Annotated in this window: 51 protein-coding genes (1 of these 51 only partly in view); 11 read left to right on the top strand and 40 right to left on the bottom strand. The window is 68.7% G+C overall.

The annotated features are described in order from the left end of the window. The 10 genes from ACZ1DY_RS03465 to ACZ1DY_RS03420 all read right to left on the bottom strand — a co-directional run. A protein-coding gene (locus tag ACZ1DY_RS03465) for a glycosyltransferase (protein ID WP_465483593.1) crosses the window boundary here: on the bottom strand, positions 1-758 show its 5' portion. The gene continues 436 nt to the left of window position 1, outside the view; only the first 758 of its 1194 coding nucleotides appear in the window; it begins with the start codon at positions 756-758; the stop codon falls past the left edge of the window. After that, a complete protein-coding gene (locus ACZ1DY_RS03460) occupies positions 755-1936 on the bottom strand; it encodes an O-antigen ligase family protein (RefSeq protein ID WP_457960637.1) in 1182 nt (393 codons plus the stop codon). Before ACZ1DY_RS03460 ends, ACZ1DY_RS03465 begins: the two co-directional genes overlap by 4 nt. 64 nt (positions 1937-2000) lie before the next feature. After that, positions 2001-3521 (bottom strand): right-handed parallel beta-helix repeat-containing protein, encoded by a 1521-nt coding sequence (locus ACZ1DY_RS03455; RefSeq protein ID WP_465483592.1) that lies wholly within the window; start codon positions 3519-3521, stop codon positions 2001-2003. Continuing rightward, positions 3518-5449 carry a heparinase II/III family protein gene (locus ACZ1DY_RS03450; RefSeq protein WP_465483591.1) on the bottom strand — a complete coding sequence of 644 codons (1932 nt, stop codon included), beginning with the start codon at positions 5447-5449 and terminating at the stop codon, positions 3518-3520. The genes ACZ1DY_RS03455 and ACZ1DY_RS03450 overlap by 4 nt, the downstream gene beginning before the upstream one ends. Continuing rightward, positions 5449-7617 (bottom strand): bi-domain-containing oxidoreductase, encoded by a 2169-nt coding sequence (locus tag ACZ1DY_RS03445; RefSeq protein WP_465483590.1) that lies wholly within the window; start codon positions 7615-7617, stop codon positions 5449-5451. Before ACZ1DY_RS03445 ends, ACZ1DY_RS03450 begins: the two co-directional genes overlap by 1 nt. Before the next feature lie 85 nt (positions 7618-7702). Further along, a complete protein-coding gene (asnB, locus tag ACZ1DY_RS03440; RefSeq protein WP_465483589.1) occupies positions 7703-9604 on the bottom strand; it encodes an asparagine synthase (glutamine-hydrolyzing) in 1902 nt (633 codons plus the stop codon). Between the two features lie 15 nt (positions 9605-9619). Next, positions 9620-11239, bottom strand: coding sequence for a Wzz/FepE/Etk N-terminal domain-containing protein (locus ACZ1DY_RS03435; protein WP_465483588.1), 1620 nt, complete (start codon positions 11237-11239; stop codon positions 9620-9622). Then, the gene (locus ACZ1DY_RS03430; RefSeq protein ID WP_465485815.1) at positions 11236-12534 is read right to left on the bottom strand and encodes a YveK family protein; all 1299 of its coding nucleotides are present in this window, start codon (positions 12532-12534) and stop codon (positions 11236-11238) included. The genes ACZ1DY_RS03435 and ACZ1DY_RS03430 overlap by 4 nt, the downstream gene beginning before the upstream one ends. Positions 12535-12672: 138 nt before the next feature. Continuing rightward, on the bottom strand, positions 12673-13860 hold the full coding sequence (locus tag ACZ1DY_RS03425) for a glycosyltransferase family 4 protein (RefSeq protein WP_465483587.1): 1188 nt from the start codon (positions 13858-13860) through the stop codon (positions 12673-12675). Beyond that, entirely contained in the window at positions 13841-15157 is a 1317-nt protein-coding gene (locus ACZ1DY_RS03420) for a nucleotide sugar dehydrogenase (protein WP_465483586.1), read from the bottom strand. Before ACZ1DY_RS03420 ends, ACZ1DY_RS03425 begins: the two co-directional genes overlap by 20 nt. A gap of 352 nt (positions 15158-15509) precedes the next feature. Here ACZ1DY_RS03420 and ACZ1DY_RS03415 point away from each other — a divergent pair, with 352 nt between their 5' ends. Then, the gene (locus ACZ1DY_RS03415; RefSeq protein ID WP_465485814.1) at positions 15510-16508 is read left to right on the top strand and encodes a hypothetical protein; all 999 of its coding nucleotides are present in this window, start codon (positions 15510-15512) and stop codon (positions 16506-16508) included. Positions 16509-16622: 114 nt separating this feature from the next. Here the strand turns inward: ACZ1DY_RS03415 and ACZ1DY_RS03410 are convergent, their stop codons facing one another. The 3 genes from ACZ1DY_RS03410 to ddaH form a co-directional block, all read right to left on the bottom strand. Further along, the gene (locus tag ACZ1DY_RS03410) at positions 16623-17288 is read right to left on the bottom strand and encodes a glycoside hydrolase family 75 protein (RefSeq protein WP_465483585.1); all 666 of its coding nucleotides are present in this window, start codon (positions 17286-17288) and stop codon (positions 16623-16625) included. A gap of 107 nt (positions 17289-17395) precedes the next feature. After that, positions 17396-18052 (bottom strand): polysaccharide deacetylase family protein, encoded by a 657-nt coding sequence (locus ACZ1DY_RS03405; RefSeq protein ID WP_257489331.1) that lies wholly within the window; start codon positions 18050-18052, stop codon positions 17396-17398. A gap of 91 nt (positions 18053-18143) precedes the next feature. Continuing rightward, positions 18144-18989, bottom strand: coding sequence for a dimethylargininase (ddaH, locus tag ACZ1DY_RS03400; protein ID WP_465483584.1), 846 nt, complete (start codon positions 18987-18989; stop codon positions 18144-18146). Positions 18990-19063: 74 nt separating this feature from the next. Between ddaH and ACZ1DY_RS03395 the strand changes: the two genes are divergently transcribed. From ACZ1DY_RS03395 to ACZ1DY_RS03380, 4 genes are all read left to right on the top strand, one after another. Beyond that, complete coding sequence (locus ACZ1DY_RS03395; RefSeq protein WP_005151923.1) at positions 19064-19510, top strand: Lrp/AsnC family transcriptional regulator; 447 nt, start codon at positions 19064-19066, stop codon at positions 19508-19510. A 13-nt stretch (positions 19511-19523) separates the two neighbouring features. Further along, positions 19524-20276 (top strand): enoyl-CoA hydratase, encoded by a 753-nt coding sequence (locus ACZ1DY_RS03390; RefSeq protein ID WP_465483583.1) that lies wholly within the window; start codon positions 19524-19526, stop codon positions 20274-20276. A 290-nt stretch (positions 20277-20566) separates the two neighbouring features. After that, on the top strand, positions 20567-22474 hold the full coding sequence (locus tag ACZ1DY_RS03385) for a 2-oxoacid:acceptor oxidoreductase subunit alpha (protein WP_126733266.1): 1908 nt from the start codon (positions 20567-20569) through the stop codon (positions 22472-22474). Further along, positions 22471-23538 carry a 2-oxoacid:ferredoxin oxidoreductase subunit beta gene (locus ACZ1DY_RS03380; RefSeq protein ID WP_126733265.1) on the top strand — a complete coding sequence of 356 codons (1068 nt, stop codon included), beginning with the start codon at positions 22471-22473 and terminating at the stop codon, positions 23536-23538. The genes ACZ1DY_RS03385 and ACZ1DY_RS03380 overlap by 4 nt, the downstream gene beginning before the upstream one ends. A 70-nt stretch (positions 23539-23608) precedes the next feature. On the opposite strand, the gene ACZ1DY_RS03375 is transcribed toward ACZ1DY_RS03380, so the two are convergent. The 3 genes from ACZ1DY_RS03375 to ACZ1DY_RS03365 form a co-directional block, all read right to left on the bottom strand. Beyond that, positions 23609-24928: a sunset domain-containing protein gene (locus tag ACZ1DY_RS03375; RefSeq protein ID WP_465483582.1), complete on the bottom strand. Its 1320-nt coding sequence runs from the start codon at positions 24926-24928 to the stop codon at positions 23609-23611. A 15-nt stretch (positions 24929-24943) separates the two neighbouring features. Then, positions 24944-25969 carry a polyprenyl synthetase family protein gene (locus ACZ1DY_RS03370; RefSeq protein WP_126733377.1) on the bottom strand — a complete coding sequence of 342 codons (1026 nt, stop codon included), beginning with the start codon at positions 25967-25969 and terminating at the stop codon, positions 24944-24946. A gap of 305 nt (positions 25970-26274) precedes the next feature. After that, a complete protein-coding gene (locus tag ACZ1DY_RS03365; RefSeq protein ID WP_034310717.1) occupies positions 26275-26580 on the bottom strand; it encodes a DUF6204 family protein in 306 nt (101 codons plus the stop codon). 179 nt (positions 26581-26759) lie between these two features. Between ACZ1DY_RS03365 and ACZ1DY_RS03360 the strand changes: the two genes are divergently transcribed. Continuing rightward, positions 26760-27419 (top strand): hypothetical protein, encoded by a 660-nt coding sequence (locus ACZ1DY_RS03360; RefSeq protein WP_465483581.1) that lies wholly within the window; start codon positions 26760-26762, stop codon positions 27417-27419. 111 nt (positions 27420-27530) lie between these two features. Continuing rightward, entirely contained in the window at positions 27531-28166 is a 636-nt protein-coding gene (locus ACZ1DY_RS03355; RefSeq protein ID WP_465483580.1) for an SRPBCC family protein, read from the top strand. Here ACZ1DY_RS03355 and ACZ1DY_RS03350 read toward each other — a convergent pair. Genes ACZ1DY_RS03350 through ACZ1DY_RS03340 form a run of 3 tightly spaced genes read right to left on the bottom strand, consistent with a single transcriptional unit; the run spans position 28142 to position 31172 of the window. Beyond that, positions 28142-28882, bottom strand: coding sequence for an HNH endonuclease (locus tag ACZ1DY_RS03350; protein ID WP_465483579.1), 741 nt, complete (start codon positions 28880-28882; stop codon positions 28142-28144). The two genes, ACZ1DY_RS03355 and ACZ1DY_RS03350, sit on opposite strands and share 25 nt — an antisense overlap. Then, positions 28879-30066, bottom strand: a complete 1188-nt coding sequence (locus tag ACZ1DY_RS03345) for an AAA family ATPase (RefSeq protein WP_126733260.1) — start codon at positions 30064-30066, stop codon at positions 28879-28881. The genes ACZ1DY_RS03350 and ACZ1DY_RS03345 overlap by 4 nt, the downstream gene beginning before the upstream one ends. 26 nt (positions 30067-30092) lie before the next feature. Continuing rightward, a complete protein-coding gene (locus tag ACZ1DY_RS03340; protein ID WP_465483578.1) occupies positions 30093-31172 on the bottom strand; it encodes a hypothetical protein in 1080 nt (359 codons plus the stop codon). Positions 31173-31537: 365 nt separating this feature from the next. Between ACZ1DY_RS03340 and ACZ1DY_RS03335 the strand changes: the two genes are divergently transcribed. The 4 genes from ACZ1DY_RS03335 to ACZ1DY_RS03320 are packed head-to-tail and all read left to right on the top strand — an operon-like array spanning position 31538 to position 34613. Then, positions 31538-31960, top strand: a complete 423-nt coding sequence (locus tag ACZ1DY_RS03335; RefSeq protein ID WP_465483577.1) for a hypothetical protein — start codon at positions 31538-31540, stop codon at positions 31958-31960. Next, on the top strand, positions 31960-32565 hold the full coding sequence (locus ACZ1DY_RS03330) for a DUF3558 domain-containing protein (protein ID WP_465483576.1): 606 nt from the start codon (positions 31960-31962) through the stop codon (positions 32563-32565). Before ACZ1DY_RS03335 ends, ACZ1DY_RS03330 begins: the two co-directional genes overlap by 1 nt. Next, the gene (locus ACZ1DY_RS03325; protein ID WP_465483575.1) at positions 32565-33833 is read left to right on the top strand and encodes a PPE domain-containing protein; all 1269 of its coding nucleotides are present in this window, start codon (positions 32565-32567) and stop codon (positions 33831-33833) included. The genes ACZ1DY_RS03330 and ACZ1DY_RS03325 overlap by 1 nt, the downstream gene beginning before the upstream one ends. A 27-nt stretch (positions 33834-33860) precedes the next feature. After that, positions 33861-34613, top strand: coding sequence for an ESX secretion-associated protein EspG (locus tag ACZ1DY_RS03320; protein ID WP_465483574.1), 753 nt, complete (start codon positions 33861-33863; stop codon positions 34611-34613). Here the strand turns inward: ACZ1DY_RS03320 and ACZ1DY_RS03315 are convergent. The 21 genes from ACZ1DY_RS03315 to ACZ1DY_RS03215 all read right to left on the bottom strand — a co-directional run bounded on the left by ACZ1DY_RS03315 (position 34566) and on the right by ACZ1DY_RS03215 (position 57581). Continuing rightward, positions 34566-35336, bottom strand: a complete 771-nt coding sequence (locus ACZ1DY_RS03315) for a helix-turn-helix domain-containing protein (RefSeq protein ID WP_465483573.1) — start codon at positions 35334-35336, stop codon at positions 34566-34568. The two genes, ACZ1DY_RS03320 and ACZ1DY_RS03315, sit on opposite strands and share 48 nt — an antisense overlap. A 32-nt stretch (positions 35337-35368) precedes the next feature. Next, a complete protein-coding gene (locus ACZ1DY_RS03310; protein ID WP_465483572.1) occupies positions 35369-36175 on the bottom strand; it encodes an alpha/beta fold hydrolase in 807 nt (268 codons plus the stop codon). Between the two features lie 97 nt (positions 36176-36272). Next, entirely contained in the window at positions 36273-37838 is a 1566-nt protein-coding gene (nuoN, locus tag ACZ1DY_RS03305) for an NADH-quinone oxidoreductase subunit NuoN (RefSeq protein ID WP_257489344.1), read from the bottom strand. A gap of 3 nt (positions 37839-37841) precedes the next feature. Continuing rightward, complete coding sequence (locus ACZ1DY_RS03300) at positions 37842-39392, bottom strand: NADH-quinone oxidoreductase subunit M (protein WP_378342357.1); 1551 nt, start codon at positions 39390-39392, stop codon at positions 37842-37844. Then, positions 39392-41290, bottom strand: a complete 1899-nt coding sequence (gene nuoL / locus ACZ1DY_RS03295) for an NADH-quinone oxidoreductase subunit L (protein ID WP_257489346.1) — start codon at positions 41288-41290, stop codon at positions 39392-39394. The genes ACZ1DY_RS03300 and nuoL overlap by 1 nt, the downstream gene beginning before the upstream one ends. A 10-nt stretch (positions 41291-41300) precedes the next feature. Continuing rightward, entirely contained in the window at positions 41301-41600 is a 300-nt protein-coding gene (nuoK, locus tag ACZ1DY_RS03290; protein WP_005151882.1) for an NADH-quinone oxidoreductase subunit NuoK, read from the bottom strand. Further along, the gene (locus ACZ1DY_RS03285) at positions 41597-42442 is read right to left on the bottom strand and encodes an NADH-quinone oxidoreductase subunit J (RefSeq protein ID WP_126733250.1); all 846 of its coding nucleotides are present in this window, start codon (positions 42440-42442) and stop codon (positions 41597-41599) included. The genes nuoK and ACZ1DY_RS03285 overlap by 4 nt, the downstream gene beginning before the upstream one ends. Further along, positions 42439-42978, bottom strand: a complete 540-nt coding sequence (gene nuoI / locus ACZ1DY_RS03280) for an NADH-quinone oxidoreductase subunit NuoI (protein ID WP_125678873.1) — start codon at positions 42976-42978, stop codon at positions 42439-42441. The genes ACZ1DY_RS03285 and nuoI overlap by 4 nt, the downstream gene beginning before the upstream one ends. Then, positions 42965-44302, bottom strand: a complete 1338-nt coding sequence (gene nuoH, locus ACZ1DY_RS03275) for an NADH-quinone oxidoreductase subunit NuoH (RefSeq protein WP_465483571.1) — start codon at positions 44300-44302, stop codon at positions 42965-42967. The genes nuoI and nuoH overlap by 14 nt, the downstream gene beginning before the upstream one ends. Continuing rightward, positions 44299-46767, bottom strand: a complete 2469-nt coding sequence (locus tag ACZ1DY_RS03270) for an NADH-quinone oxidoreductase subunit G (RefSeq protein WP_465483570.1) — start codon at positions 46765-46767, stop codon at positions 44299-44301. The genes nuoH and ACZ1DY_RS03270 overlap by 4 nt, the downstream gene beginning before the upstream one ends. After that, entirely contained in the window at positions 46764-48044 is a 1281-nt protein-coding gene (gene nuoF / locus ACZ1DY_RS03265) for an NADH-quinone oxidoreductase subunit NuoF (RefSeq protein WP_126733248.1), read from the bottom strand. Before nuoF ends, ACZ1DY_RS03270 begins: the two co-directional genes overlap by 4 nt. Beyond that, positions 48044-48916 carry an NADH-quinone oxidoreductase subunit NuoE gene (nuoE, locus tag ACZ1DY_RS03260; protein ID WP_037332932.1) on the bottom strand — a complete coding sequence of 291 codons (873 nt, stop codon included), beginning with the start codon at positions 48914-48916 and terminating at the stop codon, positions 48044-48046. Before nuoE ends, nuoF begins: the two co-directional genes overlap by 1 nt. Then, entirely contained in the window at positions 48913-50283 is a 1371-nt protein-coding gene (locus ACZ1DY_RS03255) for an NADH-quinone oxidoreductase subunit D (protein WP_465483569.1), read from the bottom strand. Before ACZ1DY_RS03255 ends, nuoE begins: the two co-directional genes overlap by 4 nt. Then, positions 50280-51044 carry an NADH-quinone oxidoreductase subunit C gene (locus tag ACZ1DY_RS03250; RefSeq protein WP_465483568.1) on the bottom strand — a complete coding sequence of 255 codons (765 nt, stop codon included), beginning with the start codon at positions 51042-51044 and terminating at the stop codon, positions 50280-50282. Before ACZ1DY_RS03250 ends, ACZ1DY_RS03255 begins: the two co-directional genes overlap by 4 nt. Positions 51045-51049: 5 nt before the next feature. Beyond that, on the bottom strand, positions 51050-51598 hold the full coding sequence (locus ACZ1DY_RS03245; protein ID WP_005151847.1) for a NuoB/complex I 20 kDa subunit family protein: 549 nt from the start codon (positions 51596-51598) through the stop codon (positions 51050-51052). 6 nt (positions 51599-51604) lie between these two features. Next, the gene (locus ACZ1DY_RS03240) at positions 51605-52012 is read right to left on the bottom strand and encodes an NADH-quinone oxidoreductase subunit A (protein ID WP_192748015.1); all 408 of its coding nucleotides are present in this window, start codon (positions 52010-52012) and stop codon (positions 51605-51607) included. Between the two features lie 494 nt (positions 52013-52506). Then, the gene (locus tag ACZ1DY_RS03235; protein WP_034310672.1) at positions 52507-53793 is read right to left on the bottom strand and encodes a geranylgeranyl reductase family protein; all 1287 of its coding nucleotides are present in this window, start codon (positions 53791-53793) and stop codon (positions 52507-52509) included. After that, complete coding sequence (locus ACZ1DY_RS03230; RefSeq protein WP_257489353.1) at positions 53790-54494, bottom strand: demethylmenaquinone methyltransferase; 705 nt, start codon at positions 54492-54494, stop codon at positions 53790-53792. Before ACZ1DY_RS03230 ends, ACZ1DY_RS03235 begins: the two co-directional genes overlap by 4 nt. A gap of 69 nt (positions 54495-54563) precedes the next feature. After that, complete coding sequence (locus tag ACZ1DY_RS03225; protein ID WP_257489354.1) at positions 54564-55334, bottom strand: AfsR/SARP family transcriptional regulator; 771 nt, start codon at positions 55332-55334, stop codon at positions 54564-54566. A gap of 69 nt (positions 55335-55403) precedes the next feature. Beyond that, the gene (locus tag ACZ1DY_RS03220) at positions 55404-56507 is read right to left on the bottom strand and encodes a glycosyltransferase (RefSeq protein WP_465483567.1); all 1104 of its coding nucleotides are present in this window, start codon (positions 56505-56507) and stop codon (positions 55404-55406) included. 3 nt (positions 56508-56510) lie between these two features. Then, positions 56511-57581, bottom strand: coding sequence for a glycosyltransferase family 4 protein (locus tag ACZ1DY_RS03215; protein ID WP_465483566.1), 1071 nt, complete (start codon positions 57579-57581; stop codon positions 56511-56513). Between the last annotated feature and the right edge of the window lie 90 nt (positions 57582-57671).

Here is a 57671-nt window from a genome sequence, read left to right as displayed (position 1 = left end):
CCCGCGATCACCAGCGGCAGACCGAGCCCGCCGGTCGCGGCGATCCGGTCCCAGGCCGCCATGAGCAGCCCGATCCCCTTCTCCGCGGTGATCCGCCCGAGGAACAGCACGTGCTCGCCGGTGCCGGAACGCCGGATGCCGGGATCGGCGACGAAGTTGTACTTCACCGCCAGCCGTTCGGCGGGCATCCCGGCGGCGACCAGCACCTCGCGCTGCGCCTTCGAGATGCAGAAGAACCGGGACACCCCGGACCACCAGCGACGCCGGTTGAGCACCAGGCTCGCCGCCATCGGCACGGTCGCGAGCGCCGACCCGCGATAGCAACCGTGCCGCACCGCGGGCACCGGTGTCCGGCCGACGCAGTCCGTGCACACGTGCCCGTCGCGGTAAAGCGTGCCGGGCGGGCAGATCAGGGTGTAGTTGTGCACGGTCGCGACGACGGGCACACGCGCGTCCGCGCACGCCGCCAGCACCGACGGCGACAGCAGCGGGAACGTGTTGTGGACGTGGACGACGTCCGGCCGGTCTTCGGCCAGCCGCCGGGCGAGGCCGGCGCGCACCGCCCGGTTCCACGGCACCTGGAGCGGGACGACGGCCTTGCGCGGCAACGACATCGCGGAGATGTCGTCACTGCGCCGTTCGAACAGGCCGACGTCGTGCCCGGCGGCCGCGAGCAGCGCGACCTCCTGGTCGACGACGTTGTTCTCCCCGCTCGGCTGCTCGGACCGGTAGCGGTTGTGGACCACGAGGACCTTCACGCAGGCTCCTTGGCCGGGACGAAATTCTTCTCGGTGGCAGGCACCCTCACCAGCAGCGACGCCGCCAGCGCCAGATGCAGCAGGTACGGCGACGCGTCACCGAGTCCCGCCTCGGTGTAGGACGCCGAAACGCAGTAGGTGATCAGGAAGATCGCGCACGCCCTGGCCAGCGACGGCGGCCGCAGCGCGGCGACCACGATCAGCACCAGCATGAAGGCCGCGACGATCGCGATCCCGACGTAGCCCTGTTCGTGGTAGACCGCGAGCCAGCTGTTGTCGATGGGCAGGCCGATGTAGGACTTGTTCGTCAGCCCGACGCCGAACACGTACTCGCCGATGGTGCGCGGATCGGACAGCAGCGCGTCCCACACCTTCGCGCGGCCGGTGAGGCTGGAGAAGTTCTCCGAGCTCTGGCCGCGCAGGAACCAGGCCTGCAGCAGCGAACCGAGGACGACGGCGGACACCGCGCCGATCAGCGCGACACCGGCGAACACCTTCCTGGCCCGCGCGCTCGACATCCAGAGGGACAGCAGCGCGATCAGCACGCCGGCGACCAGGCCGAGCGTCGCGGTGCGGGTGTGGGTCAGCAGCAGGATGCCGATCGAGGGGACGATGACGATCAGCGCGTTCAGCCGGTCGAGTTCACCGCCGAGCCACAACAGCAGCGTGAGCCCGATGACCACCGCCGAGTACTGCCCGACCTGCGGTGGCGTCAGCGGCCAGATGGTGCCGGTCAGCCGTCCGCCGTACTCCTCCGCCAGCGCGATCCCCGGTGACGCGGCCAGCCCGATGACGACCGTCAGCAGCACCACCGAGTACGTCCGGATGTGGTGCCGCACGAGCCGGATCCCGCCGTCCCACCACCGGGTCAGCAGCCACAGCGTGCTGACGAACACGCCGAACCGGAAGCAGCGGAACAGGGCGCCGTACCCGACTTCGAGGTTCAGGCTCGCCAGCAGGCTGAGCACCACCAGGATGCTGAGCAGCAGCAGGTACGCGCTCGGCCGGATCCGGAGCCGGGCGTTCAACGCGAGCGCGATGCAGAACGCCAGCACGAGCGAACCCATGGTGACCAGCTGGATCACCGAACGCGGGATCGGGATGACCGTCGTCGCGCCGGTGGAGCCCAGCGTGTTCAGGATCAGCAGCGCCCATACGAACGCGACCGCCTTCGGCATGTCCGGCGACTGCGAAGGGCGTTCTCCCCGGGGTAGATGCGGGAAACGGGTTCTCTGCCGCATGTCAGCCTCCCCCTTGACGGCTGTAGGCCGATCCGGCGTCCTGGTTGTACGGGCCGCCTTGCCATTCTCCGATGCTCAGGTTCCGGCTCGGTTCGAAGGCGACGAAGTTCCACGGGCCGACGTAGGTGTTGTCGTGCCATTTGTTGCCCTGGGCGAAGGTGATCGCGTGCTGCACGACCTCGCCCTGGTACGGCGACCAGTCCGGATACGTGCCGAAGTTCGCGAGCACGGCCATCCGCGCGCAGGTGTTCTCGCAGCCCGCGACGGCCGGGTCGAGGACGAACCGGTTGTGGTGGATCTCGACGCGCTGAGTCTTCCAGCGGCAGTCGTCGAAGAGCGGGCCGGACGCGATCGACGGCCGGGCGCAGGTCTGGTGGTCCGGCACCAGCCGCGTGCACGCGCCGGACGAGGTGTTGGCGGGGCTGTTGCAGAACCGGTCCGAGTTCTCCCAGAGCGTGATGCCGTTCCAGTTGTTCTCGAGGACGTTCCCGGCGATCTCGACCTTGTCCGTGCGCGCCTTCACCCTCGGCTCGCCGCCGGATTCGGAGACGTAGATGGCCGCCACCGGGAAGCTGTCGCCGCGGTCGATGTAGGACTTGCCGTCCACGCCGTTGTTGCGGCGGAGGGTGTTGCCGCGGATGACGGCGTTGTAGCTGGTCTCGTACATGATCCCGGTGCTGTCGTTGCCCTCGACGACGTTGCCCTCGATCAGGAAGTCGTTGTTGTTCGTGTCGGCCCACAACCCGACGCCGCGGTTGGCGTGCACCCAGTTGCCGCGGACGTCGGCGCCGTCGACGGACCAGAACTTCACGCCGCCGGTGCAGCCGCAGCCTTCGACCTTCTTCTCCCAGTCGCCGGTGTTGTTCCCGGTGATTTCGTTGCCTTCGACGACGAGCCCGGTGATCCCGTTCTTCCCCTCGTAGGCGTTGATCCCGTACTGCCCGTTGTTCCGCAGGCAGTTCCCCCGCACCTGCTGCCGCGCGCCCGCCATCAGGCCCGCGCCTTCGTTGTCCTGCACCGTGTTGTGCTCGATGATCCAGCCGGGGGCCGAGTCGTGGTTGACCACGCCCTCGTCGCGCGGGGCCAGGAAGCCCCGCACCGTGAGGTACTGGATCTTGACGTCGGCGGCGCTGCCGGAGAAGGCGTACTGGTTGATCTTCCGGCCGTCGAGAACGGCGTCCGGCGCGCCGAGGTAGACGTTCCCGGCCTTCGGCTGGACCTGGTCGAAGCGGTCGTCGCCGAGCCGATGGGTGCCGGATGCCAGCCAGAACGTCGTCCCCGGGCCGTTCGCCCTGGTCTTCGCCACGAGATCGCCCGCGACGGCCGGATCGACCGTCACCGCTCCCGCCGGTGCCGCCGCCGGACCCGGCGGCAGTTTGCCGCACACCTGGGCCACGCCGCCGGACGGCGCTCGCCCGGGGTCGGGCGGTGCGCCCGCCTCGTCGGCGGGGCCCGAGGTGCAGGCGGCCAAGGCCGCCGCGGCCAGCAGGATCGGCAGGAAGCGGTGCGGTCGAACCGTCACAACGGAGGCCCCTCGGCGTCGAAGGTGAGCACGGTGGTCATCTCGGTCGAGGCGGTCCCGGCGCCGATCAGCGTCCACGCGGGCTCGCGACGGCCGAACCCGGCCGAGTACCAGCCGAGCGGCGGGGTGGTCTCGCCGCGGTGCGCGGACCACCTGAGCTGCGACGGTAGTTCCATCGAAGCGCTCCGTTCCCGGCCATCGGCCGTCCAGGACAACTTCGCCGTCGCTCCGGTGAGGATCACCTCGACGGCCGGGCCGAAGTGGAACGCGAGACGGCACGGCCGGATCCCACCGCGGACCTCGTCGAGAATCCGCAGCTCAGCGCCGTCGAGTTCCACCGAACGCCGGTGGATCGACGGCGTGTAGCCGTCGTGTTCCGCGCTCCAGCGTGACGGCGTGCCCGCCGCGAGCACGGTGGTGACGGCGTGTTTCGTCCACAGGAACGGGCCGCCGGAGACGGACTGATCGGCGCCGGCGAGTTCGAGCGTGTTGTGCCCGGCCGTGGACCGGAAGTACGACCGCCACTCCGGTTCGCCGTGGTAGCAGTAGGTCCCGGGGTCGGCGAGGATGTCGACGCCGTCGTGCCGGACCTCCACCGAGAGCGCGTCCGCGTGCGCGTGGGCGGCGATGGACAGGAAGCCGTGCGGCCCGCCGTCGCAACGGCACCAGACGTCGCCGTCCCGCAGGATGGTCATCCCGGCGTCGGCGAAGTCGTCTCGCCGCCGCGCCGGGCGCCGCGTGTCGACCCGGATGTCCTTGCCCAGCGCGGAGAAGAGCTGAGTTCGGACGTCACCGCCCGGCGTCTCCGGCCACCAGTCCAACCGTCCGAAAAGGACGGATCCGGTGTCGAGCAGCGACGCCCAGCGGCTCGTCTCGTCACCATCGACGATCAGCCCGAAGCCGTCGTCCGCGTCGCCCTGCCTCGGCGGGCGCAGCTTATTGTCCACAATGGACGCGAGCGTGTCGGTCATCCGGAGCAGCACGAGCCAGGTCGACTCGGGCACCGCGACCCCGGCGGCCTTCGCCTCCAGCGCCCCGGCGAGTCCCAGCTCCAGCACGAGCCCGTGGTACTCGGTGGCGAGTTCCCGGTTGAGCCCGGAGTCGAAGGTGTTGTGCCGCAGCATTTTGTCGAGCGACGCCATCGACGCTACCCGCCATTGCGCGGATTCCGGGAACCAGGCGAACGCGCAGGCCGCGGCGAGCTGCCCCGCGTCCTCGGCGATCACGTGGTTGTTCGCCGACGAACCCCGGCTCGGGAACGCCGCCAGCCAGCGCTGGTGGTGCCAGATCTGGCCGAGCGCCACGGGATTGTCCTCGAACAGCGACGGAGTCCGCTCCCAGCCGTCGAGCAGGCGCCGGACCCACACCCACGACAGCAGCCGGATGCCGAGCTCGATCCCGCTCACCCAGTGCACCCCGCGCATCGGCGGGTTGGCCGCCCACCACGACTTCAGGTGCGCGGCCACGCGTTCGGCGTACCGGTCCTCGCCGGTCAGGGCGTACGCGGCGGCCAGCACGGTGAGGTGCTGGTGCCGGGACGGCTCCCAGATCTGCTTGATGTCGCCGACGGCGTCCTCGCTCCGGTACGGGATGTCGAAGGAGTACACGTCGGACGGCGCGCGGCGGCCGGTCTTCGGGTCGTACGACCAGTCCGGGGCGACGAGGTCGTCCCGCTCGACGCCGAAGTACTCGGCGCGCCCGTCCATCAGCCGGTCGGCGGCCACGAGCAGATCCTTCACGGCTTCGCCCGAAACGGCGGCGAGGACGTCTTCACCGGGCACCGTCACGAACCGGCGAACCGGCAGCCAGGACGGCTTCTCCCCCGCGACCCCGCGCCACTGACGTTTGCGCACGACGTCGGTGACCCGGCCGGCGATCTCGGCGGGCCCCATCCGCGACAGTCTTCGCAGGTACCAGGACGGATCCATCAGCCGAGTCCGATCCGGACCGGCATCCCGGTCTCCAGGCTGCGGTTCACCGCGAGGGTGGCCAGCGTCGTCGAAACGAGCGACTCGACCGAGACCGGCATCGCGACACCGGTGCTCAGCGCGTCGACGAACGCTTCGAGTTCGGCTTCCTGCCCCTTGTCCCGGCCCTTCGGGATACGCGAGCTGGCCCACTTCTTGCGGCCGAACACCGACGCGCGCGCGAAGTCGTCGAACTTCAGCACCTTGCCGTCGGCGGTGAGATCGATCGTTTCCTTGGGGAACGCCGACGAACCGCTGGTGGTGTACGCGATCGACGCCGTCGAGCCGTCCGGGTAGCGCAGCAGGATCTGGAGGTCCTGGTGCCCGGGCGTCGCGGTCGCGTACACGGAAACCGGGTCGGAGCCCAGCAGCCAGCTGACCGTGTCGATGAAGTGGCCGCCCTCGCCCGCGAACCGCGAACCCTCGCTGTCGGCCTGGTTGTACCAGCTGTTCGCGTCGAGCTGACCGGCGTTGACCAGGTACCGCACGGACGCCGGGCCGATCCGCGGGCCGAAGTTGCGCATCGCCTCGTTCAGCAGCGGGGCGAACCGGCGGTTGAAGCCGACCTGCAGCCGGTCGTTGCCGGATTCCTCGATCGCGCCGAGCACGATCTCCAGTTCCTTCTCCGACAGCGCGAGCGGCTTCTCGACGAAGACGGCCTTGCCCGCGAGCAGCGCGCGCCTGGTCAGCTCGGCGTGCGAGCTGTGCCTGGTCACGATGAACACGGCGTGGATCGACTCGTCTTCGAGCATCGCGTCGACGTCGGTGGAGGCGCGGGCGAAGCCGAACTTGCGCTTGGCGTTCGCGCCCGAGAGCGCGGACGTGGTGACGACCTCGAAAAGGTCCATGTACTCCATCTGCACGAGATGCGGGAGGAGCATCGAGGACGCGTAGTTGCCGGCGCCGATGAAGCCGACCCGCAGGGTGTCGATCTTCGGCACCGCGCGGCTCGTGACGGGCTTGGGCAGCGAAACCGAGGTGACGGGCTCGGTGGTGGTGGGGGTGCGCTTCTCGTACTCGAACAGCACCGCGACGGCCTTGAGCTCGCCCTCGTCGAGCTTCCGGTACGTCTCGACGGCGTCGGAGAAGGCGGAGACGTGCGAGATCAGCGGCTCGACGTCGAGACGGCCGCTGCCCATCAGGTCGACGACGCATTCCAGGTTGCGTCGTTCGGTCCAGCGGACCTGGCCGATCGGGTAGTCGCGGCCTTCGAGTTCGTACTCCGGGTCGTAGCGGCCGGGGCCGTACGAACGGGAGAACCGGACGTCGAGTTCCTTTTCGTAGTAGGCGTTCCACGGCAGGTTCAGCGAGCACTTGCCGATGTCGATCACGCGGCCGCGGTCGCGGGCCAGCTTCGCGGCCAGCTCCACCGGCTCGTTCGTACTGCCGCCCGCGGCGAGGTACACCTGGTCGACGCCGTGCCCGGAGCTGATCTCCGCGACCGCGGTGTCGACAACGCCGGACCCGGGATCTCCGCATTTCAGGGCCCCGAGCCGTTCAGCGAGCTCGCAGCGCGCCGGGTCCGGGTCGACGCCGACCACGCGGACCCCGGAGGCGACCAGCAGCTGCACGACCAGCTGACCGATCAGGCCGAGCCCGATGACCAGCGCGATGTCGCCGATCTGCGGTTCGCCCTGGCGGACACCCTGCATCGCGATCGAACCGACCGTGCCGAACGCGGCGTGCCGGGGATCGACCCCGCCGGGCACCTTGGTGTAGAGGTTCTTGGGCACCCAGTTCAGTTCCGCGTGCAGCGCGTGCTCGTTCCCCGCGCACGCCACGTAGTCCCCGACGGCGACGTCGTCGATCCCCGCGCCGACCTCCTCGACGACGCCGCACAGCGAGTACCCCAGCGGCGTGTACGAGTCGAGTTTGTTCATCGCCTTGCGGTACGTGGCGCCGAGGCCGTTCGTCGCGACGCTCTGCATCACCTTCGCGACCTGATCCGGCCGGGCCTTCGCCTTGCCCACCAGCGAAAGGCTCGCCTCGGACACCTTCATCATCTCGGTGCCGGTGGAGATCAGCGAATAGGCGGTGCGGACCAGCACACCCCCCGGTTTGCACGCGGGCACTTCGACGTCGAGGAGCGCCAGCTCCCCGCTCTTGTAGTTCTGCACTACCTGCTTCACGTCGCTCCTCAGCGATCAGGGTGGCGGTCGAGTGTGGGTCCGGTTGGTCGTGAGTGGCGATTCGGGTTCTAACCCGAATCGCCACTCACGACCCGCTGGACCGAGCTGTGACGGCGCCCCGGTACCAGTACTCGAGGGTCAAGATGTGCCAGAGGTGCTTGGACCGGTCCTGCTGCCCGGACGCGTCTTCGTCCACGAGCTTCCGCAGGGCCTCCCGCCGGAGGAACCCGGCCTTCACCAGTTCACCTTCGTTCGTCACCTCGCGCACCAGCGGCGCGAGGTCGCGGCTCATCCAGGCCCGCAGCGGCGCGCTGAACAGGCCCTTCGGCCGGTGCACGATCTCGGCGGGAAGAATGGACAACGCCGCTTCCTTCAGCGCCATCTTCCCTTGGCGCTTCACGATCTTCCAGTCACCGGGGATCCGGAACGCGGCCTTCACGACCTCGACGTCGACGAACGGCGTCCGCACCTCGGTGGAGGCCGCCATACTGGACCGGTCGGTGTAGGCGAGGTTGAGCCCCGGCAGGAAGAGCCGGGAATCGGCCAGGCACATGCGGTTCACGAAGTCCGACAACGTGTTGTCGTGGTAGGTGTCCGCGTGCTCGGTGATCACGTCGTCCACCGCGCCGGCGAGGTCCGGGTTCAGCAGACCGGCGAGCTCGGCCTGGTCGTACATCGTGTAGCTGCGCCGGAACGCGGTCTCCTCCGGCAGCTCCGCGAACGAGAGGAACCGCTTGGCGAACCGGACCGACCGGAAGCCGCGTTTCGACGTCGCCACCGGCAATCTGTCCACAAGGGACTCCACCGGACGCCGGACGAGACCCGGAACCCTTTGGTACTGAACGGCGATCTTGTTCGCCAGATGCTTGCGATACCCGGCGAACAGCTCGTCGGCGCCCATACCCGAGAGCATCACCTTGACGCCCGCCTCGCGGGCGGCGGTGCAGATCAGGTAGCTGTTGATCGCCGCCGGGTCACCGATCGGCTCGTCGAGGTGGTACGTCATCCGCGGCAGCAGATCCAGCACCTGGGGCGCGATCTCGATCTCGTGCAGGTCGACACCGAACTTCGCGGCGACCTTCTTCGCGTACATCAGGTCGTCGGGCATCGCCTCGAACTTCGCGTCCTCGGCGCGGAAACCGATGGTGTACGCGGAGATCCCCGGCCGCTCGCGCGCGGCGATCGCGGTCAGGTAGCTGGAGTCGAGCCCGCCGGAGAGGAACGTCGCGACCGGCACGTCCGCGATCAGGTGCTTGCGCGTGGAGTCTTCGATGACGGCGTTGAGGTCGAAGTCGCCCTCGTAGGCCGCACCTTCTTCGGCGACCTGGCGCAGCGACCAGAAGGTGCCGCGGTCGACGTCGCCGTTCGGCCGGAACCGCGCCCAGCTGCCCGGCGGCAGCTTCTCGGCCTCCTTGAACGCGCAGCGGCTGTCCGGGACCCAGTAGTAGAGCAGGGACGCGACGAGCGCGGTGTCGTCGACGGTCAGCGAGCCGCCCAGCTCGGAGGCCAGAGCCTTCAGCTCGGACGCGAAGACGACGCCCTTGCCGCGGCGTACCAGGAAGAGCGGCTTGATGCCCAGCTGGTCGCGGACCAGCACCAGCTCGCCGGAACGCTCGTCGAAAACGCCGAACGCGAACATGCCGCGCAGCCGGTGCAAGCCATCGGTGCCCCAGGCGCGCCAGGCTTCCAGCAGGACCTCGGTGTCGGACGTGCCCCGGAAGCGCACACCGGTGGCTTCGAGTTCCTTCCGCAGCTCCGGCGCGTTGTACAGCTCGCCGTTGTAGGTGAGCGCGAGCCCGTCTTTGACCATCGGCTGCGCGCCGGTCTCGGTCAGATCGACGATCGACAGCCTCCGGTGTCCTAAGTGGACTTCCCCGTGGTCGTATCGGCCGGAACCGTCCGGGCCCCGGTGGGCGAGGGTCTTGGTGAGCCGATCCCGTAGCGGTCCCCCGTCCGGCCAGTGGTAGGCCCCTGCGATACCGCACATCTGCTTTCGCTCCCCTTACAAGGCTTCGGCGTTGTCCTGCGTGACCGGTGCGAATCGGGTGGTCGGCTGGTCGGCGGCGTTCTCCTCGGCCCGCTTGTACGGCGTCGGCGTGCGGCGCGGGGCGGTCTCGGGTGGCGCCACCGCGAGCCGCCGCACGGTGGGCTCGTCGTCCGGGAACATCTCGACCGGCGTCGGCTGCGGACGGCGCGCGGGCTCGGGCGTCCGCGCGGGCGCGACGGCCCGGCCGCGCAGCGCGGTGTGCAGGCCGTCCCACAGGGTGCCGTCGGTGTGGTCGCGCGGATCCGGGTCGACCAGCACCACCCCGATGATCGGGATCCGCCGTTCGGCCAGCTGACGCGCGACGGTGTGCAGCCATTCGGTGTTCGCCTGCCCGGCACGCACGACGAGGATCGCTTCCGCGCCGAGGTGTTCGAGATCCGTCCACGCGGTCCCGGGCTCGATCGAACCGACGCCGATGCGGCGTTCACCGGGAACCTTGGGCTCGTCGCGATCCAGGACGCGGATCTTGCCGCCGGCGGCCAGCGCGCGAAGACCGGCCTTCGGCAGTTCGTCGACCAGCGCGACCGGGCCCTGCTCCGCGAGCTCGTTCGCGATGTCGGCGGCCAGCGCGGCCGTCGTGGCGCGCGCCCCGAGGTCGAGCAGCGACACCGTCCCGTCGTCCTCGCGGATCGCGCGGATCAGCGTCGTCGCGACCCGTTTGCGTTGCTCCAGCGCACGGCCCTTCCGGAACCAGCGCGGCGGTTTCGGCAGCTGCGCGATCACCGACGCGCCGAGATGGCGGGAGATCTCGCGGCGCAGCACCGGCCGGTCCTTCACCACGCTGCCGATGGCGGCCAGCACGAGACCCGCCAGCAGGCCGAGCACGAGGCCGATCCCGGCGGCGGTGCCTGCGGATTTCAGCAGCGACTTCGGCAGGATCCGCGGCGCGTCCACGATCTGCGTCCCCGCGCCGACCTTCGGCGTGCCGATGCCCGCCTCCTGCGCGCGGCCGTCGTAGTCGGAGATCTTGGACGTCAGCTCCGCGCGGCGGGAGTACAGCCGCTCCAGCTGGGCCGGGTTGGGGTTCCGCTTCGCCTCTTCGGCGACGATGTCGTTCTGGATACCGGCGAGCTCGGTCTGCGCCTGATTGCGCTGATCGAGCAAGGCCTTCTGCTCGGCCGCCGCGCCGGCCTGGTTGCGCGCGACGTACTCGGCGATGAAGGCGTCGGAGAGCGCCTGCGCGCGGGCGACCGCATCGGCGTTGTCCTTGCCTTTGACCGTCACCTGGAGGACGTTGTTCGTCACGCCGAGCCCGGTGTAGTCCTTGAGGAACTCTTCGGGCGGCTGCGTGCTGTTCAGCTTCTTGAGCGCGTCTCCGGCGATCTTCGTCGTCTGTAGCACGGCGACGTCGGTCTCCATCAGGGTGCCGCTGTCACTGGGCGAATCGTCCGCGTGGACGACCAGGATCTTCGCCACGGCCGTGGGCGGCGACGGCAGGAACGTCGCCACGAGCCCACCGGCGATGAGCCCGGCGAGGGCGGTGGCCAGCCACAGGCGACGACGCCGCCGGACCGAGACCACGAGCCGCTGGAGATCGATGAGCGGCTCGGACTTCTCTTTTTCGGCGGTCGTCACGGTGTACCTGCCAGTGCTTCTCGAGCTTTCCCAGCCTGCTTCCCGGGCTTCGGGGGCCGAGTCGGCCGCACGGGACGGATCAGAGCCGCCCCCACCACGGCCAGCCCCGCGTCGGCGCACGCCTCGGCGACACCGACCAGTTCCCACGCGGTCCGCGTGCCCAGACCGAGCACGACGAGCACACCTTCGGCGGCCTGGTCCGCCACGACCGGCCGTCCCGGTGCCACCGTGACGACGGTGAACCGGCGGCCGGCGAGTTCGGCGATCCTGGCGGCCGCGGTCCGCGCGGCGTGATCGCCGTCGGCCACCAGCACCAGCAGCCGCCGCTGCGGAAGCCGGGACACGAGGCGGCGATAGTGGACGTCGCCGTCGATCTCTTCGGGGGTGACGTCGATCCGCCGGATGTTCCACGGCCGGTCGTCGCCGAGCAGCTTCGCCCGCAGGCTCCGCTCCGCTTCGGGATCGGCCTCGTCGGCGATGTCGGGAATGTCGACAGTGGCCAGCACCGGGCCGCCGAGCGCCGCGCCGATCTCCTCTTCGTCCCGCAACCGCCGGTCGGTGCGGGCGGCGAACAGGTGACCGAGCAGGCCGAACACGAAGAACAGCGCCGCGCCGCCGAGGGCGAGCTGCGGCAACGTCGGCGCCGCCGCCGAAGTCGGCCGCTGGGCCGCGCCCATGACGACCATGCTGCCGAGGCCGCCGCTCGTGGTGTCGGTGGCGTTGAGGGTCGACATCGCCTGCTCGATCGACGACCGCAGCGCGGCCAGCTCGGTGCGCAGCTGGACGGTCTCCACCGAGGTCGTCCCGTCGGAGACCTTCTCGGTCAGTTCGGTGATCCGCTGGTTCGTCTGCGCGACCTGCTGACGCAGGGTCTCGCGGCGTTCCTGCGCCACCTTGACCGCGGCGTCGCCGGTGCTGGCGAGGACCTGCGTCGAGTACTTCACGAATTCCTGGGCGACCTGATCCGCGACCTGCTGCGCGTGCTCGGCGGAGTCGTCGGTCGCGGCGATGGTGATGACGTTGCCCTGCGCGACCGTGGTGCTCACCCGGTCGCGCAGGTCGGCGCCGCTGCCGCGGCCGAGGACGGCGGCGGCCCGGTCGAGCACCACCGAACTGGTCGCCACCTCGGCTTGGGTGAGCAGTTCGTCCGCCTCACGCGGGCCCTGCAGCAGCACGTTGGACGTCGTCCGGTAACCGGGAGAAAGGATCAACGACGATCCCGCGCCGACCAGGGCGCCGAGGAGGGCCAGGACCACCAGGGTCCGCCACCTCCCGCGCAAGACCTGCCCGATCATGGACAGGCGCACCGTGTCGTCAGTCAAAGCCGGGATCTCCGTCCGGTGCGTGGGGGTGTGCATGAATCCCGTCGGACCGGCCACCGCGTTGGTTACAGGGTTGCCCGACTCTTGTTCGAAACGCGACCGGGGAATCGATCAACGAACCGCGGCCGCATAGGCCGCGAGCAGGGCTTTCTGGGAGTTCTCCCACGAGAGGGGACCGGCGACGCGCGCCCGTCCCAGCTCACCCATGGCGGCCCGCTGGTCCGGCGAATCGAGCAGATGCGCGATCAGCTTCGCGAACTCCGGCTCGTCGTTCGCCGGGGCGTAAAGGGCGGCCTCCCCGGCCGAAACCCTGGCCTCCCGCAGCTCGAAGGAGACGATCGGGCGGCTCATCGCCATGTACTCCATGATCTTGTTCATGGTCGACACGTCGTTGAGCGGGTTCAACGGATCCGGCGAAAGACAGACGTCGGCCGCGGACAGATAGCGCAGCAGGTCTTCGTCGGAGATCCGGCCGGTGAACTCGACCTGGTCGTCGAGCTTCAGTTCCTTGGACAACGCCACCATGGCGTCGAAAGCGTCGCCGGAACCGATGAACACGGCGTGCCAATCGGTGCGGCCGACGGCGTCACGCAGCGACGCGAGCGCGCGCAACGCGTAGTCGACGCCGTCCTGCGGGCCCATCACGCCGAGGTACGCCAGCAGATGCGGCTTGCCCTTCTTCAGCTCGGGCTCGACCGGGACCTGATGGAACCGCTCGACCACCGGCGCGCTGCGCACGACGAAGACGTCGTCCGGCGACTTGCCACCGCGCTTCACGGCGACGTCCTTGTAGCTCTCGTTGGTCGCGATGACGACGTCGGCCGTCTTGTACGTGCGGCGCTCCAGCGCGCGGACCGCGCGGTACAGGAAGTCCTCGCCGCGGTCGAAACGCGAGAGGTACAGCTCGGGGCAGAGGTCGTGCTGGTCGAAGATGAACTTCGCGCCCTGGCGCTTGAGGTACAGCGCGACCAGGAACAGCAGGTCCGGCGGGTTGCAGGCGTGCACGACGTCCACGCGGCCGACCTTGCGGGCGAGCCGCAGCGTGTGCCACAGCGCGGAGCCGTACTCCTGGACGTACCCGGCCGGGCCACCGGTGGCGGCCTTCAGCGGGTACCGCAGGATGTGGACGCCGTCGATGGTGACTTCGGCTTCGGTGTCCCGTTTCGTCCCTTGTGGACAGATGACGTGGACTTCCCAGCCTGCGTCGCGAAGTGTCTGGCATTCCTGCCAGACGCGGCGATCGAAGGGGACGGACAGGTTCTCGACGAGGATGAGAGCTTTACCAGGCAAGACCGACATATCCCTCTTCAGCCCGGCGACGGTCGGCGTCGGGTACGCGGACGAGATCGATGATGGTGTGGCCGCCGCCCGCCGGGAGGGCCGCGAGGACCTCCGGATCGGTGCAGCCGACGAGGCAGACCTCGGCGTGGTCGACGACCTCGCCGATGGAGCCGGCGAGCAGCTGCCCGAGATGCGGCAGCCTGCCCTCGATGTACTCGCGGTTCGCGCCCATCAGCCGCGAAAGGCTGACGTTGGCGTCGTAGATGCGGAGGTCGTAACCCTTGCCGAGCAGGCGCTCGGCGAGTTCGACGAGCGGGCTCTCCCGCAGGTCGTCGGTGCCGGGTTTGAACGACAGGCCGAACAGGCCGACCTTGCGTTTGCCAGTACGCGCGACCAGGTCGAAGGCGCGCTGGAGGTGTTCGTCGTTGGAGGGCAGCACGTGCGACAGGATCGGGACGGCGACGTCCGCGCGGTGCGCGGCGTAGACCAGGCCGCGCAGATCCTTGGGGAGGCACGAGCCGCCGAAAGCGAACCCGGGGCGGAGGTAGGCGGGGCTGATGTTGAGCTTGCGGTCGGCGAGGAAGACGTCGATCACCTGATGCGAGTCGAGCCCCAGCGCGCGGCAGATGGCGCCGAGCTCGTTCGCGAAGCCGATCTTGAGGCCGTGGAAGGAATTGTCGGCGTACTTCGTCATCTCGGCGACCGGGATCGGGACGCGGAAGACCTCGCCGGGAAGGCCTTCGTAGAGTGCCGCGACGACGTCACCGCTGGCCGCGTCGAGCTCGCCGATGACGGTCTTGGGCGGGTCGAAGAAGTCCTTGACGCTGCTGCCCTCGCGCAGGAACTCGGGGTTCACCGCGACGCCGAAGTCGACGCCCGCGGTGCGGCCGGACGACTTCTCGAGGATGGGGACGAGCAGATCCAGGCAGGTGCCCGGGAGCATGGTGCTGCGGAAGACGACGGTGTGACGTTCGGTCTTGTCCTTGAGCGCCTCGCCGATCTCCTCGGCGACGCGCTCCAGGAACGCCGTCGACAGGCTGCCGTTCGGCGCCGACGGGGTACCGACGCAGATCAGGGAGACTTCGCTGTCCGCGATCGCCTGTCTTACGTCGGTCGTGGCTCTCAGCTTGCCCGCGGCGACGACCTCCGCGGTCAGCTCGCCGATCCGCTCTTCGACCACCGGCGCCTTGCCGCTGGAGACGAGTTCGATCTTCACCGGGTTCACGTCGACCCCGACGACATCGTGCCCGCGGCCGGCGAGGCACGCCGCCGACACGCAACCGACGTAACCGAGCCCGAAGACGCTGATCTTCATGACGAATTCCTCCAGCCGCGTTCCGCTGCCCGTTGGTCGGCGGGACGGCCGGGTTCGTTACCGCTGCCCTGAAGTCGCCTGCTTTTGGCGGAATGCCTGTGCGGCAAGGGAATTACTCATCGTCCGAGGAGCGCGAAACGCTACAAGGGTCGCGTAACGATCTCGTGAGTCTTGAGGGCGGGGGTGAGGCCTGGGTCACCGTGGTCGTGAGTGGCGATTCGGGTTAGAACCCGAATCGCCACTCACGACCACGGTGACCCAGTTATCCACAGCCACCGCTCCTCTTCGCCCGCTTATCCACAGATCCGCTTCAGGCCCTCCACAGATGCGGTTCATCGTTGATGGTCGAGAGGTGCCTCTTCACAAACGTTGGTCTGAGGAATCGATCCCGGTCGAACAACGCCCGAGCTGGCCGGTCCTTCTAGAGGAGCAACATGGAATCGTCGACACGCGTCAGCTTCGTGCCTATGGCCACACCGTGGCCGATATCGAAGCCAATCTCGAGGCCGGCCGCTGGCAACGAGTACTACCGCGCGTTTATGCGATGTTCACCGGGGCCTTGTCCAGGACGGCCAAGATCCACGCCGCGTTGAAGTACGGCGGCGGCCATGCGGTGTTGAGTCACCGCACTGCCGCCGAGGAGTGGAGGCTGGTACCTGTTGTCGAAGGTCCGGTCGAGATCACGGTGCCGTACACGTTTTCGGCTGTCTCGTGCCCACCCTTGGTGATCGTGCACCGGTCGCGCGCCTTTCCGCATATCGCGGCAGGCACGGTGCCGCCCCGGACACGTCTGACGGACACGATCGTCGATCTGGCCACCTCGCAGAGAACCCCGAAACTGGCCACCAACACGGTGATCGATCTGGCCAGTCGAAGCCGAGTCTCCTTGCGGGAAATGGAGGAGTGCGTATTTCTCCGGCCTCCGTTCCGCTACCGTCCCGCAATCCGGCACGGCCTCGCGCTGCTCGGCGGAGGACTGATGTCAGCACTGGAAGTGGAATACAAGGAAGCGGTCGAAGACGCGCACGGTCTCCCGCAAGGCAACCGCCAGACACCTTTCGAGGTGAAGGGCAAAGTCCTCTGGGAGGACGTGACCTACGACCCGCACGGAGCCGCGGTAACGGTCAGGCTCGACGGCCGTGCCACCCATGCGATGGCGGATGTCGCCTTCCGCGATCGCATGCGGGACAACGCGGCGGAACTCGCGGATCGAGCGCGACTCGTCTACGGCTGGCACGACGTGCGAACGTCACCGTGCGAAGTTGCCGAGGAGGTCCGCATGGTCCTGGTTCGAGAGGGCTGGGATCCGACCGGCAGCCGCGCCCCGACGTGCCGGCGGTGCGGGAAGTGAGAAGAGGGCGGCGGTGAGCGCTGGGTCAGGTTGGTCGTGAGTGGCGATTCGGGTTAGAACCCGAATCGCCACTCACGACCACCCCGACCCAGCGCCTACCTAACCCTCACTCGGTTACCCGACCCACTTCGCCGCCAGGCCCTGCCCGACCGAGGTCGACTTCCCGTTGTCCTCGATCGGCGACACCTTCGAGTTCTTGAAGCAGATATACGTGACCCCCGAGTCGACGCCGCCGTTCTTCGGGTCCGGGTTGATCCCCAGCGCTTTCGCGGCGGCATAGGACGCTTCGCCGATGATGTCCTTCGGGCCGGTGTCGCCGATGACGGTGTAAAGCACCTTGTCGTTGTAGATCACCGCGCACGAACCGGCGCCCTTGAGCCCGGCCTTCTCGAAGTTCCACGTGCTGCTGATGCTCGGCACGACGACATACGGCGTCTGGTCGGCGATCAGCGCCTTGCCATCGGAGCGCGGGTACGCGGTGCCGTCCTGGAACCACGGGTCGGTGTTCTTGTTGCAGCGCGCGGTCGGCTGCCCGTCGCAGTCGATGTCCATGTCGGCCTTCCAGAACACCGCGCTTCCCGCGTCGCAGACCGCGACGGTCCGGCCGGTTTCGTCGTCGGTCTTGTACTTGCCGTTCGACACCTGCTTGCAACTGGTGGTCTTCGCCAGCAATTGCTGGGCGGTCGGGGCCGCCTGCATCGAAGGGGAAGCCGCGGCCGTCGCCGCGGGAGCCAGGCCGGCGGCCACCACCATCGCCGAGAACAGGAGCAGTTTCCGCATACCGAACACCCCTTTGTTAATAAGACTTCTTTATCGAGGGTGCTCAGAATGCCGTCGCCGACGGCTTCGATTCAAGGGTTATTTTCCCACCGCACAAAGAAAAACGGTCAAAGGCGGGCAAGCCTGGCGACCCGCGCCATGATCCGTCCCGCTCGGCGGTACAGGCCTTCCCGCTCACCGAGCACACCGTCGATCCACTCCTGGTCGACGTCGTGCCGGAGCTCGATCCGCGGCCGCAGCCAGCCGTCGCGCGAAGCCGCGCCGCCTTCGGTCGTGTAAACCCTCGTCGCGCCGGAACGCCGCAGCCTGCTGAGCACCCGCCGGTCGTAGGCGCCGAACGGCGGCGCGTACGCGCGCACGGGTTTCCCGCTCAGTTCCGCGAGCAGTTTCGGCGCGGTTTCCAGTTCACGCCGGGCGTTCCGGTCGTCCAGCCGCCGCCAGTCGCGGTGCTCCCAGCCGTGCGAACCGATCGACATCCCCGCCTCGACCAGCGCGCGAAGGCCGTCGGCGTCGAGGAAACCCCGCTGCCCGATCCGGCCGGCCAGCGGGAAGAACTCGGCCGTGAGATCGCGCTCCACCAGTCTGGGGAGCGCGATCTCGACGTCCGAGGAGTTGCCGTCGTCGAACGTGAGGCCGACGTCTTCGCGTCCGGCCACGGTGTCGAGCACCCGCTCGAACTGCTCGACCGTCACCCATGTTTCGTTTTCGCCTGGATCCAGCGCGCGCACGGGTCTGCCCACGCCGCCTATCGCCAGGATCACCATCCGCGCCTCATTCGGGACCGAGTTCGTTTCCCGATTAATCGAGTTGGCGAATGGAGTAGTTACATGATCCCGCAAGGTGTCCACTAATGGATTACTTGCGGATCTCCAGGGTGCAGCACTTCGGGCCGCCGCCCGCCTTCCTGAGCTCGGAGATGTCCAGGAAGACGACTTCGTAGCCGCGTTCGGTCAGCCGGGCCGCCAGTCCGGTCGCCTCGACCGGCAGCACGACGTTGCGGCCGTCGGACACCCCGTTCAGGCCGAAGCACTCCGCGTCGGCCCGGTCCGCGATTACCGCGTCCGGGAACATCCGCTCCAGCACCTTCCGCGAACCGGCCGAGAAGGCGTCCGGGTAGTAGGCGATCTGGGCGGGCGTGGTGTCGGTGGCCTCGGCGAGCACGAACAGCGCGGTGTCGAGGTGGTAGTAGCTCGGGTCAATCAGCCGCAGCGACACGACCGGCACCCCGAGGACCTCCTGCGCTTCGGCGTGCGCGGCCGGGTCGGTCCGGAAGCCGGTGCCGGCGAGCAGGACCCTGCCGGTCCACGCGAAGTCACCCTCGGCCTCGTTGATCTTCTCGGGCATGGTGATGTCGCGGTAGCCGTGCTCGACGAACCAGCGGCGGAAGTGCTCGGCCTCGGCGGTGCGCTGCGGCGCGCGGAACCGCGAGCCGAGGACACGGCCGTCGATCACGGTGCCGGAGTTCGCGGCGAACACCATGTCGGGCAGGCCTGGCTGGGCTTCGATCTCCTCGACGGTGTGGCCGAGACGCCGATAGGTGTCGCGGAGTTCGGTCCATTGCGCCATCGCGGTGTCGACGCTGACCGGGACCGACGGGTCCATCCACGGGTTGATGACGTAGTCCACCGCGAAGTACCGCGGCGGGCACATGAGGTAGCGGCGCGTCGTGGGTACACGGGGCTGCTGCTCCAGTTCCGGCATACCCGAAGGGTAAGGCTCACCTAATTCCGCAATCAATCGCTGTTCGCTGCGCGTATACCTGCTAAACATTGCGTGTGAACACCATCGACCAGCGAATCGTTTCATGCCTGATGGCCAACGCGAGGTCCAGCTACGCCGACATCGGCAAGGTCGTCGGCCTGTCCGCGCCCGCGGTGAAACGACGGGTCGACAGACTGCTCGAAACCGGGGTCCTGCGCGGGTTCACCGCGGTCGTCGACCCCGAGGCGCTGGGCTGGGGCACCGAGGCGTTCGTCGAGATGACCTGCAACGGCAACATCACCCCCGCCCGGATCCGCGCCCGGCTGGAGCCGTTGCCGGAGGTCGTCGCGGCGTACACGGTGTCGGGGGCGGCCGACGCGATCGTCCATCTGCGCGCGTCGGACATCCATCATCTGGAGACCGCGCTGGAGCGGCTGCGCGGGCTGGAGATCGTCGACCGCACGGTGTCCACCGTCGTCCTGTCCCGGTTGCTGGAACGCCCGCCGACACCCGAAGCGTGACACCCTCGTCCCCGTGACCGATCAGATCCGCTCCAGCCACGACGGCGGCGTCGCCGTGCTCACCATCGACGCGCCCGCGACCCGCAACGCCCTGACGCTCGACCTCTCCGCACAGCTGGCCGAGGCCGTCTCGCGCGCCGAAGCCGACGAAAGTGTCCACGCTGTGGTCATCACCGGCGCACCGCCGGCGTTCTGCGCGGGCGCCGATCTGGACACGCTGGCCCGCGCCAGCGAAGACGGGCTCCGCGCCATCTACGACGGATTCCTCTCGGTGGCGCGGTGTTCCCTGCCGACGATCGCCGCGGTCGGCGGCGCCGCCGTCGGTGCCGGACTGAACCTCGCGCTCGCCGCGGACGTCCGCATCGTGGGACCGAAGGCGAAATTCGTGGCCAGATTTCTCGATCTGGGCATTCACCCCGGTGGCGGGATGACGTGGATGATCCAGCGGCTCGTCGGACCGCAGAAGGCCGCGGCGATGACGCTCTTCGGTGAAGTCGTCGGCGCCGAAGCCGCTGTCGAATGCGGGCTCGCGCTCCGGCTCGCCGAAGGGGACCTGGTCGAGGCGGCCCGTGAACTGGCGAAACCCGCCGTCGGTGCCCCGCGCGACGTCCTTCTGGCGACGAAGCGCACGCTCCGGCACACCGCGGGACTGACCGACCATTCGGCCGCCGTCGACGCGGAGATCGAGCCGCAGATCGCGTCGCTCACCGGGCCCGCGTTCGCCGAACGACTCACCGAGTTGCGCGCGGCCATTACCGGCCGATGACCGTTCCTCGACCGGACTTCACTACGCTGGAAGGAGATACGGCTCACAATCGGGCCGCATCGCCGACCGTTACCATCGGTAACAGATAAACCGGATAATCCCCGCTCAGCGGCGAGCTCAGGACACTCGAGGAGTAGGTCCAGACCGTTTTTACGGCAACCTGGAACGTGTGCCGAGGACTAACCTCGGGACATGGCACCTGTGACCTGGCCGACATCGCCGGGCGAGGCACGCCGATCCCCGGCACGGCCGGGGACGAAGCACGTCGGGAGAGAGGGAATCCCTGACCTATGAGCACGAGTGCGAACGGCAACGGCTCCTTGTCGGCCGTCAGGCCCACCGAGGTCGCCAAGCTGGACCGGGTGGTCATCCGGTTCGCCGGTGACTCCGGTGACGGCATGCAGCTGACGGGCGACCGGTTCACCTCCGAAGCGGCCGCCTTCGGCAACGACCTGTCGACCATGCCGAACTTCCCCGCGGAGATCCGCGCGCCGCAGGGCACCATTCCCGGCGTCTCGAGCTTCCAGGTGCACTTCGCCGACTACGACATCCTCACGCCGGGCGACCGGCCGGACGTCCTGGTCGCCATGAACCCCGCCGCGCTGAAGGCGAACGTCGCCGACGTCCCGGCGGGCGGGACGATCATCCTCAACACCGACGAGTTCTCGAAGCGGAACCTGGTCAAGGTCGGCTACGAGAACGACCCCCTCGACGACGACACCCTTTCGGCCTATCAGGTCCACCGGGTGGCCATGTCGACGCTGACCAGGGGCGCGCTCGAAGAGACCGGTCTGTCCAAAAAGGACGCCGAACGCGCGAAGAACATGTTCGCGCTCGGCCTGCTCTCGTGGATGTACCACCGGCCGACCGAGGGCACGGAGCGGTTCCTGCGCGAGAAGTTCGCGAAGAAGGCCGACATCGCCGAGGCCAACATCCTGGCCTTCCGCGCGGGCTGGAACTACGGCGAGACGACCGAGTCGTTCGCGACGACGTACGAGGTCGCCCCCGCGAAGCTGAACCAGGGCACGTACCGCCAGATCACCGGGAACACCGCGCTGGCGTACGGGCTGGTCGCCGCCGGGCAGCAGTCCGGCCTGCAGATCCTGCTCGGCACGTACCCGATCACCCCGGCGTCGGACATCCTCCACGAGCTGTCCAAGCACAAGAACTACGGCATCCTCACCTTCCAGGCCGAGGACGAGATCGCCGGGATCGGCGCCGCGCTCGGCGCCTCGTACGGCGGTGCCCTTGGCGTCACCTCGACGTCCGGGCCCGGTGTCGCGCTGAAGTCCGAGGCCATCGGTCTCGCGGTGATGACCGAGCTGCCGCTGGTCGTCGTCGACGTCCAGCGCGGCGGCCCGTCGACCGGCCTGCCGACCAAGACCGAGCAGGCCGACCTGCTGCAGGCGATGTTCGGCCGCAACGGCGAATCACCGGTGCCGATCGTCGCGCCGCTCTCCCCCGCCGACTGTTTCGACGCGGCTCTGGAGGCCACCCGGATCGCGCTGAAGTACCGCACCCCGGTGTTCCTGCTCTCGGACGGCGCGATCGCGAACGGCTCCGAGCCGTGGCTGATCCCGGACGTCGAGGACCTGCCGGATCTGCGCGTGGAATTCGCCACCGAGCCGAATGCCGAGGACGGTTCCGGGGAATTCTGGCCGTATGTACGCGACCCCGAGACCCTCGCCCGCGAGTGGGCGCTGCCGGGCACCGCCGGTCTGCAGCACCGCATCGGCGGGCTGGAGAAGGCAGACAAGACCGGCCACATCTCCTACGACCCCGACAACCACGACAAGATGGTCCGCCTGCGCCAGGCCAAGATCGACGGCGTCGACGTCCCGGACCTCGTCGTCGACGATCCGAGCGGCGGCAAGGCACGGGTGCTGGCGCTCGGCTGGGGCTCTTCCTACGGCCCCATCGGCGCCGCGTGCCGCCGGGTCCGCAAGGACGGCATGCCCATCGCGCAGGCGCATCTGCGCCATCTCAACCCGTTCCCGGGCAACCTCGGCGACGTACTCCGTTCGTACGACACCGTCGTCGTCCCCGAAATGAACCTCGGCCAGCTTTCGATGCTCCTGAGGGCCAAGTACCTCGTCGACGTGAAGTCGTACACGAAGGTCGCGGGGCTGCCCTTCAAGGCCGAAGAGCTCCAAGGCGTCTTCACGGAGATCATCACCAGTACGGAGGGGACGAAGTGACCGCGATCGATCTGGGGATCCCCACCCTCGGCGGCCTGGACCTTGTGCCGACCGAGACCGAACCGCAGAAGGCCAAGGACTACAAGTCGGACCAGGAGGTCCGCTGGTGTCCCGGCTGCGGGGACTACGTCGTGCTCAACGCCGTGCAGTCGTTCCTGCCGACGCTCGGCCTCAAGCGCGAGAACATCGTGTTCATCTCGGGTATCGGGTGCTCGTCCCGGTTCCCGTACTACCTGAACACCTACGGTATGCACTCGATCCACGGCCGGGCGCCGTCGATCGCGACCGGGCTCGCGACCGCGCGGCCGGATCTGTCGGTGTGGGTGGTCACCGGTGACGGCGACGCGCTGTCCATCGGCGGCAACCACCTGATCCACGCGTTGCGGCGCAACGTGAACATCAAGATCCTGCTGTTCAACAACCGGATCTACGGCCTCACCAAGGGCCAGTACTCGCCGACGTCCGGGCCGGGCATGGTCACGAAGTCCACCCCGATGGGCTCGGTCGACACCCCGTTCAACCCGCTTTCGCTGGCGATCGGCGCCGAGGCGTCGTTCGTGGGCCGCGCACTCGACTCGGACCGCAAGGGCCTGACCGAGGTGCTGGAGGCCGCCGCGAAACACCGCGGGTCGGCGCTGGTGGAGATCTACCAGAACTGCCCGATCTTCAACGACGGCGCCTTCGAGGTCCTCAAGGACAAGGACGAGGCCGCGAGCCGGCTCATCCCGCTGAAGGCCGGCGAGCCGATCAAGTTCGGGCCGCAGGGCGAATACGGCGTCACGCGGAGCGGCTGGGCCGGCCTGGAGGTCGGGAAGGTCGCGAACATCGGCGAGGAGAACCTCGTCGTGCACGACCCGGCGATCGAGGACACCTCGTACGCGTTCGCGCTTTCGCGGATCGGCGACCAGAACCTGAACCACGTGCCGACCGGCATCCTGCGGCAGGTCGAGCGGCCCACCTACGACGACCAGGCGCGTGCCCAGGTCGCGGAGGCCCAGGCCGCCCGCAAGCCCGATCTGCAGGGCCTTCTGCGCGGCAAGGACACCTGGACCGTCGTCAGCTAGCCGGTCCTCAAGCGCGTGAAGGCCCCCTTCCCTCGGCTGAGCCGAGGGAAGGGGGCCTTCACGCGCTTCATCAGGTCAGGGGGCGGAAGCCCACGCGCTCCGCGTCGGCGGCGGTCCGGAACCAGACCTCGGCGACCATCTTCGGGAACTGCGGAGAGTCCTCGGTGCAGTATCGCAGCGCCGTCACGCTGGCCTTGACCGCGAAGTCGTCGGCGGGACGGCCACCGCCCGGCCGCGGCATCGCCGAACCGGGACCGAACGGACCGGGCGGGACGGATTCCGCCACCGGAGCGACCTGCCGGGCGGGCGGAGGCTCCGGAGCGGGCATCGCGTCGCCGGGCTGGACGGCGGGCTCGAACAGCGAGCCGCTCTGCCCACCGGACAGTTCCGGCTCACGACGTTCGATCGCCCGCATCGACGGCTGGATCGGCTGCGGCGGCTCGAAACCGCCACGCACCGCGCCTCGCGGCGTGCGCTTGGGCAGCACCTGGGTGGCCTCGGCGGGCGTCTCGGGCTCCGAGTCGAGCAGACCGGCCTTCGCTTCTTCGTCGGAACCGAAGGCGTACGCGGGCGGGTCGTGCAGTTCCTCTTCCCGCTCGAACCAGTTGGTCTCGACGGGAGCCTGCTCGGTCTCCACGCGCGACGCGGGGCTGAACAGCGAAACCGGCTCCGGCTGCGTCTCGGCGCCTTCGGGGTCCAGCTGCATCTCCAGGCGGGACCGGTACGGCCCCTCGGCCGGTGCCGGCGGCTGCGGCTCGGGTTCCGGCTCCGGCTCGACGTCCAGCTTCGAGGCGGGCTGAAGGTAGTCGGTCGCCGCAGCGACGTACGGGTTCGCGGGCTCCGGCTCCGGCTCGGGCTCGGGTTCCGGCTCCGGCAAGGCCGCCGGGATGAACTGCGTCCGCTCGGCCGGGTGCTCCTGGTCCGGCTCGGGCTCCGGGTCCGGCTGGGGCGCGGTGCGGTATTCGGCCTCGTACTCTTCTTCGGGCTCGAAAACCTGCGTCGGGGAGTGCTCCGGCTCCTCGTGAACGTCCTCGGGAGCGTCCTTGACGGGCTCCTCGGCAGGCTCGGTCCACTGCTGCGCGGGCTCCTGCTCGGTGAGCGTCTCGGGGTACGCGGGCTTCGACGGCTCCTCGACGGCCGCGAACTCCTCGTCCAGCTCGTCGTGCGACGGCTTCGCGAGGTACGCGGTCCCGCCGGCGACCGCCGCGGCACCCGCGCCGAGGCTCACCCCGGCCGGCAGTCTCGACGTCTCGGCGTGCGCGGTGGCCAGCGAGCTTTCCAGCTCACGGATGCGCTTGCGCGCCGGGAGTACCAGCACCAGCCAGGTGAGCAGCGCGCCGACGACGAACGCCAGCAGACTCCACAGCCAAACCTGTCCGAAAATGGACATCTAACCTGCCCTTTGTCAATGCGTTCGCGCGACCAGGTAGTCGGCGACCGATTCGCAGGCGTCCCGGGCGGGCGACGCGGGCAGCGCCGCGAGCTCGGCACGCGCCCGACGAGCGTAGTCGGAAAGAGTTTCGCGTGCGCGTTCGAGTCCGGACGAGGCACGCAGCAGGTCCAGGGCCTCGGCGACGAGCGCGTCGTCGGAGATCGGGCCCGAAAGCAGCTCCACCAGGCGCGGGTCGGTGGCCGGGTCGGCCAGCGCGTACAGCATCGGAAGCGTGCGGACGCCTTCGCGCAGGTCCGTTCCCTGTGCCTTGCCGAGCTCGTCCGAGGCGGACGCGATGTCGATCACGTCGTCGGAGATCTGGAACGCCGTCCCGATGATGTCGCCGAACCGGCGGAGCGCGTCGATGTAGTGGTCGGGCGCGCCGGACATCATCCCGCCGAACCGGCCGGAGGTGGCGATCAGCGAACCGGTCTTCTGCGCGATGACCGTGAGGTAGTGCTCGACCGCGTCGTCGCCGTCGGCCGGGCCGACCGTCTCGCGCATCTGGCCGGTGACCAGCTCGCCGAAGGTCTCGGCGATGATCCGGGCCGCGTCGGTGCCGAGGTCGGCGACCAGCCGCGAGGCGTGCGCGAACAGGAAGTCGCCGGTGAGGATGGCGATGGTGTTGTCCCAGCGGGCGTTGACGCTCTCCGCGCCGCGGCGCATCGTCGCCTCGTCCATCACGTCGTCGTGGTACAGCGTCGCGAGGTGCACCAGCTCGACCGCCGCCGCGGCGGTGACCACCTGGTCGCCCTGCTTCGGCCCGAACTGCGAGGCCAGCAGCGTGAACAGCGGACGGAAACGTTTGCCACCCGCCTCGACCAGGTGCGAAGCGGCGTCCTCGACGGCCTTGACGTCACTGCGGACGACCTCGCGGAGCAGGGTCTCGACGTCGGCGAGACCGGTCGCGAGGGTGCGCAGGAGCTGCTCGTCGGCGATCTGGAGTCCCACGGACGCGCGCAGGTCCTCGATGGCACCACCTGGGGCAGGTGAAGACACAGACACGTCGGCTCCGCTCTCTTTGACACCGTTCGGGGTTGCTCCCAGCGTAGTGGCTAGCAGCTGAGGCCTGTTGACGTGCTGTCCAGGGGAAACGGTGACGAAGATGACACCCCCGCCGAGTGTCCTGCCCACTTCGGCGCGAACTGGGGGAACACCATGGGAAGTCCGGACGATTCCGGCGACAGACCGGCGTGGAGACCTCCCGCCGAAGACCACCGCGAGCAGCGTTCGACGGTGTGGATCACCGTCGTCCTCTTCGCCGTGTTCATGGCGGTGATGCCGACCGTGGCAGGCGGCCTGAGTCAGCGGCGGCGGATCTTGATGTCGTCCATGCAGGTCGCCTTGCCCGCGACGTCGCGATACGGGTAGCCCTTGGCGTCCAGCAGCTCCATGACCTTCAGCTCGGCCTCGTCGAGCACCTCGCGCTCCTCTTCGCCCCGCAGCGTGATGCGGAAGGTGAACGCGCCGAGGTGCGCGCTGTAGGTGAGCAGGCCGTCCTCGGTGAACCCCATCGACTGGTGCCGGTCGAGCTCGGCGAGCAGCCGGGCGCGGGTCTCGGCGTCGGGGTGGTCGAACTTGCCGTTGACGAGGACGCGGTAGGTCGGCATACGTCTGAATATACAGACCTGTATCCGGATACGAATCCGAATATCGGACGGGTGCCCATGATCCACGGTCGAGTGAAACGACCGTCACGCACGCAACGGGCGAATCCGACACGCAGATAGTGATGACAAAGGAAGAACGGCCAACCGGCTCGCTCTCCGTCACGTGAGGAGGACGTGGAATGCGCATCACCATCGCAAGCCGGGCAGGCCTTGTCGGCGCCCTGCTGCTGGCAGGTCTCGGCGCCGAGGTGAGCCCGGCGGCGGCGTCGAACCCCGCGGGCGTCGCCTCGCTCGGCTCCGCCGCCTTCACCAAGGGGACCTCCGCGCCGATCTCGATCGCCTCGATCGCCGAGTGCGCGGTCGAGGGACCGACGAGCAACTCGTCCGGGGTCGTGACCAGGACCGGGATCACGTTCGGTGGCGGCACGTCGACGTGCACGACCACCGTCGTCGACCCGGAGAACGACGTCACCACGACGAAGTCGGAGGCCAAGGGACAGAACTTCGAGCTGTCGGCCCTGGTCTCGTCGGGCGGGCCGCGGATCAAGATCAGGTCCTACTCGGTCAGCTGCACGGCGACCCAGACCAGCACGAACGCGAGCTGGACCTACGGCGGCGCGACCGGGCTCGGCACCCTGCCGTCGCCGGTGCCGGTCGGCTACGTCAAGCCGATCACCAAGTCCAACGGCACCCTGCTCGCCGAAGCGATCTTCAACGAGCAGACGCTGCCGGGCGACGGCAGCATCGGGCTGACCATGCTGCGGATCAAGTTCGCCCCGGGCTCGAACATCACCGGCGAAGTGGTCCTCGGCCGCACGGCCTGCTCCCCCACCCCGTAAGCCATCCCGCCGGGAAAGGGGCGTCCGGATCCTCCGGGCGCCCCTTTTCCATTCTGGCTTATATAAGCCAAGGCTGATACCTTGTCGGCATCCAAGCCGAGGAGGGCACCGATGGTCGACGTGACCAGCCAGATCAACTCCGTCCAGCGCAGGCTGGGCAAGCGCGTGGTCGAAGCGGGCGAGGCGGTGACGGCCACCGTCAGCCAGGTCTACGACACCGGCCTCGACGATCTCTGGGACGCCTGCACGAATCCCGAGCGCATCCCGCGCTGGTTCCTGCCGGTCAGCGGCGATCTGCGTGTCGGCGGGAAGTACCAGCTCGAAGGCAACGCGGGCGGAACGATCGAGCGTTGCGATCCGCCGAAGGGTTTCGCGGCGACCTGGGAGTACGGCGGCGACGTCAGCTGGATCGAGCTCCGGCTGAGCCCCGAAGCCGACGGGCGGACGCGGTTCGAACTCGACCACACCGCCGTCGCAGGCGAGCACTGGAACCAGTTCGGGCCGGGTGCCGTGGGCATCGGCTGGGACATGATGCTGAACGGGCTGGCACTGCACCTCGAATCCGGTGAGGCCGCCGACCCCGAGGCCGCCATGGCCTGGATGACCAGCGAAGAGGGCGTGCGGTTCATGACGCTGAGCAACGAGGCCTGGTACGAGGCCGACGTCGCCAACGGGACGGACGCGGCCACCGCCCGCACCCGCGCCGACGCCACCTTGGCCGCCTACACGGCGCCGCCGGAGAGCTGAAGATCCTCAGCGAGTTCCGGGGCGCGTAGCAGCTCGATGAGCTCGTCGTCCGCCCGGAACACGGCACGGGCTCCCGGCATCCACGCCTGCCGGAGCATCGCGTGGAGGACGTCGGCGTGCGGCTGGTCGAGCAGGGTCCAGACCATCGCGCGCCGCTTCCCGTCGTCGCCCAGTGCGCGCGCGGCCCACCAGCCCATGACGAGCGCGCTCACCTGGTTGACCGCCGTTTCCCGGCCACGCGCCAGTTGCGCGCGGTTAAGCCCGCACACCTTGATGGTCTGCTCGCCCTTCGCGGTCAGCGCGCGGTAGGTGCCGATCGACAGCACGAGGAACAGGTGCTCCAGCGGGTCTTCGACGGTCGGATCGATGAGCAGGCTGGTGCCGTCTTCGTCCACCGGGAACAGGTCGCGTTTGTGGTGGCTGTTGCAGTACTCGCAAGCGAGCACGTGATTGAGCCAGTCGAACGCGCGCCTCGGATTCCGCGCGATCGGCTCGAAATGGTCCACAGTGGACCCGAGCCCGTCGCCGCAGTACATGCAGTAGCCGCGGCCGGCGGCCATCACGTCGAGGCCCGCCCGCAGAGAACGCCGCACGGCACGCGAAACCCGCCAGAGCCGCCGGGCTTCTTTCGTGTCACCGGGAGGGATGCGCGCGGTCAGCTCTTCGAGATCGGCCACCACCCGCTCCGGCAGCGCGACCCGGCGGATCGCGATCACCGATCGTCGGCCTCGAACCGCCTGGCCACCTCGTCGACCCGGCTCGGCGGCGAACTGCTGAGCATGCCCCGAAGGCGTTCCCATTCCCGGACGCCGTTCGCGTCCGCGCGGCCGGAGGCGACCTGGAACTCGAGCTCGGCCAGATGCTCCCGCAATTCGACCGCCTGCGGCGAATACGGCGTGTCCAGGCCGAAAAGGTCGGAGAGCACGGCGTCGTCGCCGGAGCCGAACACGACCCGCTCGTACAGCTCCTCGGAGACCACGCGCGGCGGGACGTCCTCGTCGGGCCCCGAAAGGCGGATGAGGCCGCCCGGGTCGGCGGCCTGGCAGACGTAGGGGCTGTGCGTGGTGACGATGAACTGGATCCGCGGGAAATGCGCCTTGAACCACGATCCCATGCGTTTCTGCCACGACACGTGGAGATGAGCGTCGACCTCGTCGATGATCACGACACCGGGACTCTCGTGGTCGAGGCCCGCGCTGTCGAGTTGCTTGAGCAGGTCGACCACGAGCGCGGTCACCGTGCGATAGCCGTCGCTCATCTCGCGCAACGGGAAGCGGTCGCCGCGGTACTCGACCCAGAGCCCGTCCGAATCGACGTCCCGGATCCGGTAGCCGCCGGGCAGGAGACCGTCACCGAGGATCTCCAGCGCCGCGTCCTTCAGCTCGCGGGCGCCCGCTTTTCCTTCCAGGGCACGGAGATGCTGATTGATCAGCCAGGTGACGCCCTCGGCGAGCGAAGCGTCTTCGTGGAAGAGGCTGGCCATCCGCGCCAGCGATCCCGCGCCGCGCATCCAGGACTCGGCCTCGCCGCTGCCGCCCGCGAGCCGCCGGAACGGCCCGTACGCGGCGCAGAACGGCTGGCCCGGCGGAAGCCCGGAGATCGGCAGCAGGCCGGAGTCGAGCCAGCGGACCTCGACCGGCGCCGGGCCCTCTTCGCGCATCACCGACAGCTCGATCGACCCGGACGTCTGATCGTTCGAGATCCAGCTGCCGGCGTCCGACAGCAGCCCCCAGGCGACGTCCGGCGCCGCCGCGACCGCGATGGCGCGCAGCAGCGAGGTCTTGCCGGAACCGTTGCGCCCGGCCAGGACCACCCAGCCGGGGCCGGGCAGCCGGAGGTCGACGGCGCGGGCGCCGCTGAAGCCGCGGATGTTCTCCAGCCGGACCCGCTCGATGTACATGGAGAAAGCTTACGACGGGGCGGACGTCACCTGGCCACCCGAAAGTGGGTCGCCATCACGAGCTCCATCACGGCATGCGCCTTGGCGATCTCCACGGCCGGGAGCGCCCTGGACCGCGGCCATTCGTCGATCCCCCGCTCCCGCTGCGACGAAATCAGCAACCGGACATGCCCGCGCGAGCCGAGATTCCCGAACGGCGAGACGTACATGAGGAAATCGCTCTCGTCCTTGTTGCGAAGGGTGACTCCCGGGTTCCCGCTGAACGAGTGCTGACGGTGGTCCTTGAAGGTGCCGTTCGGATCCGCGTGCCAATCACCGGGGGCGCCGCCGTTCGCGGTGGCCCCCGCCTCGATCTGCACCCGATGGCGTGGTTCGACGAAGTAGCAGGCGCCCGGCGTGGCGATCGGCTCGAACTCCGGCCCGAAGGTCTTCGCGACCGCATTCCGGAACACCGCGCATTCGACGTTCGGGTCGGCGGCACCGGCGGCCAAGATCACCTCGGCACCCGTCGGCACCTGGGCCTCGACCGCCGGATCGCAGGTCTCGCCCTTGCTGGTGGAGACCCAGTTCGCGCAGGCGCCGACCCGGGCGCTGTCCTGGGCGTCCGGCGGGTAGACGAGGTCACGGGGCAGCTTCGCGGCCCCGGCGGTGGCGAAGTCGCGAAGAAGTCCGCAGTCCTTGCTCCGGCTCAGGATCCCCAGCTCGAACTTGACCGCGCGCTGGAAGCTGACCGGGACGGTGATCGCGCAGCCGTCGACCGAGCCTTCGCGGCGGGATTCGACCTGGTAGGCCTTCACCCCGGCGAGGTCGATGACGGCTCCGTCGTTCCGGAGCGCCGCGTGGCCCGGGTCCACGTCCTGGACGTAGAGCACTTCGGTGTCACCGCGGACGAGCGCACAGCGTTTACGGCCGGCCTTGACTTCCGAACGAGTGGTCGCCAACGCGGCGTCGAGCGGCTGATGCAGCGCGTAGGTGACACGATCGATCAGGGCACAGAAGTCGGTCGTGGCGAGAGCACGGTCGACGGCCTGTTCGTCACGGTCCGCAGGCCGCGGTTGCTTCGGCTGCCATTTCGGAAACTGCGGTGGCGACGGGGCCGTATCCACGGAATCCGTACAAGCTGCGAGCAGCCCGAGGAGCACTGCGCCAAGAATCACTCTTCGAAACTTCATTACGCAGAGTGTGCGAATTCACCGGGTCGCCCACCAGGTGGAACCCGGTTTTCCAGGGCAGGTTCACACGATTGATTTTCACGGATAGTCACCATGTTCGCCGAAGCTATTCAGCAGGGAGCGGGACTTTATGCAGCCGGGTTCACCGCCCCGGGAACCCTGGTAATCTTCCCGGCGTCGGATTACGCAGGGTGCATCGGGGAGACGCGCCTTGTAGCCACGGGAGGGGCAGATGACGACGGTGACTTCGGGGCGGTTTCGGCTATTCAGCGGGGAACGGTTCGGCGCTATGGGGGTGCATGGCCGTGCCTGAGGGTTCGCCGACCTATGAGCCGGGGTTGCGCTGGAGCGAGGTCGACCGGTTCCGGCCCAGCGGGGGTTCCTACGGGACGCCTGTCGCGCAGGGCGCGGGGTTCAAGTACGACGAGGCGACCCTCCACGAGCTGGTGAAAGAGTGGAACGGTCTAGCCAAGGAGTACAGAGACGACCTCGCTGACGCGCGAATGATCGCTCTAGCGCGACCGCCGGGAATGGAATTCGCCAGTGGAGACAACGCTGCCATCACTCGGCAGTCCGGCGAAGCACTCGTGGCGGCCCTTGAGCAGCGTGTCGCCTACTGCGAGAACATGGCCAAGAAGTACGTCACCGCTCTCGGCAAATACGCCACTGCGGACGACCACGCAAAGACAGTCATCAACCAGCAGTCGAAGGGCATCGTCTGATGCGACGCACCATCCTTGTCCTCAGCGCGGCCACGCTCGCCCTCGCAGCATGCTCGACTCCCACCACCAACGGCACGCCCACACCCACCAGTGGTGGAACCAGCCCAAGCCAGTCGAACTCGACTCCTGGCGTGCCTAAAGTCGAGCACCCGATCGACGTAGCACGGTTCAAGCAGGCACCGTGCGACGCCCTGACCAAAGCGCAGATCGAGGAACTCCTCGGCCCCAACACCGAAACCGTGCCACGAGACGGTGGCGCTGGACCTGCCTGCAGGTGGTCCATCCCATCAACCAGCCGGCCTCTGATCGACGCAATCTTCGCTGACCTGCCGGACAGTGGCACCGCGAAGTTCTACGCAGGCAAGGGCACGACCTACAAACTTCTCGAGCCGCTGGAACCGATTGACGGTTACCCGGTGACCGCGTACGACGTCAACGACAATCGCGCCAAAGGTGACTGTTCGGTAGCGCTGGGGACCAGCGACACCCAAACCGTCGGCATCTCCTTGGTTCAATCCGAAGCCAACGTCGGTACAAAGGATCCCTGTGCCGCTGCCCGTGAAGCCGCCATCAGGGTGCTGGCCACCATCCGAGGGGGCAACTGATGCCGGCAGGACCACTCACCGCGGCCCAAATTTACGACCAGATCACCGGCGGCGAAGGAATCGACTCGCTCGCCGACGCACAGCTAAGTGCCTTCAACCTGACCGCCAAGCACCACGAGCGTGCGCAGAAGCTCTCCGCGCTCACCCAGAAGACCATGGCCGGCTGGCAAGGCGGCGCCAGCGACGCGGCCGCCGACGCGACGAAGCCTGTCGTGGAGGCCGCGTACGACGACGCGATGCATCTGGCGGTCGCCCAGTCGGCGATCAGCGCCCAGATGGACGCGTTCGGCACGGCCAAGAACTCGGTCAAGCCGGTTCCGCCCGAGCAGCCCGCGCCGACTGCCGAGGACGTCAAGTCCGCCATGAGCGGCGGCCTGGTCAGCTACTGGAGCAAGGTCAAGGGGTACCAGGCCGACAGCCAGCACAACATCGACACCTTCGCGAGCTACCACTCCGCCAGCACCGCCAACGGTGACGAGCTGCCCGCCCAGTACGCGCAGCTCACCGACCCCGGTGGCAGCGTCGCCCTGGACGAGGGTGGCGGCGGGAGGCCGACGGCGAGAGGGTTCGGCGACGGTTCCGACGGGCGCGAATACGGAGTCGGCGAGCCCTACCGAGGGCCGAGTGGTCCGAGCGGTCCCAGTACTCCCGGCGGGCCGAGCGGCCCCAGCGGGCCGAGCGCAACCGACAGTGGTCCGCAGCGTGGGCAAGGGCCCCAGCCAGGTCAGCACCACCCCGGCTTCCAGCAGCCGGACGACGGAACCCGCGCGAATTCGTACACACCGCCTCAGACCACTCCGGTCGTGCCGCCGGCGGCGAACCTCGACTTCGGGCCGAACGGGAAGCCGAACCCGACGTACAACACGCCCGGCGCCTTCCCGCCCGGGTACGGCCCGGGAACGAGCGGCCCCGGGGTCCCGGGGTCGGGCGTCAGGTCACCAGGCGGGCCGGGCGGCGGCGGCTTCCGCGGACCAGGCGGGACAGGCGGAGTCGGCGGGCCCGGACAGCAGCCCGGTATGGGTGGCCGAAGCGGCGCCGGGATGCCCGGTGAGGGCGTGGCCGGCCGTGGTGCGGCGGGAACGGCAGGCGCCGCCGGTCGTGGCGGGGCGAACGGGATGCCGATGGCGCCCGGAGCCGCCCGCGGGAAGGGCGAGGAGGACAAGGAGAAGAAGGCTCCGACGTACCTCCAGAACCCGGACCCCGACGAGACCTTCGGCGGCTACATCGAAAAGCCGATGCCGCCGGTGATCGGCGAGAAGAAGAAGTAGCACCACAGTCCCAGGGGAGGGAGGCACGTGGTGCTCGCGCGCCCGGTCGAGATCACGCTCGACACCTTGTTGACCGCGTTCCGTCACGCCGGCTGCGGCGATCCGCATCTGATCTTCGCGGGCGGGCTGCGCTACATCCCGCCGTCGTCGCGGAACGGCGAGGACAGGGCGGCGTTCGAGGAGCTCGGCGGGCTCGGGTTCACCGAGGGCAAGCGGCTGACCAGCGACTTCGAGGACGTCCTGCACATACTCGACCGGCCGAACACCGAGTACTACGCGACGTTGCGGACGGAGGCGGAGCAGTACAACGTGCTCGTCGCCGTACGCGGCCGCGCCGCGGTCACCGCGATCTGCGAGGGCAACCGCGTGTGGCTGAAAGGCGTGCGGACCGCCGATCGCGCGGCGGCGCTCGTGATGAACCTGCCCGAGTACCCGCCCGCGCGGTTCGCCCCGTTCTCCTTGCCCCAGGACGACTTCAACGGCAGCGGCGGGGACGGTCTCTACGACGAGCCCGAGGCCCGGAGCCGCGAAGCGCGGCAGCTCGACGAAGTCTTCGAGCAGCCCTATTTCGGCGTCGGTTTCTTCGCCGTGGCCATGCGTCCCGATGGGGGGAAACGCACCGAGGCCACGGACGGTCTGTCCTATCTGGACCTCGACTCCGGACGCGTGGCCATGCACGTGAGCGGTTCTCCCCGGAACCGGTACATCACCGTCCTGCCCGGCGAACCCACGTTACTTGCCCAGAAGGTCGCCGCGCTGCGGGCGAGCCTCGACCACTGACTCGATCAGGCGCACCGACCGCACCGGATCCAGCGCGACGGCGTCCACAGTGGACCGGAGGTAGGGCTCGACATCGCTGGGCCGGTGCAGGAAAAGCCCGCACCGCCGATGTTCCAGGTACACCACCGGCGGTGCGTCGCCGAATTCCAGCAGAACGTGGGCATCGCCCGCATGTGCTCCGGCGGCGAACGGGATGACCCGGAGTTCGACGGTGGGCCGCTCGGCCATCGAAACGAGATGCCGAAGCTGATTCGCCATCACCAGCGGCCCACCGACCTGACGGTGCAGCGCCGCTTCGTCGATATAGGCGACGAATCTCTTCTCGCCCAGCGCTGCGGTGGAAGAGTTCGCAGCCCTCGCGTAGGCAGGCGTGCGAAGCGGACCGGGTAGGAGCGTCGCCCCGAAGGCAACGATCTTGGTGGCCTCCTTTTCGTACTGTGCGAGCGTGTTCACTTGGAGGGAAGCGTCGGCGAACCACCACGGCCCACTGTCGCGAGCCAGCGAGAGCAGCGCTTCTCGACGCTCCCCTGTCACCTGATACACCGCAAGCAGCGCCGACACCTCCTCCGCGGACGCCGCGCGCAGGCCGGTTTCGATCCGGCTGATCGTCGACTGGGACCACGCGAGTTTGTCGGCCACCTCGGTCGCGGCCAATCTGACGGCCTTCCGCGCGGCGCGCAGTCCGTCGGCAAGGGCTCTCGCCTGAGGTGTGGGCTTCGGCATCGGGAGCACCCTGCCCGGTGCGGCGGAGCAAGTCATTCGCCGAGCCGGGCGACCTCGCGAACGGCTTCGGAAATGGCCGGGAAGTCCTTGCGCAGCAAGGCTCCGTGGTTGCTCTCGACCTTCGCGCTCACCTTGATGTTCGGGTTGCGCACGGTCACCGCGTCGAGCCCGGTCCGGATCTGCTCCTGCTCGTCCGCCTTGCTGCCGAAGGAGGTTCCCGAGGCGAGCACGTATCGCGTCGGCACGGTGATGCCGTCGAGCACCGGGCCCAGTTCGGCTTCCCGCGAGAGCTTGCCGAGCTCGATGTTGCTCTCCGCCTGCTGCGCGGCGGTCATCCGCGGGGCAAGCCCGGTCGGGCGCAGCAGCGGCATGATCAGGTTGAGGCGCTTGAACATCTTCCGGATCCGCTGCTCCATGGCGTCGTCGAGCCAGTCGTACGGGAACGCGCCGTCGACCAGGACCGCGCCGATGGTGCGCTCCGGATTCCGGGCGGCCCAGTGCGCCGCGACGACCGCGCCGTAGGACCAGCCCACCACCAGCGCGCGTTCCACTCCCCTGGCGGCGAGGACCGCGTCGACGTCGCGGACGGCGGCTTCGAAGGAGTAGTCGGCCGAACGCCGCGACTTGCCGCGGGCACGCTCGTCGTAGGTGATGTGGCGGAAGTCCGAGCCCAGGTCGGCGAGGACCCGCCGCCAGTAGCCCTGGGTCGCGAACTGGCCGTTCATGTAGACGACGGGGATGCCGGTGCCACCGGTGTCGGTGACGGCGAGCGCGGTGTCGTCGACCGGCACCATTCCGGTCCAGGGGGCGGTGATCGTGGCAGTGCTGTTCTTGGTCATGAGGTAACTATCGAGGTCCGGCCTGACATCGCTCTGACGTCGCACTGACACGAAAAAGCCCCCTCACGTCAGCGAGGGGGCCTTTCGCGAAGCGGGACTACTTGAGGGCGAAACCGCCGGAGCCCGCCCAGTCGAGGGCGAACGCCGGGAGCAGCCCGAGCACCAGCGTGACGATGACGCCGAGCGTGATCGCCGTGGTGGTGAACGCGCCGGGCACGGTGACGGTCGGGCCGTCGGGAGCCGGCTCGGAGAAGTACATCAGCACGATCACCCGCAGGTAGAAGAACGCGGCGACGGCGCTGAAGATCAGGGCGACGACGACCAGCGGTGCCATCCCGTCGGACAGGGCCGCCGAGAACACCACGAACTTGCCGACGAAGCCACTGGTCAGCGGGATACCGGCCAGCGCGAGCAGCAGGAAGGTGAACACCCCGGCCAGCACTGGAGACCGCTTCGCCAGCCCTGCCCAGGCGGACAGGTGCGTCGCCTCGCCGTTCGCGTCACGCACCAGCGAAACGACACCGAACGCGGCGAGCGTGGTGAAGCCGTAGGCCAGCAGGTAGAACAGCGTGCTCGACAGGCCGTCCTCGGTCATCGCGATGGCGCCGACCAGCAGGAACCCTGCGTGCGCGATGGACGAGTAGGCGATCATGCGCTTCACGTCGGTCTGCGTCAGGCCCAGCACCGCGCCGATCAGCATCGAGATGATCGCGACGCCCCAGAGCACGCCGCGCCATTCCCAGCTGGTCGACTCGAACGCCACCTGGAACACCCGCAGGATCCCGCCGAACGCGGCGACCTTGGTGCAGGCGCCCATGAACGCGGTGACCGGCGTCGGCGCGCCCTGGTAGACGTCCGGGGTCCAGGTGTGGAACGGGCCGACCGAACCCTTGAACAGCAGGCCCACCGCGAGCAGCCCGAGCCCGGCGAACAGCAGCGTGTCCGAGCGGTCCGAACCGGCGGCGGCGTTGGCGATGTCCGACAGCTTCACGGAGTTCGCGTAGCCGTAGAGCAGCGCGAGACCGTAGAGGAAGAACGCCGACGAGAAGGCGCCGAGCAGGAAGTACTTGACCGCGGACTCCTGCGAGAGCAGGCGACGACGGCGGGCGAGACCGCACATCAGGTACAGCGGCAGGCTCAGCACTTCGAGCGCGATGAACATGGTGAGCAGGTCGTTGGCCGCGACGAACGCCATCATGCCGCCGAGCGCGAACAGCGTCAGCGGGAAGACCTCGGTCTGCATCCCGGTGGTGCCGACCTGCGCGCGGTCCTGGACCGTGCCCGGGCGGATACCGGCCTGCGCGACGAACGCGCCACCGGGCTCGACCGAGCGGTCCGCGATCAGCAGCAGCGCGCCCAAGGCCAGCGCCAGCAGCGTGCCCCAGAGGAACAGCGACGGCCGGTCGACGGCGATCGCGCCGCTGAAGGTCGTGATGCCGTTCTTCGGCGCGGAGGAGCTGGCGTACCAGACCAGGAAGACACCCGCCGCCCCGATCCCGACCAGGGACAGGAAGACCTGCGAAGGCCACCGCATGTGCTTGGGCAGGAAGGCTTCGAACAGCACGCTGACACACGCGGCCCCGAGGATGATCAGGATCGGCGTGACGGCGAAGTAGTCGATCGACGGCAGCTGCACCGCCGGCGTCTGAGTCAAGAAGTGCACGGTTTACTTGCCTCCCTGCACGGACGACATCGTCGCCTGCACCGACGGGGTGATCGTGTCGAGCACCGGCTTGGGATAGAACCCGAGCGCGATGATCAGCACGACCATCGGCGCCAGGATCGCGATCTCCTTGCCGCCGAGGTCCTTGATGGCTTTGGTCGCCCCGAGTTCGGGCGCGATGGCCGTGCCCGGCCCGCCACCCGCGGCCATCAGGGCGTCACCGCGGACGGGGCCCTGCATGACGCGCTGGTAGAGCCAGAGCACGTACGCCGCGGCCAGCACCATGCCGACCGTCGCGATGATCGTGTACACCGGGTAGTCCACAAAGGACCCCAGCAGCACCAGGAACTCGCTGATGAAGGAGTTCGTGCCGGGCAGGGACAAAGTGGACAGACCGGCGATGAGCAGCATCCCGCCGAGCAACGGGGTCACCTTCGCCATGCCGCCGTAGTCGGAGATCCGCGTGGACCCGCCGCGCATCACGATCAGGCCGACGACCACGATCAGCATGCCGGTGGCGAGGCTGTGGTTCAGCATGTACGACACCGAGCCGACCATCGCCTGCTCGTTGAAGGTGAAGATGCCCAGCGCGATGAACCCGAAGTGGGCGATCGACACGTAGGCGATGAAGCGCTTCATGTCGCGCTGCCCGGCCGCGAGGATCGATCCATAAAGGACACCCGCGACGGCGAGCACCAGCACCCACGGCGCGAGTTCCTTGCTGGCGTCGGGGAACATCGGGAGGCAATAGCGCAGGAAACCGAACGTGCCGACCTTGTCCAGCACACCGACCAGCAGCACCGCGACGCCGATGGGTGCCTGGCCCGCGGCGTCCGGCAGCCAGGTGTGGAACGGCACCAAAGGGGCCTTGATCGCGAACGCGAGGAAGAACCCGATGAAGAGCCAGATCTGGGTGCCCAGCGGAGCGTCGCGGACGACCGTGACGAGCGTTTCCCAGTCGAAGGTGCCCTTGCCCAGTTCGTCCGACGCCAGCGAGTACGCCCCGATCGCCGAGGCCAGCATGATCAGGCCGCCAAGGAACGAGTACAGGAAGAACTTGACCGCCGCGTACTGCCGGTTCGCGCCGCCGTAACCGCCGATCAGGAAGTACATCGGGATCAGCATGATCTCGAACAGCACGTAGAACAGGAAGACGTCGGTCGCGGCGAACACCGCGATGGTCAGCGCCTCCTGCACCAGGATCAGCGACAGGAACCCGCCCGCCGAGCGCCCGGCCGGGAGCTTGTCGGTCAGGCCCAGCGCGCCGACCACGATCGGCACCAGCAGGCCGATGACCGCGATCATCACCAGCGCGATGCCGTCGATGCCGAACGAGATGTGGATGCCGAAGTTCGGAATCCAGTCCATCGAGGACTTCTGCTGGATCCGGTCCCCCGAAGGCGAATAGCTCGCCCACATCGGGATCACCAGCAGGAACGTCAGGAGCGACACCACGAGCGCGGTGAGCGTCGCCAGCCTGTCGTTCTTCTTCATCCCCGCGACGACCGCGGCGCCGACGAGCGGCAGCAGGATGGATGCGAGTACCCAGGTCATCAGGAGAACCTCACCAGCAGGAGTGCCGCCAGAAGCAGGAATGTGCCGCCCAGCATGGACAGTGCGTACGAGCGGACGAAGCCGGTCTGCAGGCGGCGCAGGCGCCCGGATCCGCCACCGAGCCCGGCGGCGAGGCCGTTGACCGCGCCGTCGACCCCGCGGTTGTCCACGTAGACCAGCGCGCGGGCGAGCCAGGTGCCCGGGCGGGCGACCAGCGTCTCGTTCAGGGTGTTGCCGTACAGGTCGTTGCGCGCGGCCTTGACCACGGCCGAGACCCGCTCGGGGCGTTCCACCGGAACGTCCTTACGGCCGACGAAGAGCCACGCCGCCGCGGCGCCGAGCACCGAGAGCGCCACGGTGAGGATCGGGACCAGCGCGTGCGGGATGACGCTGTGGCCACCCTCCTCGAGCGGGCCGACCACCGGCGAAAGCCATTCGGCGAACCGGTCGCCGAGGGCGAAGAACGCGCCGGCGCCGATCGAGCCGATCGCCAGGATGATCATCGGCCACTTCATGATCGCCGGAGACTCGTGCGGGTGGAAGTCGCGGCCGTCGCTGGACTTGATCTCCTTCCAGCGTTCCTTGCCGAAGAAGGTCATCACCATCAGGCGCGTCATGTAGAACGCGGTGAGCCCGGCGCCGAGGAGTGCCGCGCCGCCCATCACCCAGCCACGCCAGCCACCCTGGCTCAGCGCCGCTTCGATGATCGCGTCCTTGGTGAAGAAGCCCGAGAGCGGCGGGATGCCGATCAGCGCCAGGTAGCCGAGGGCGAAGGTCCAGAAGGTGACCGGCAGGTGCTTGCGCAGCCCGCCGAACTTCCGCATGTCGACCTCGTCGTTCATGGCGTGCATGACCGAACCGGCCCCGAGGAACAGCCCGGCCTTGAAGAAACCGTGCGCCACCAGGTGCATGATGCCGAGCGCGTAGGCGATCGGGCCGAGGCCGACGGCCAGCATCATGTAACCGATCTGGCTGACCGTGGAGTACGCCAGGACCTTCTTGATGTCGTCGTAGGCGCAGCCGATGATGCACCCGATCAGCAGCGTGACCGTACCGACGAGGGTGACGATCAGGCGGCCGTCCGCGGTGGCGTTGAAGATCTCGTGCGCGCGGGCGACCAGGTAGACGCCGGCGGTGACCATCGTCGCCGCGTGGATGAGGGCCGAGACCGGGGTCGGGCCCTCCATCGCGTCCGGAAGCCATGCCTGAAGCGGGAACTGACCGGATTTACCGCAGGCGCCCAGCAGCAGCAGGATCGCGATCGCGGTGACCGCGCCGGTCGGGATCTGGCCGACGGCGCCGAAGACCTCGGCGTAACCGGTGCTCCCGACGTACTTGAACATCAGGAAGATCGCCAGCGCGAGCCCGACGTCACCGACGCGGTTCATCAGGAACGCCTTCTTCGCCGCGGTGGCCGCGGACGGGCGGTCCTGGTACCAGCCGATGAGCAGGTACGACGCGAGACCCACGCCCTCCCAGCCGAGGTACAGCGTCACGAAGCTGTTGCCCAGCACCAGGATCAGCATCGAGGCGACGAACAGGTTGAGGTACGCGAAGAACCTCGACCGGTCGCGGTCCTCGGCCATGTAGCCGATCGAGTAGAAGTGGATCAGCATGCCGACGCCGGTGATCAGCAGCACGAACGTCAGCGACAGCGCGTCGATCCGGAGCCCGAAGTCGACCTGCAGCGCCGAAACCGGGATCCACGAGAACAGCTTGACGTCCGCGGTGGCCTTCGTGTCGGCCGTGAAGAAGAGGATCAGGCCGTAGACGAAGGACAGCGAGACGGTCGCACTGCCGAGGAGGTGTCCCCAGCCCCTGGCCCGCTTGCCCGCCAGCAGGAGAATAAGGGCGCCGAGGGCCGGAAAAGCCACCAGCAGCCACGATGATGCGGTCAACTCGGTGCTCCTAGTACTTCAGCAGGTTGGTGTCGTCGACCGAGGCCGAGCGCCGGGTGCGGAAGATCGCCATGATGATCGCGAGCCCCACCACGACCTCCGCGGCGGCCACGACCATCACGAAGAACGCCATCACCTGGCCGTCCAGCGACCCGTTGATCCGGGCGAACGTGACCAGGGACAGGTTCGCCGCGTTCAGCATCAGCTCGATGCACATGAACACGACGATCGCGTTGCGGCGCACCAGCACCCCGACCGCGCCGATGGCGAACAGCAGCGCGGACAGGAGCAGGTAGTACGTCGGGGTCATTCCTCGTCCCCTTCTTTCTTACCTACGAGCGCGTGGGCGTCCGGGCCTTGATCCGTTCCGGCGACCTGCTTGCGCTCGGTTTCCAGCTGCGCGGCCGAAGTCGACTCGATGATCTCCGAGAGCGACTCCCTGGCGATCGAGCCGTCGGGCAGCAGCGCCGGGGTGGCGACCGAGTTGGCCGTGGCGAAGACACCGGGGCCGGGCAGCGGCGAAGGCCGATCGTGCTTTCCGGTGAACCGGTCGACGACGAGTTCCTTCTGGTTCTTCTTGCCGCCCTTGGCGTGCCGGTCGGTGAACGCGAGCACCATCGCGCCGAGCGCGGCGGTGATCAGCAGCGCCGAGGTGAGCTCGAACGGGAACAGGTACTTGGTGAAGATCAGCCGTCCCAGCCCGCCGGGGCCGCCGCCGTCGACGTTCGCCGGGTCGACCGGCAGGGCCGGGGTCACGTTGGCCATCGCGCGGGCGAGACCCGCGGCGAGCAGCCCGCCGACGCCGATGCCGAGCAGGGTCGCCATGACCCGCTGTCCGCGCAGCACTTCGACGACCGAGTCGGAACTCTCCCGGCCGACCAGCATCAGCACGAACAGGAACAGCATCATGATCGCGCCGGTGTAGACGATGATCTGCGTGAAGCCGAGGAACGGCGCCTGCTGGATCATGTACAGCGCGCCGAGGCACAGCATCGTGAGCACCAGCCACAGCGCCGAGTGCACGGCGTTGCGGGAGAAGATCATGCCGAGCCCGCCGAGCAGCGCGAGCGGGCCGAGCACCCAGAACGCGATCGTCTCGCCGGTGGTGATGCCTGCCGAAACGTCCGTCTGCGCGAGGAAAGCCGTGATCACTGGACCGGCTCCTTCGGCTCAGCGGGCTTCCGTGCGAGTTCCGGGCCGTTGACGTAGTAGTCCTGCTCGTTGTCGCCGAGCCGCATCGGGTGCGGCGGCTGCTCCATACCGGGCAGCAGCGGCGCGAGGAGGTCTTCCTTGGTGTAGATCAACCGCTGCCGGTCGTCGTCGGCCAGCTCGTAGAAGTTGATCATCGTCAGGGATCGGGTCGGGCAGGCCTCGACGCACAACCCGCAGCCGATGCAGCGCAGGTAGTTGATCTGGTAGTCGGCGCCGTACCGCTCACCGGGCGAGTACCGCGCCTCTTCGGTGTTGTCGCCGCCTTCGACGAAGATCGCGTCCGCCGGGCAGGCCCACGCGCACAGCTCGCAGCCGACGCATTTCTCCAGCCCGTCCGGATGCCGGTTGAGCTGATGCCTGCCGTGGTAACGCGGAGCGGCGGGGGCGCCTGCCTCCGGGTACTCCTCGGTGGCGACCTTCTTGAACATCATCCCGAAGGTGACACCGAAACCCTTGATGGGATCAAACATCCCCATCGCCGGCCTCCCTTCCACTGGAAACCGCCGCGGGCTTGCGCTTGGCAGCCCGGGCTTCGGCCTTCGCGATGGCCTTCTGACGCGGAGTCTTGTCCGGAACCTGCAGGTCGAGCGGCGGCACCGGGAACCCGCCACCGGTCACCGGGACGTAGTCGTCGTCCGGGACCTTCTTGTCCGGCAGCAGCAGGCTCAGGATGACGACGACGAGGATGAGCGCGCCGCCGCCGATGAGGATCTGCGGGGTGGAGAGGCCGCCCGAGTTCTTGATCGCGCGGACCGTGACGATCACGACGATCCAGACCAGGTTGACCGGGACCAGGACCTTCCAGCCCAGCCGCATGAACTGGTCGTACCGCAGCCGCGGCAGCGTGCCGCGCAGCCAGATGAAGCCGAACAGCAGGATGAACAGCTTGGCGGAGAACCAGATCAGCGGGAGCCAGCCCTGGTTCAGCGCGTGGTCGGCGCCGACGAACGGGAACTTCCAGCCACCGAGGAACAACGTCGTCGCGAACGCCGAGACGATCACCATGTTGACGTACTCGGCGAGGAAGAACATCGCGAACTTCATCGAGCTGTACTCGGTGTGGAAACCGCCGACCAGCTCGGATTCGGCCTCGGGGAGGTCGAACGGGGCGCGGTTGGTCTCGCCGACCATGGAGATCAGGTAGATCACGAAGCTCGGCAGCAGCAGGTAGAAGTACCAGCCGGTCTGCTGTGACTCGACGATCTGCGAGGTCGACATCGAACCCGCGTAGAGGATGACGCCGACGATGGAGAGACCCATCGCGATCTCGTACGAGATCACCTGAGCCGCGCTTCGCAACCCACCGAGCAGCGGATACGGCGAGCCGGAGGACCAACCCGCCAGCACCAGTCCGTACACGCCGATCGAGGAGCAGGCCAGGATCACCAGCACGCCGACCGGCAGGTCGACCAGCTGGAGCGTGGTGCGCTCACCGAAGATCGAGACCACCGGGCCGAACGGGATCGCGGCCAGCGCGATCAGCGCCGGCACCGCGGAGATCACCGGCGCGAGGAAGTACACCTTGCGGTCGGCGGTGTCCGGGATGATCTGTTCCTTGAACGGCAGCTTGATCGCGTCCGCGAGGGACTGCAGGTAGCCGCCGGGCCCGACCCGGTTGGGGCCGGGACGGTTCTGCATCCGGCCGACGGCCTTGCGCTCCCAGACGATCAGGAAGATCGTCAGGATCGGACCGATCAGCAGGATGACGACCGTTTTGATCAGGATCAGCCACAACGGGTCGTCGGCCAGCAGCGCCGCCCGCTCGGCGGCGTCCGGCATCTGGCTGAGCAACGGAGTCACTTCTCACCTCCGGTGAGGGTGACGGCCGAACCGTGCCCCGCGCCGAGGGAGGCGCGGACGGCCGAGCCGTCGGAGTTGCCCGGGAGCCACACGACGCCGTCCGGCAGGTCCGCGACCTCGATCGGCAACGTGATGGAACCGCGTTCGGTGGAGACCTTCACGGTCTTGCCCAAGCCTTCGGCGGTCTTCGCCGAGAGCTTGGCGACGACCTCGCGCTGCGTGCCCTTGAGGTGCGGCTCGCCGTCCTGCAGCGAACCGTTGTCGATCAGCTGGCGCCAGGTGGCGAGGAGGACCTTGCCGTTCCCCGCGCTCGCGGCGGCGGCCGCCACCGGCTCGAAGGTCGCGGGCTCGGTCCTGACGGGCAGCTTCGCCAGATCGGCGGCGGAAGCGGCCGGGGTCTGCGTGAAGATGTCCGCGTCCATCTCGACGGCGAGGGTGTCGAGCACCCGGCAGTCCGGCAGGGCGCCGGTGCCTTCGAGGGTGACGGCGAACTCGCGGCGGCGGCCTTCCCAGTTCAGGTAGCTGCCCGCCTTCTCGACCGCCGGGGCGATCGGGAGGACGACGTTCGCGTGCTCGGTGACCGCGCTGTGCCGCAGCTCCAGGCTCACCACGAACTTCGCGTTCACGAGTGCCCGCAACGCCAGGCCCGGATCCGGCAGGTCGCCCGGGTCGACGCCGCCGACCAGCAGGCCGTCGAGTCCGTTCTCGGCGGCCGCCTTGAGGATGGCGGTGGTGTCGCGGCCCTCCGTGGCGGGAAGGGTGACGCCCCAAGCCTTTTCGACCTCGGCGCGAGCCGCGGCGTCGGCGACCGGGCGGCCACCGGGCAGCAGCGTCGGCGCCGCGCCCGCCGCCAGGGCACCGCGTTCACCCGCGCGACGCGGGATCCACGCGAGCCGGGCGCCGGTGCGCTCCACCAGCCGGTGCAGGGCCGAGAACAGGCCGGGCACCTCGGCGGCACGCTCGCCGACGAGGATCACAGCGCCTTCCGAGGCCAGCGCCTGGTCGACGTCCTGCGCGTGCTGCGCGATGCCGTCGATCGCGGCGGCCTCGGCGCCCGGCGCGCAGGCCAGCAGCTCGCCGAAGGTCTTGCGGACCGAAGAGGTGGTCCACTGTCCCAAGTGGACGACGCGGGTGCGGTTCTTGCGGGCCGCCTTGCGCAGCCGCAGGAACACGATCGGCGCCTCGTCCTCCGGCTCGAACGCGACGCACAGCACCGTGCGCGCCCGCTCGATCTCGCGGAAGGTGACGCCGCTTTCCGGCGTCGTCCCGACCACGTGCGACGCGAGGAAGCCCAGCTCCTCGGCCGAGTGCGGACGCGCGCGGAAGTCGATGTCGTTGGTGCCCAAGGCGATCCGCGCGAACTTCGAGTACGCGTAGGCGTCCTCGACAGTCAACCTGCCACCGGTCAGCACCGCGGCGCCCTTGCCGTCCCGCGCCTCGGCGAGCCCGGCCGCGGCCGCGCGCAGCGCGTCGGTCCAGGAAGCCTCTTCGAGCACGCCGTCGGCGTTGCGGATCAGCGGACGGCGGATGCGGTCGTCGGCGGTGGCGTAACGGAAGGCGAACCGGCCCTTGTCGCAGATCCACTCTTCGTTGACCTCGGGGTCGTCGCCCGCGAGCTTCCGCATGACCTTGCCGCGGCGGAAGTCGGTCCGCTCGGCGCAGCCGGACGAGCAGTGCTCGCACACGCTCGGCGAGGACACCAGGTCGAACGGCCGCGAACGGAACCGGTACGCGGCCGACGTCAGCGCGCCGACCGGGCAGATCTGGATGACGTTGCCGGAGAAGTACGACTGGAACGGCTGGCCCGACGTCGTCCGCGAAGCCAGGTCCAGCACGTCCGCGGTCTCCGCGGTACCGATCTGCTGGTGGGCGCCGCGTTCGAGCAGCTCGATGAACGGGTCGCCGGCGATCTCGCGGGAGAACCGGGTGCAGCGCTGGCAGAGCACGCACCGCTCGCGGTCGAGCAGGACCTGCGAGGAGATCGGCAGCGGCTTCGGGAACGTCCGCTTCGTGTCGACGAAGCGGGAGTCCGCGCGGCCGTGCGCGAGCGCCTGGTTCTGCAGCGGGCATTCGCCGCCCTTGTCGCAGATCGGGCAGTCCAGCGGGTGGTTGATGAGCAGCAGCTCCATCACACCCTGCTGGGCCTTGTCCGCGACGGCCGAGGTCAGCTGGGTCTTCACGACCATGCCGTCGGCGACCGTCATGGTGCACGAGGCCTGCGGCTTCGGCATCGGGCGGCCGCCCATCTCGACCTCGACCAGGCACTGGCGGCAGGCGCCCGCCGGGTCGAGCAGCGGGTGGTCGCAGAAGCGCGGGATGACCGTGCCGAGCCGTTCGGCGGTGCGGATCAGCAGCTCGCCCTTGGGCGCGATGACCTCTTCACCGTCGATGACCAGCTTGACGTGGCCTTCGGGAACCGGAGTGTCCTCTGTGGACGTTCCCGGCTTGTCGGGTGCGATCGTCATGCCTGCGCCCCCACCAGTTCGCGCTTGTTGGTTTCACACAGTGCGAGGAATTCCTCGCGGAAGTACTTGATCCCGCTCTGGATCGGCGAGACCGCGCCGTCGCCGAGGGCGCAGAACGAGCGGCCGAGGATGTTGTCGCAGACGTCGAGCAGGGTGTCGATGTCCTCCTCGGTGCCGTGGCCCTCGACCATGCGCTCCAGGATCTGCGCCAGCCAGTACGTGCCCTCGCGGCACGGCGTGCACTTGCCGCAGGACTCGTGCTCGTAGAACTGCGTCCACTTCATCACGGCCCACGGCACGGAAACGGTCTCGTTGAAGACCTGCACGGCCGTCGTGCCCAGCATCGACCCGGCTTCCGCCGCGCCCTCGAAGTCCAGCGGGACATCGAGGTGCTCCGCGGTGAACATCGGCGTGGAGGACCCACCCGGCGTCCAGAACTTCAGCGGGATGCCGTCCTTCATGCCGCCCGCCATGTCCAGCAGCTCGCGCAGCGTGGTGCCGAGCGGGCATTCGTACTGGCCGGGCTTCTCGACGTGGCCGGAGATCGAGTAGATCTTCGGACCGGGCGACTTCTCGCGGCCCATCTGGCGGAACCAGTCCGAACCACCGTTGACGATGTACGGCGCGCTGGCGATGGTCTCGACGTTGTTCACCGTGGTCGGCGCGGCGTACAGACCCGCGGCGGCCGGGAACGGCGGCTTGAGCCGCGGCTGGCCGCGACGGCCTTCCAGCGAGTCCAGCAGCGCCGTCTCTTCGCCGCAGATGTACGCCCCGGCTCCCGCGTGCACGGTGATGTCGAGGTCGAATCCGGAGTCGAGGATGTTCTTGCCGAGGTAGCCCGCTTCGTACGCCTCGCGCACGGCCGCGTTGAGACGGCGGATGCAGTGCAGCGCCTCGCCGCGGACGTAGATGAAGCAGTGGTGCGAGCGCATCGCGTACGAGGCGATGATGCAGCCCTCGATCAGCGAGTGCGGGTCCGCCATCATCAGCGGGATGTCCTTGCAGGTGCCCGGCTCACCCTCGTCGGCGTTGATGACGAGGTAGTGCGGCTTGTCCTCGTTCGGCGGCATGAAGGACCACTTGATGCCGGCCGGGAAGCCCGCGCCGCCACGGCCGCGGAGGCCGGAGTCCTTGACCAGCTGGACGATCTGCTCGGGAGTGGCCTTGAGCGCCTTGCGGATCGCGGTGTAGCCCTCGAGGGCTTCGTAGGACTGGATCGTCCAGGAGTTGGGCGAAAGCCAGCGCTTCGTGAGGACCGGAGTGATGGGATCGGCCATTACTTCTTCTCCACTTCCGGAAGCGGAACGTCCTTCATCGCGGGCGCGGTCCAGCCGCGGTCCTGCGCGACCTGCGCTCCCCGCAGGGTTTCGACGGCCTGCGAAGGACCGTCGACGTCCGTGCGGTACTGCTGCGCGTCCTCCGGGAAGAACCCGGCGAGCTGCAGTTCGGCGCCCTTGAAGTTCGTCAGCGGCGCGCCGCGCGTCGGGGCCGGCTTCTTGCCCGCCTGCAACGCGTCGACCAGCGCGACGGCCTTTTCCTCGGTCTGGTTGTCGAAGTACTCGTAGTTGACCTGGATGACCGGAGCGAGGTCACAGGCCGCGAGGCATTCGGCGTGTTCGAGGGTGATCGAGCCGGGCTCGTTCGGCGTGCCCGCGGTCTCGTTGTGCCCCAACGGCTTCTCCTCGGAACCGAGGTGCGTCTGGAGCTTCTTGTAGATCGCGTCGCCGCCCATGGCCGCGCACAGCGTGTTCGTGCAGACGCTCACCAGGTGCTCGCCGCACGGGCGGCGCTTGTACATGGTGTAGAACGTCGCGACCGCGCTGACCTCGGCGTCGGACAGGTCAAGGTTCTGCGCGCAGAAGGCGATGCCCTCCTGGCTCACGTAACCCTGCACCGACTGCACCAGGTGCAGCATCGGCAGCAGCGCCGACCGCGACTGCGGGTACCGCGCGATCAGGTTCTGCGCCTTGGCGTAGGTGTCGGCGTCGAAGATGTCTTCGAGCTTCGCGTTCTCCAGGATCCCCTCCGCCTCGGCGGGATCCGGCGCGATCGCGATCACGTCGACGTCACCACCGGCGGCGATATGGGTCTGCTCGGCCAGGCTGGTGCCGGGCTCGGGCGTCGGTGTCGTTCCGGGCTGGGTGCTCAACGGTCCACTCCCCCCATGACGGGGTCGATCGAGGCGATGGCGGCGATCACGTCCGCCACCAGGCCGCCTTCGGCCATCGCGGGCATCGACTGCAGGTTCACGAAACTCGGTTCGCGCACGTGGACCCGCAGCGGCCTGGTGCCGCCGTCGGAGACCAGGTGCACGCCGAGTTCGCCGCGCGGCGATTCCACCGACGTGTAGGTCTGGCCCGGCGGGACCTTGAAGCCCTCGGTGACCAGCTTGAAGTGATGGATCAGCGATTCCATCGACTGGCCCATGATCTTGCGGACGTGCTCGAGCGAGTTGCCCATGCCGTCGCTGCCGATCGAGAGCTGCGCCGGCCAAGCGACCTTCTTGTCCTCGACCATGACCGGGCCCGGCTCGAGCTTCTTCAGGCACTGCTTGATGATCCGCAGGCTCTGGTGCATCTCCTCGACCCGCAGCAGATAGCGCGCCCAGCAGTCCGCCTCGGTCGAGGTCGGGATGTCGAACTCGAACTCGTCGTAGCGCGAGTACGGCTCGGTCTTGCGCATGTCCCACGGGAGACCGGCGCTGCGCAGCACCGGGCCGGTGACGCCGAGCGCGAGGCAAGCGTCGACCGGCAGGTATCCGACGCCCTTGAGCCGGTTGCGCCAGATCGGCTGACCGGTGAAGAGCTTGTCGTACAGGGGAAGCCGCTCGTCCATCGTCTTGACGAACGCGCTGACCACCTCTTGGTAGTCGTCCGGCATGTCCTGCGCGAGACCGCCGGGGCGGATGAACGCGTGGTTCATCCGGAGACCGGTGAGGTGCTCCAGCAGGTGCAGGACCTCTTCGCGCTCACGGAAGCCGAGCGTCATCGCCGTGGTGGCACCGAGTTCCATGCCGCCGGTGGCGATGTAGACCAGGTGCGAGCCGATGCGGTTGATCTCCAGCAGCATCACGCGCAGCAGCTCGGCGCGGCGCGGGGCCTGGATGCCGAGCAGCTTCTCGACGCCGAGGCAGTACGCCATCTCGGTCGACAGCGGGGCGAGGTAGTCCATGCGCGTCACGAAGGTGACGCCCTGGGTCCACGTGCGGTACTCGCAGTTCTTCTCGATCCCGGTGTGGAGATAGCCGATGACCGAGCGGAGCTGGGTGACGGTCTCGCCCTCCATCTCCAGCACGAGCCGGAGCACGCCGTGCGTCGACGGGTGCTGCGGGCCCATGTTGATGACCATGCGCTCGTCGTGGCGGGAGTCCTCGATGAGGTCTTCCCAGTCACCGCCGGAAACGGTGTAGACGCGGCCTTCGGTGGTGTCGCGGGAGTCGGCTACGGGGACGCTGTCGCTGCCCTCAGGAGAAGTGTCCGTGCCCGTGGTGACGTCGGAGAGGTGTTCGGTGCTCACGAGTACGACCTCCGCTGGTCCGGCGGCGGGATCTCCGCGCCCTTGTATTCGACCGGGATCCCGCCGAGCGGGTAGTCCTTGCGCTGGGGGTGGCCGTCCCAGTCGTCCGGCATGAGGATGCGGGTCAGCGCCGGGTGACCGTCGTAGACGATGCCGAACATGTCCCAGGCTTCCCGCTCCTGCCAGTCGGCCGTCGGGTAGACCCCGACCAGCGACGGGACGTGCGGGTCTTCGATGTCGAGCGTGACCTCCAGCCGGATGCGGCGGCGGTACGTCATCGAAGTGAAGTGGTAGACCGAGTGCAGCCGCTGCGGGACGTCGACGCCGTAGTCCACGCCCGAGACCGAGCTGAGCAGCTCGAAGCGGAGACCCGTGTCGTCGCGCAGGACCTTGGCGATCTCGACGAGGTGGTCGCGGGAGACGTAGAAGGTGATCTCGCCGCGGTCGACCGTGGTCTGCAGGATCGCGTTCGCCGGGATCTTGTTGTCCGCCAAGGCCGCGTAGAACTCGTCGGCGAACTCGTCGAACCAGCCGCCGTACGGGCGCTCCGCCGGGGGCGGGCTGTACGCGGGGAGGCGGACGCCGCCGTAACCGGAGGTGTCACCGGTGCCGCTGACGCCGAACATGCCCTGGCGCTCTTTACCGGTGACGACCGGCTCGGCCGGACGGGTGCCCTGGGGCTCGAGGCCGCCTGCGGACCGTTCGGCGCTGGACTGCTCGCCGCCGGTTTCCGGGGTTTCGGGGGAGTTTTCTTCGGGCACGTCGCTCACTTCTTCGCGTACTTGATCGAGGAGGCGATCAGCTCGGTGCGCTCACCGCTGGCGGCGCGGATCGCGGCCCGGCGGGCGTTGATCGGCTCGTCCTGGATCTTGGCGTGCAGCTTCAGGATCGCGTCGAGCAGCATCTCGGGGCGCGGCGGGCAGCCGGGGAGGTACATGTCGACCGGGACGATGTGGTCGACGCCCTGCACCACGGCGTAGTTGTTGAACATCCCGCCGGACGAGGCGCAGACGCCCATCGCCAGCACCCACTTGGGCTCGGCCATCTGGTCGTAGATCTGGCGGAGCACCGGCGCCATCTTCTGCGTGACGCGGCCGGCGACGATCATCAGATCCGCCTGGCGCGGCGTCGCGCTGAAGCGCTCCATGCCGAAACGCGCGATGTCGTAACGGGAACCGCCGACGGTCATCATCTCGATCGCGCAGCAGGCGAGACCGAAGGTGGCGGGCCACATCGAGTTCTTGCGGGCCCAGTTCACCAGGCCTTCGAGACTGGCCAGGAGGATGCCGTTGGGGAGTTTTTCTTCGAGGCCCATGCTTCTCTAGTTCCAATCCAGGCCGCCGCGACGCCACACGTAGGCGTACGCGAAACCGACCGTCGCGATGAACAGCACGATCTCCACCAGGCCGAACATGCCCAGCGCGTCCGCGGAGACCGCGAACGGGTAGAGGAAGACCATCTCGATGTCGAACAGGATGAACAGCATCGCGGTGATGTAGTACGCGACCGGCATCCGGCCGCCGCCGACGACCGGCTGCGGCGACGGTTCGATACCGCATTCGTAGGCCGCGAGCTTCGCCTTGTTGGCGCGGCTCGGGCCGACGAGCGGGCCGAGCAGCACCGACAGCACCGCGAACGCGAGAGCGAGGACGAACAAGAGGACCAGGGGGAGGTACATGTCCAGGTTGGGCACCGAGGGGGTGCTCGCCTGGGTCAGCACGGGCAACATCAGCACGGGGTTTTCGCCATCCTTTCCGCGCCGCTGCGGTTTTCGAGTCGGGGTTCACCGCTTCCCTCGGTCGGCACCCTAAGTCACCTGGGTCACACCGCCGGGGGTAAGGCAACCCTTACGGGCCGTGCATGACGGCCCCCTTGCTTGTGAAATAGTTCACAAGCCTCCCGTCGAGGATGTGAAGCGATTCACAAAGCATGGGGCGAGTGTAGGACGTGACTCACATTCTTGTCCCTAGGCCCCGTGCTATAAGGCTGCCCTAACTTGACCGCACGGCCAGTACGGTTACTTCCGGCGTGCGGTACCGATGACCTGCGACGTCGTTCCCAAGATCGGCTTCAGGGGTCCCTTTGGCCACATTTGTCCTGTGACCGATACCACTGCCCGGAGTACCCGTGACTGGTCCAGACGTGTGGAGCCCCAAGCGCGTGAAGGCCCCCTTCCCTCGGCTGAGCCGAGGGAAGGGGGCCTTCACGCGAGTTGCGAGAGCGTCAGCGCGGGGAGGGGGTGGCGCGCGCCAGAGCGGCGATCAGACGGTCGACGCCGTCCCCGCCCTTGGCGTCGTAGCAGCCCGAAAGTCCCTTGTACACCAACGGAAGGATCGAGTTGATGCGCAGTCCGTACTTCGTCGCGGCGTGCATGACCTTCGGCTTCCCGATCAGCTTCGCGAACACGTTGCCGAGCCGGTAGTAGCCGCCCATGAGCTCCGCGACGGCGCGCGGGTAGCCCTCAAGCGCACGCTCGCGCGAAGGGCCTTCGCGGCGGGCCAGCGCCTGCACGACGAACTCCGACGCCAGCTGCGCGGACTCCATCGCGGCCGAGATGCCCTCGCCGTTGAACGGGCTGACCATGCCGCCCGCGTCGCCGAGCAGCAGCAGGCCGTCGCGGTAGTGCGGGGTGCGGTTGAAGCCCATCGGGAGACCGGCGCCGCCGACCTTGCCGATGGCGTTCTCCTCGCGGTAGCCCCATTCCTCGGGCGTCCCGTCGAGCCACTGGCGCAGCAGCGCGCGGTAGTCGGTGCTGCGGAACGCGGCCGACGTCGACAGCATGCCGAGGCCGACGTTCACCGTGCCGTCGCCCAGCGGGAACGCCCAGCCGTAGCCGGGCAGCAGCTTGGGGTCGCGCGGGTCCGAGCGGTCCCACAGCTCCAGGTGGCCCTCGATGAACGGGTCGTCGTGGCGCGGGCTCTTGTAGTACTGCCGCACCGCGACGCCCATCGGGCGCTTCTCGTTCTTCTGGATGCCGACGCTCAGCGCGAGCCGCGCGGAGACGCCGTCGCAGGCCAGTACCAGCGGAGCGCGGTAGCTCACCGGCGTCTTCTCCGGGCCGACCTTCGCCTCGACGCCGATCACGCGGCCGGTGGGGCTGGTGATGGCGCCCGTGACGGTGGTGCGCTCGTAGAGCCGCGCGCCCGCCTTGACCGCGGTCTTCGCGAGCAGGTCGTCGAAGTCCTGACGGGTCCGCGAAACGCCGTACGGCGGGTAGCTGGTCAGGTCCGGCCAGTCGAGCTCCAGCGTGAGCTCGCCGGTGAGGATCCGCAGGCCGCGGCTGTGCACCCAGCCCGCGTCCTCGCTGGTGTCGATCCCCAGGTCGATGAGCTGCTTGACGCCGCGCGGGGTCAGACCGTCGCCGCACACCTTCTCGCGCGGGAACTCGGTCTTCTCCAGCAGCAGCACGTCGACGCCCGCGCGGGCGAGGTACGTGGCGGCGGTGGAGCCGGCCGGTCCGGCACCGACGACGATGACTTCGGCGTCGTGGTCAGCATTGCGACGGGTCATGCGCGCGAGTTTACGGATGGCTTCTTCGCGCGGTGGATGGCGACGACGCCGAACGTGAGGTTCAGCCACTCCACCTCGGTCCACCCGGCGCTCGCGATGATCTCGCCCAGCGTCCGCTGATCCGGCCACGCGAGCATGGATTCGGCCAGGTAGGAGTAGGCCTCGGGGTTCGACGAGGTCCTAGCTCCGACCCAGGTGAGCAGCTTCGCGATGAACTTCCGGTGCAGGAACCGGATCGGGCCGAATGTGGGCGTCGACACCTCGCAGATCACCAGACGGCCGCCCGGTTTGACCACGCGCGCGATCTCGGTGAGCGCGGCCTTGGTGTCGACGAAGTTCCGCAGCGCGAGCGAGATGGTCACCGCGTCGAAGCTCTCGTCGGCGAACGGCAGCTTCATCGCGTCCGCGGCCACCATCGGGACGCCGCGGTGCTTACCCGCCTTGAGCATGCCGACCGAGAAGTCCGCCGCGAGGCACCACGCGCCGTTGCGCGCGTACTCGACCGTGGACACGCCGGTGCCCGCCGCGAGGTCCAGCACCTTCTCGCCGCGTTTGGCGTCCAGCACCCGGCCGGTGATGGTGCGCCAGCGGCGGTCGAAGCCGAAGGTCATGAACGAATTCGCGCGGTCGTAGCCGTCCGCGACGTCGTCGAACATGGCGGCGACTTCGTGCGGATCCTTGTCAAGACTCGCTCGGGACATACCTCGAACCCTAACCCCGGAGTTCTGAGACAGGTCACCCAAGCGGGAGCAAAGCGACGCGCCGTAGGTTCACCTGGCCCGGTGAAGCAACGCCGGGGCACGGTGCGCACCGGCCCCCGCGACCTCGCCGGCGAGGATCCTCCGCTCCAGCAACCGCAGTTCCGGCCCCGGTTCGAGGCCGAGCTGATCGACCGAGATCCGGCGCGCACGCCGGTACGCCGCCAGCGCGTCGGACGTGCGCCCGGCTCGCCAAAGAGCGTCCATCAGGAGGTACTGGGCACGCTGCCGCAGCGGGTTCCGCCGCACCAGATCCGCCAGCTCGACGGCCGCGCTCGCGTGCCGCCCGAGGTCCAGTTCGGCCTGGTAGAGCTCTTCGAGCAGGACCAGCCGGTGCTCCGAGAGACGCATCGTCTCGTCCGAAAGCAGCGGGACGTCCAGGCCTTCGTAGGGCGCGCCGTGCCAGTGCGTGAGGGCCTGCCGGATCAGCGAGGCGCGCTGCGCGGGGTCCGCGGCCTTCAACGCTTGGCCCGCCAGCGTCTCGAAGGTCTCGACGTCGAGTTCGCCGGGATGGACCTCCAAGCGGTAGCCGCCGTTGTCGAAGGCGAGCCGATCGCCTTCAGGCAGGGCCTGCCGCAGCTTGTGGACGTGCCAGTGCAGCTTCGGCACCGCGCGCGGCTCCCACTTGCTGTCCCACAGCGCCTCGGTGAGCACGTTCACCGGGACGAAGGTGTTCGCGCGGACCAGCAGCACGCCGAGGAGCGTTCTCCTCATCCGGCCGTGCAGCGGGACCGACCGCGATCCGGAAGAGATGCTGAACGTGCCCAGTACTTCGAACCTCACGTGCCGTCCTCTCGCTCGATGGCGTGAGGGGACGATGAATGCCCGTTGTACAAAATGGATACAAAGTGATCAGGCGAGCGCGGAGAGCATTCCCTGTACCGATCGTGGCCAGGCGAATTCCTCCGCTCGCGCCCGCGCCGCCGCCCGCCGCGCGTCCTCGGGGCGCTCCAGGAGACCGGTGACGGCGCCCGCGAACGCCGGGGCGAGATCGTCGACGGCCTCGCCGCAGCCGGGTCGCACGATCTCCCGCAGCGCGGACGACGCCGAAACCACCACCGGAGTGCCCGAAGCGAGCGCCTCCAGCGCCGCGAGTCCGAACGTCTCGTGTGGACCGGGCGCGAGGGAAACGTCGGCGCTGGCCAGCAGCCGCGCGACGTCGCCGCGTCCGGACAGGAACCCGAGGAAGGTCACCGGAAGCCCGCGCGCCCGCCGTTCCAGCGCACGCCGCCGAGGGCCGTCGCCGGCGATCACCAGCCGCACGCGGTGCCCTGCTTCGGTCAGCTCGGCGACGGTGTCCACGCTGCGCTCGACGTGTTTCTCCGGCGACAGGCGTCCACAGTGGACGATCAGCGCGTCGGCGTCCCCGGTCAGCGTGTGCCGCCAGCCGTCGTCGCGCCGGGCCGGGGTGAACGTCGCGAGGTCGACACCGAGCGGGACACGGCGCACGTTCGGTGCGGCGATCCGGTCGAATTCCGCGCGGGCGAACGCCGTCGTGCAGACGACCGTGTCGTAGCGGCGCGCCATCCGCCGGTTCGCGACGTCGGCGACGCGCCGCGCGACGGGTTCCGGCATGAGGAACTGCTCCAGCAGCCTGTCCAGCCGCTCATGCGAGATCACCATGCTGGGCACGCCGTTGCGCCGCGCCCAGACGCCCATGCCGCGCAAGGTCAGCCTGTCGGACACTTCCAGCCTGTCGGGCTCCAGACGTTCCAGCACCGCGCGCACGCGATGCGGATCGACCGCGCGGTAGCCGCCGGTGCCCGGGATCCGCGGTGCGGGAAGGGAAAACCGGCGGACGCCCGAGGGCAGCGTCTCGTCCGCGTAGCGCCGCCCAGGCACCACGAGGGTCACTTGATGGCCGCTCGCCACATATCCGGCGCCGAGGTGGTGCAGGGCCGTGCGGAGCCCGCCCGAGCGTGGTCCGTAGAAGTTGGCCAGCTGGACGATGTGCATTGGTCAGGCCGCGCGCGCGACTTTGCCCTGGACGGCCTCGTAGTGGCCGACCAGTTCGTGGCAGACGGCGGGCCAGGTCCGGCCCAGCACGACCTTGCGCGCCTTCTCCCCCAGCCTGGCGCGCAGTGCTTCGTCGCGCAGGTCGTTGACCTTGTCCACCAGTGCCGTCGCGAACCCGGCCCGGTCGGCGGGCAACAGGTATCCCGTGCGGCCGGGCAGGACCAGATCCTTCGGGCCGCCCGCGTTCGGCGCCAGCACCGGCAGCCCGGACGCCATCGCCTCCTGGATGGCCTGGCAGAACGTCTCGTGCGGTCCTGTGTGGACGAACACGTCGAGGCTCGCGTACGCGGCGGAGAGCTCTTCGCCGTAGCGGGCGCCGAGGAACGCCGCGCCCGGGATCCGTTCGCGCAGCATCGGCAGCTCCGGCCCGTCACCGACGACGACCACGCGGATCCCGTCGACCCCGGCGAGCGCGGTCAGCCGTTCGACCTCCTTCTCGGGCGCGAGCCTGCCGACGAAACCGACCAGCAGTTCACCGTTCGGCGCCAGCTCGGCGCGCAACGCGGGATCGGCGTGGACCGGGGAGAACCGCTCGATGTCGACGCCGCGCGCCCAGCGGTGCACTCGCGGGATCCCGTGCAGTTTCAGCTGATCCACCGAGTCCGTCGACGGCGCGAGCGTGCGGTCGGCCCGCGAGTGCAGGCGGCGCACCCAGCGCCAGGCCGCGCGGGCGGCGATACCGAAGCCGTACGCGGCGGCGAAACCGGCGATGTCGGTCTGGTACACCGCGACACACGGCACCCGCAGCCGCCGGGCCGCGGCGAGCCCGCGGGCGCCGACCACGAACGGCGACGCCAGATGCACCACGTCCGGCCCGAAATCGGCCAGTGCGGTGAGCACCGTCCTGGTCGGCACGCCGACCGGGAGGGAGTTCACGCCGGGGAAATCGAGGGCGGGAATGCGCACGACCGGGGCGCCGAGGTACTCCACGGGACCCGGCCCGGGGGCGATGATCAGCACGTCGTGCGCGCGGTCGCGGAGGTGTTCCACGACGCGGAGCACGGAGTTGGTCACGCCGTTCACCTGGGGCAGGAAACTTTCGGTGACTATCGCGACTCGCACGCGGATCACTGTCGCATCCGGTTGTGACACCCACGCCAACAA

It is taken from the genome of Amycolatopsis sp. PSD-21 (assembly GCF_055561455.1).
Note: the sequence above shows the minus strand (reverse complement) of the source record. Positions and strands in the feature narration are given on the sequence as shown.

Coding starts and splice junctions, on each gene's coding strand:
- ACZ1DY_RS03300 (WP_378342357.1), bottom strand. CDS start 39,392: ATGACCTGGGTACTCGCATCCATCCTGCTGCCGCTCGTCGGCGCCGCG.
- ACZ1DY_RS03335 (WP_465483577.1), top strand. CDS start 31,538: ATGGCCGTGCCTGAGGGTTCGCCGACCTATGAGCCGGGGTTGCGCTGG.
- ACZ1DY_RS03365 (WP_034310717.1), bottom strand. CDS start 26,580: ATGCCGACCTACCGCGTCCTCGTCAACGGCAAGTTCGACCACCCCGAC.
- ACZ1DY_RS03375 (WP_465483582.1), bottom strand. CDS start 24,928: ATGTCCATTTTCGGACAGGTTTGGCTGTGGAGTCTGCTGGCGTTCGTC.
- ACZ1DY_RS03220 (WP_465483567.1), bottom strand. CDS start 56,507: ATGCACATCGTCCAGCTGGCCAACTTCTACGGACCACGCTCGGGCGGG.
- nuoF (WP_126733248.1), bottom strand. CDS start 48,044: ATGGCCGATCCCATCACTCCGGTCCTCACGAAGCGCTGGCTTTCGCCC.
- ACZ1DY_RS03420 (WP_465483586.1), bottom strand. CDS start 15,157: ATGAAGATCAGCGTCTTCGGGCTCGGTTACGTCGGTTGCGTGTCGGCG.
- ACZ1DY_RS03240 (WP_192748015.1), bottom strand. CDS start 52,012: ATGTTGCCCGTGCTGACCCAGGCGAGCACCCCCTCGGTGCCCAACCTG.
- ACZ1DY_RS03330 (WP_465483576.1), top strand. CDS start 31,960: ATGCGACGCACCATCCTTGTCCTCAGCGCGGCCACGCTCGCCCTCGCA.
- ACZ1DY_RS03235 (WP_034310672.1), bottom strand. CDS start 53,793: ATGACCCGTCGCAATGCTGACCACGACGCCGAAGTCATCGTCGTCGGT.
- ACZ1DY_RS03430 (WP_465485815.1), bottom strand. CDS start 12,534: ATGATCGGGCAGGTCTTGCGCGGGAGGTGGCGGACCCTGGTGGTCCTG.
- ACZ1DY_RS03230 (WP_257489353.1), bottom strand. CDS start 54,494: ATGTCCCGAGCGAGTCTTGACAAGGATCCGCACGAAGTCGCCGCCATG.
- ddaH (WP_465483584.1), bottom strand. CDS start 18,989: ATGCCGGAACTGGAGCAGCAGCCCCGTGTACCCACGACGCGCCGCTAC.
- ACZ1DY_RS03355 (WP_465483580.1), top strand. CDS start 27,531: ATGGTCGACGTGACCAGCCAGATCAACTCCGTCCAGCGCAGGCTGGGC.
- ACZ1DY_RS03460 (WP_457960637.1), bottom strand. CDS start 1,936: ATGCCGAAGGCGGTCGCGTTCGTATGGGCGCTGCTGATCCTGAACACG.
- ACZ1DY_RS03310 (WP_465483572.1), bottom strand. CDS start 36,175: ATGACCAAGAACAGCACTGCCACGATCACCGCCCCCTGGACCGGAATG.
- nuoI (WP_125678873.1), bottom strand. CDS start 42,978: ATGGGGATGTTTGATCCCATCAAGGGTTTCGGTGTCACCTTCGGGATG.
- ACZ1DY_RS03345 (WP_126733260.1), bottom strand. CDS start 30,066: ATGTACATCGAGCGGGTCCGGCTGGAGAACATCCGCGGCTTCAGCGGC.
- ACZ1DY_RS03325 (WP_465483575.1), top strand. CDS start 32,565: ATGCCGGCAGGACCACTCACCGCGGCCCAAATTTACGACCAGATCACC.
- nuoK (WP_005151882.1), bottom strand. CDS start 41,600: ATGACCCCGACGTACTACCTGCTCCTGTCCGCGCTGCTGTTCGCCATC.
- ACZ1DY_RS03405 (WP_257489331.1), bottom strand. CDS start 18,052: ATGGTGATCCTGGCGATAGGCGGCGTGGGCAGACCCGTGCGCGCGCTG.
- ACZ1DY_RS03315 (WP_465483573.1), bottom strand. CDS start 35,336: ATGCCGAAGCCCACACCTCAGGCGAGAGCCCTTGCCGACGGACTGCGC.
- ACZ1DY_RS03270 (WP_465483570.1), bottom strand. CDS start 46,767: ATGACGATCGCACCCGACAAGCCGGGAACGTCCACAGAGGACACTCCG.
- ACZ1DY_RS03410 (WP_465483585.1), bottom strand. CDS start 17,288: ATGCGGAAACTGCTCCTGTTCTCGGCGATGGTGGTGGCCGCCGGCCTG.
- asnB (WP_465483589.1), bottom strand. CDS start 9,604: ATGTGCGGTATCGCAGGGGCCTACCACTGGCCGGACGGGGGACCGCTA.
- ACZ1DY_RS03245 (WP_005151847.1), bottom strand. CDS start 51,598: ATGGGCCTCGAAGAAAAACTCCCCAACGGCATCCTCCTGGCCAGTCTC.
- ACZ1DY_RS03385 (WP_126733266.1), top strand. CDS start 20,567: ATGAGCACGAGTGCGAACGGCAACGGCTCCTTGTCGGCCGTCAGGCCC.
- ACZ1DY_RS03360 (WP_465483581.1), top strand. CDS start 26,760: ATGCGCATCACCATCGCAAGCCGGGCAGGCCTTGTCGGCGCCCTGCTG.
- ACZ1DY_RS03425 (WP_465483587.1), bottom strand. CDS start 13,860: ATGTCGGTCTTGCCTGGTAAAGCTCTCATCCTCGTCGAGAACCTGTCC.
- ACZ1DY_RS03450 (WP_465483591.1), bottom strand. CDS start 5,449: ATGGATCCGTCCTGGTACCTGCGAAGACTGTCGCGGATGGGGCCCGCC.